The organism is Rhodopseudomonas pentothenatexigens, from assembly GCF_900218015.1.
GTDB classification, from domain to species: domain Bacteria; phylum Pseudomonadota; class Alphaproteobacteria; order Rhizobiales; family Xanthobacteraceae; genus Rhodopseudomonas; species Rhodopseudomonas pentothenatexigens.
On record NZ_UFQQ01000036.1, the window covers coordinates 1 to 40767 of the forward strand.

Here is a 40767-nt window from a genome sequence, read left to right on the forward strand (position 1 = left end):
CCCATCGCGACGCCGCCGACGATCTGACCGGTGGCGCTGTTGAACAGGCTGTCGGCATAGCTGCCGACCAGATTGATCGCCTCGTTGCCGCGCAGGTCGAACCGCGCCGCATCCTCGGGGGAGACCCCTTCCGGACCGTTGCCGTCGCCCTTGATCAGGCCGTGGTTGGTGATGGTCGTCACCCCCAGCGCGTTGGCGTTGCTGGAGTTGTCGACCTGGATCGCACGGCCGTAGCCGTAGATCTCGCCGCCGGCATTGTTGACGATGCTGCCGCCGCCGATCGCGATCGCTTCGGAGACGTTCGGCTCGCCGTCGTGATAGCCCTCGGCGCCGAGACCCGAGATCTTGCCGTAGTTCACGACCTGCACCAGACCGTCGACATCGATGGCGTCGCCGTCGCTGTCGGTCAGTTCGGCCGAGCGGCCTTCCATCACGCCGTAGTTGGTGATGAACGCCTTCTGCGCTTCGGTTCCGTCGGTATCGAGGTTCACCGCCGAGCCGTTGCGACCGATCATGGTGCCGCGGTTGACCACGGTGACCGCGTAGTCACCGGTCACCGCGTGGCGCGCACCCTCCAGCAGACCGCCGGCGTAGTTGTTGACGCTGCCGCCGGTGTCGCTCTGGAAGTCGATCAGGTCGCCGCCGCCGACGAAGGAGGCGTCGGTGGTGATCGTGCCCCAGTTGTTGACGACGCCGTCGACGCCCGGACGGATGACGTCGGTGTTGCTGCCGACCTGGCGGATGACACCGCCGGCCAGGTTGTTGATCACCGCCGAAGCGCCGTTTGCGTCGAAGCTGCGGAAGTCGAGCACGCGGCCGTTGGCTTCGATCACGCCGGCATTGTTGACCACGATGCTGGCGTCGGCGTGGCCGGCCTGCTGCGGGGTCACCGCACCGCGAATGACGCCGCCCGCGAGGTTGTTGACGGCCAGCGAACCCGTCGCGCCGGCGGTGGTGGTCAGGGCACGGCTGGAACCTTCGATCTCGCCGGCGTTGTCGACCACCGCGTCGCCGCCGCCCTGCCAGACGATGGCGTTACCGGTGACCGCAAGGGTACCGCCGGCTTCGATCGCCACCTGGTCGTCGTTGTCGACGATCAGGCTGGAGGTCAGGGTCGCGTCGGTCTCGATGGTGATGGCCGAATACGTGGCCGAACCGTCGACCGACCAGGTGCCTTCCGCCACCTGCAGGTTCTCGACGTTGATGGTCGAGGGCAGCTCGCTGCTGCCGCCGCCGATCAGCCGGACGGTATCGTTGCCGGCACCGCCGTCGATCAGCGCCGGGGCGCCGTCTTCGGTGGAGACGATGATCAGGTCGTCGCCGTCGCCGCCGTCCGCGGTGTCGCCCTCACCCACCGTGAGCTCGTCGTTGCCGTCGCCGGCTTCGAGCGTGTCGTAGCCGTCGCCGCCCACCAGGATGTCGTCGCCGGCGCCACCGCGCAGGGTGTCGTCGCCGTCGCCGCCGAGCAGGGTGTCGTCGCCGGCCTCGCCGTCGAGTTCGTCGTCGCCCTCGCCGCCGTCGAGCTGGTCGTCACCGGCGCCGCCGAGCAGCACGTCGTCGCCCTCGCCGCCGTCGAGCCGGTCGTCGCCGCCAAGGCCGACGAGACGATCGTCGCCGCCGAGGCCGGTGAGCTCGTCGTCACCCAGCGCACCGGTGAGTTCGTTGTCGTCGTCGTCGCCGACCAGAACCACCGACTCGACATCGAGGACGGTGTCCTCGCGATAGTCGAGGTTCTGGATGCGCTCGTCATGCGCCCGATCGGTGTCCGCCACGTCGTAGGGCGTGTCGGAGTATTTCGCCGCGAGATATTCGGCGAAGGCGTCCTGTTCGGTGCCCTCGGCGGCGAAGTTGGCGACCTGGCCGGCGTCCGGAACCAGGTCCGGCGTCAGGTTGACGACGTTGGCGAAGGCCGGATCGGCAGCGATGAAGCTGGCGAACGGGTAGCCGTCGCCGCCGGTGAGCAGGAAGCTCAGCGTGACCACGCGGATCGCCATGTTCGGATCGACCACCAGCTCGCCATTGGCGACCAGCGCCAACACCGGGTTGCCGTTCTCGTCGATCAGCGCCGCCGACTGGACGCGATTGCCGGCCGGATTGTCGATGTCGAACGAGTAGGAGATGCCGCCGAGCTGAGCGAACTGGCCCGGGGTGGCGGTCGCGGTGGTGGCCTTCACCGCGTGCTCCAGCACTTCGAGGAGCTGCGACGCGGTGACCGTGACCAGGGACAGCGCGTTGTTGAAGCGCAGTGAGTTGGCGATGTCGAGCTGCGAGATGTCGCCTTCCTGCTTGCCGACGCCGGGGTTGGCCGCCGGCGGGTTCTCCACCGCGGTGTCACCGACCGCATAGACGTTGCCGATCGAGTCGCGGATGCCGCCGCCGTTCTTGATCGACACCAGCACGGTGCCGTCGACCTTCTGCGCGTACCAGAGGTTGGCGTCCGCCGTGAGGTTGCCGAGATTGGTTTCCTCGGTGCGCACCTCGCCGCGGCGGCCTTCCAGATACACGCTGGTGCTGCCGAACAGATTGCCGTCCTGGGCCTCGATCACGTCGCCCACCGCCTGCGCGATGTCGTCGACCAGATCGCCCCTGCCGCCTTCCGCGAACGGATTGGCGTCGTCGGCGTCGACGTCGCCGTCATTGTCGACGTCGACGGTGGTGTTGCCCTGATACAGCGAGTCGACCACCTCGTCGGTGCTCGCGTAGGCGCCGTTGACGGCCTTGTTCTCGGTGTAGATCACGTTGCCTTCAGCGTCGAAATCCACCACCAGCCGGCCGACATAGGAGTATTCGCCGGAGGTGTTGACGATCAGCGTGGTGTTGCCGTCGGCGTTGGCGGTGACGATCGGGTAGGTGCCGCCGGCGGTGTCGCCCGGCGCCAGCACGTCGGTGTCGTCGGCGAGCAGCGTGTGCGAGCCGCCGGCGATGATGACGTCGACGCCGTGCAGCAGCGGCGCCAGTTCCTGTTCGAACGAGAGCTGCTGCAGATGGCTGACCAGGATGATCTTGTTGATGCCCTGGGCCAGCAGTTCGTCGATGGTCGGCTGCAGGATGGCCGCGAGCGCCGCCATGTCGTTGACGTCGTCACCGATCACGTCGATGCCGCCGGTCGAGGAGATGCTCTCGACGATCTGGGTGGTGGCGCCGACCACGCCGATCTTCTCGCCGCCTTCCTCGATGATGGTGGCGGGCGCGATCTTCTTGCCGATGCCGGCCGCCGGCGGGAAGCCGGTGTAGTTGGCCGCGTCCTGGATCGTGCCGGTGTAGAGCCCCGACAGGTTGGAGTCGCCCGAGAAGTTCAGGTTGGCCGAGAGGTAGGGGAACTGCGCGCCGGGGAAGCTCGCGGTCTGACGGATGATCGCCGCGAACGGATTGGTGCCGGCGTCGAACTCGTGGTTGCCGATCGCCGACGCCTGAACGCCGATGATGTTCAGCATCGAGATGTCGGCGGTGCCGAAGCCCGGCGAGATGTTCAGCGAGCCCGGCGTGAGCCCGTAGTAGGTCTCCAGCGCGGTCTCGTAGACTTCCTTCAGCGACGCGTCGCTGCCGGCGTTGAAGAACGGGCTCGGGATGAAATTGTCGCCCGACGACAACGTGATCGAGTTCTCGTAGGTGTCCTCCAGATAGTCGACGATGGCGGCGAAATTGCCGGCGCGGTCGACGGCGTTGAGGCCGGCCTCGAAGTCCGAAGCGTGCAGGATCTGCAGCGTGTAGGCGGCCGCCGGCTCGTCTTCGCCGAGGTTGAGGCCGACGATCACCGGATCATGGTCGGACACCCGGACGGCCTCGTCGCCGTCGAAGATCGAGGTGTCGCGGCCGTAGTCGGTGTTGTAGTCGAGCGCATCGGCCTCGTCGGCGTTGATGTGCCAGGTGGTGACGCCGGACACCTGAGAGCCGAGGCTGCCGTTGGCAAAGGCGTAGTCGAGCGTGCCGGTCTGACCGTCGAACACGTAGGAGTAGGCGCCCTCCTCGCGGTTCTGCAGGTTCTCGTAGCCGGCGCCCTCGATGATCGCCGTGGACTGCTCCTTGGCGTAGCCGTTGAAGTCGCCGAGCAGCATCACGTCCGGATCGCCGGAGCCGGTCGGATCGCTCGCCGCCCAGGCGGTCAGAGCGGTGGCGGCAAGCTCGCGCTGGTTCTGCCAGTTGCCCTGACCGTCGCCCTGGTCGGCGTCGGCGCCCGAGCCGGTGCCGCTCTTCGACTTGAGGTGGTTGGCGATCGCCGTGAAGGTCTCGCCGGTGGCGACTTCTTCGAACGTCACCGCCAGCGCGTTACGGCTGGTGTTCTCGCCGTCGAACACGGCGCCGACCGTGCTCTGGCTGAGCAGGCCCGAAAGGCCGAGGCCGGGAAGGTCGGCGTCGTTGAGGATCTCGACCGTGGTGCCGTCGGCGATCTTGACCGCCGTGGTGTTGTAGATGAAGCCCACCGCGATGGCGTCGCCGCCGACGAAACGTTGGCCGGGATCGACCCAGGCATAGGTGCCGGCACCGACCGCGGCGTTCAGTTGCGCCACCAGATGCTCGATCGCGTTGCCGGAAGACCCAGCCAGGAAATCGTTCTCCAGTTCGGTCAGGGCCAGCACGTCGACGTCCATGTCGAGGATGGTTTCGACCAGCTTGGCGGTCTGGCGCGCCAGTTCGGTCGCGTTATCGGCGCCGCGGGGGTCGGCACCGATCGCGGTGGTGGCGGAGCCGACATCCAGCGTCGTGAAGTAGTTCAGCACGTTGAAGCTCGCCACCTTGAGGCGACCGCCGACGTCCGCCGGCTCCTCGGTCCGCGCCGGCGCGGTGTCGTCGAAAGTGTTGGTGCCGTCCTCGACGGAGCGGATCCGCCAGGTCGCGCCCGAGGCGGAATTGCCGGCCCACTGATAGTCGAGCACGCCGGTCAGCCCGGTGATGGTGTCGCCCATCCGCGGCGCAGTCTCGGTGTTGTAGACCGGGCCGAAGCCGTCGAGATTGCTGATCGGCTCGTTCTGGGTGTTGAGACCGTCGTCATAGGTGATGGTGCGGGCGCCGAGTTCGGCCAGATAGGCCTGATACGCCGCGGCGTCCGGCGCGTTCTCCTGGGTGAACTGCGCCGGGCGGTCGCCGGCCACCAGCTTGATCTCGTTGAAGCGATCGAGATTGTACTGCTCGGTGATGGTCAGGGTCTGCGGAATGGTGACCAGCATGCCCTCATAAGCTTCCAGATCGGGCTGGTAGTCGCCGTCCTGGCTCAGCGTGGTTCCCGCCGACGGCAGATCGATCTGCACCGCCATGGTGTTGATGTCGGCCACCGCGCCGGCTTCGACGATCGAGATGCTGCTCGCGGTCAGCTCGGTCAGGCCGAAATATTCGCTGACGGAGCCGGTCACCCGCACCTTGTCGCCGATCTGGACGTCGGTCGAGCCGCCGTAGACGAAGATCGCTTCCGAGGTCAGGACGTTGCCGTCCGAATCGGTGATTTCTTCCTGCACGTAGAAGCCGTTCAGGTTTCGGCCGGTGTCGCTGTCGCCGTTCTGGAAGTCGCCGACCACGATCGCCTCCACCGTCACGGTCTGGCCGACCATCGTGCTGCTGGCGCCTTCGCCCTGGATGGTGCTGATCTTGGTGATGCCGACGTCGTCATTGACGATCACGCCGGTGGCCTGGGAGGAACCGCCGATGGTGGTGGTCACCGCCGCGGAGTTCGACACGGTGTCGAGCGTCAGCGTGAAGCTCTCGTCCGGCTCGTTGCTGGTGTCGCCGGCCACCGTGATGGTGACGGTGGCAGTGGTCTGTCCTTCGGCGATCGTTCCGGAGAAGCCCGCCGGCGTCCCGCCGACATAGTCCGACGCATTGGTCTGCGACGAGGCGAAGGTGCCCGAGAACGACACGTCGCCGACGGTGCCCCCGCTGCGCTCCACCGTGAAGGTATAGACGGTGGGGCCGGCGTCGCCTTCGTCCTGAGAGACCGAGGTCGAGCCCGGCACAAAGCCGACGGTCTGTCCCTCGACCGGCGTGTCCGGCTCGCTGGTCACCTTGATGTCGTCGATGCCGACCCACTCGTCGTTGCCGCCGGCGTTGGTGGTCATAATACGGACCTGCAGGTCACTGTGGCCGTTGACCTCGGCGGGAAGCAGCAGATCGAACGGCGTCACCTGGGTCGCGCTGCCCTGGGTGGTCACGTCCGCAGCATAGCCGCCGGACACGTTGGTCCAGGTGCCGGAGGATCCGAAGCGATACTGCACGTTGATCTGCTGGGCGGCGTTGTCGGTGCTGGCGTCGAGGTCGCGGACATTGAACGAAACCCGGACGTCCTCCCGGCCGGAGGCGTCGAGATACAGCACCAGGCTCGGCGCGTCGGCGGTGCCCGAGCCGTTCAGCGCGATGGTCGGGTTGGCGATGTCGAATTCGGCGACGCCGCCGTTGGTCAGGGTGTTCGGAGCAGTCGCGTTGGCGATCACGTCGACTGCGCCGAGGGCCGCGCCGGTCAGCGTCCGCGGGTCGACATTGGTCGGCGAGGCGCCGTTGATGTCGCCAAGATAGCCCATGATCGACGGCACATTGTTCCAATTGTCGTCGGCGGTGATCAGACCTTTGTTGGTCCAATCCTGCAGGAGGTCGCCGTTCGCCAGGACATGATAGGTCGTCGACATCGATTGCCACTCCAATGATCGGGGGATGGACGTCGAGCGCCGTCGACGCGCATGGCGCGACGGGCCCGAACGGCCGTGGTTAACGAGCTGTTAATGTCGGCATCTAGGACGTGAACGCTAACAATTGGGTGACTGGATCTTAACGTTGGAATGAAAGGTCGGGACCGACAGCCATATCCCCGGCCGCGCGGAACTGACGATGAAGCGCTGTTCCAGAACAGCGCCGTGCCCCGGCGTCGCGTATGATATTCATATGATATAGGCGGTTGGCTACGTTAAGTCGCGAGCGGTTCTCACTCGCCCTGGTCACCCCGGGCGGCCTTCGCGGCCCCGGGGGCGGCCGGCAGCACGGCGGCGTTTGGTCGCAGGTTCGGGAAGGACAATCCGCTTGCACGGGCCCGGCGCGACGCCGGGCGCTGTCATGTGACTGACGCTTATCGTCGATAACAAACCCCGCACGGCTCTGATCATGGCGATCCGCCGCTCGTTTCGATTGGAAATCATGACCGTCCCGACGCCGTCCCAACAGGCTGCGACAAAGCCGCGCGATCTAACGACCGTTGCAATCGCCTCCTGCCGCAACGCCTTTATTGCGGTCGGGCTGTTCTCGGCCGTGATCAACCTGCTGATGCTGGCCGGCCCGATCTACATGTTACAGGTGTATGATCGCGTCATCCCGTCACGGAGCATCCCTACGCTGATCGCGTTGTCGATCGCGGTCGCGGCTTGCTATGCGCTGCAGGGTTTGTTCGATTCCTTGAGGCAGCGCATCCTGACCCGGATCGGTGCGGCTCTGCATATCGCACTGTGGCAGCCGGTCGTCGCCACCATTCTGCGCGGGCCGCTGCGCGGCGGTGCGGGCAATCGCGGCTCGCAACTGTCGCACGATCTCGACTCCGTCCGTTCGTTTCTGTCCGGGCTCGGTCCGACCACGCTGTTCGATCTGCCGTGGATGCCGCTGTATCTCGCCGGTTGCTTCCTGCTCCACCCGTATCTCGGCTGGACGCTGGTCGCCGGTGCAGTGCTGTTGTTCGGAATCGCGCTGGTCACCGAACTGCTCACCCGGGAGCCGACGCGCGAGGCGTCTCGCAGCGGCGCGGCGCGCGGCGTTCAGCTCGAAGCCGGGCGACGGAATGCGGAAATCGTCGCCGCGCTCGGGATGGAGCGACGTCTGATCGAGCGGATCGGCGCCGCCAACGACGAGCATATCGCCGCGCAACAGCGCAATGCCGATATCGCAGGATCGCTCGGCGCGCTGTCGAAGACGCTGCGCTTCATGCTGCAATCGGCGCTGCTCGGCCTCGGCGCATATCTGGTGATCGAAGGCGAGGCCAGCAGCGGCGTGATGATCGCGGCCTCGATCATGGGCAGCCGCGCGCTCGCCCCGGTCGAACTCGCGATCTCGATCTGGAGGCCGTTTCTCGGCGCACGGCAGGCATGGCAGCGGCTGCGGGCCGCGCTCGGCAGCGGCGATGCTCCCGCCTCGGCGGTGGCGCCGGAACCCGCGACACAGCGGCTGACGGTCGAGCAGGTCTTCGTCGCTGCACCCGGCAGCGGCACGCCGATCGTGCAGAACGCCACCTTCAAGCTGGAAGCCGGCCAAGCGCTCGGCGTGATCGGGCCGTCCGCCGCGGGCAAGTCGACCCTGGCGCGGGCGCTGGTCGGGATCTGGCCGGTCGGCCGCGGCGAGCTCCGGCTCGACGGCGCGACGCTCGATCAATGGCCGGCGGATATCCGTGGCGGCATGATCGGCTATCTGCCGCAGGACGTCGAGTTGTTCGACGGCACGGTGGCGGAGAACATCGCCAGGTTCGATCCGGAGATCGACGATCAGGCGGTGATCGCCGCCGCCAAGGCCGCCGGTGCCTACGACATGATCCTCAAATTGCCGAAGGGGTTCGAGATGCGGGTCGGCGAAGCCGGCGCGACGCTCTCCGGCGGACAGCGCCAGCGGATCGCGCTGGCACGCGCGCTGTACAAGGATCCGTTCATGGTGGTGCTCGACGAGCCGAATGCCAGCCTCGACGCCGAGGGCGACGCCGCGCTGACCGAAGCGATCCGGCGCGTGCGCGCCCGCGGCGGCATCGCGATCATCGTCGCGCATCGGCCGGCGGCGCTGGCCGCCGTCGACCTCGTGCTCACCCTCGCCAATGGGCAGGTGCAGGCGTTCGGACCGAAGGACGAGGTGCTGCGCAAGACTTTGGCCGGCCATCCGGTGCCCGGCGCCGTTCCGCTGCAGGCCGTGCCCGACGCCCGCATGGCACCGGCGGCAGCCGTGAGCTGAGGACCTGCGCATGTCTCGATCTCCCGACACCAAGCCGCCCCGCAGCAATCCAGCGCGCGATATCCGCCGCGCGGTGATTGCCGGCGTCGCGACACTGACGCTGGTGATTTCCACCGCCGGCGTGTGGGCGGTGACCGCGCCTCTCGCCAGCGCGGTGATCGCTCCGGCGCAGGTGGTGGTCGACAGCAACGTGCGGCGCATCCAGCATCCGACCGGCGGCGTGGTCGCCGAGATCTACGTCAATGACGGCGATCAGGTCCGCGCCGGCGACATTCTGGTGCGGCTCGACGAGACGCTGCCGCGCGCCAATCTGGCGCTGATCGAAAACCAGCTCAATCAGCTCACGGCGCGGCGCGCCCGGCTGCAGGCCGAACAGAGCGGACGAGACGCCCTGGTGCTGCCTCCGGAGATTCTCGCACGCCGCGACGTCGCGGTGATCGCCGAAATGATCGACGGTGAAACCACGCTGTTCGCCCGGCGCCGCGAGGCGATCAGCGGCCAGCAGTCGCAATTGCGCGAACGCAAAGCGCAGATCGCCGACGAAATCCGCGGCCTCGAAGCCCAGATCGCGTCGAAGCGCGAGCAGGTCCGCTGGATCCAGACCGAGCTCGACGGCGTCCGGCAGCTTTATGAGAAGAATCTCGTGCCCTATGCGCGCCTCACCGCGCTGGAACGTGAGGCCTCCCGGCTCACAGGCGAGGACGGGCAACTGATCGCCGAAATCGCGCGCGCGAAGGGCCGGATCACCGAGACCGAATTGCAGATCATCCAGCTGGTTCAGGATCAGCGCCGTGAGGTGGCGACCGAGCTGCGCGAGGTCGAAACCAAGCTCGCCGATCTCGGTGAGCGCCGCATCGCGGCGATGGATCAGCTCGAGCGCGTGGTGCTGCGCGCCCCGCAGGATGGTCTGGTCCACCAGAAATCAGTCCACACGGTCGGCGGAGTGATCACCGCCGGCGAGCAACTGATGCTGATTGTGCCCAAGGACGCGCTGGTGGTCGAGGCCCGGGTCGAACCGCAGATGATCGATCGACTGAGGGTCGGGCAATCCGCCAAGCTGCGTTTCAGCGCGTTCGACTCCGCGGTCACGCCCGAGCTCGACGGGACATTGACGCGGATCGCCGCCGACCTGACCAAAGACCAGCAAACCGGTGCGGCGTACTACGTGGCCCGGATCAGCCTCGCCGCGACCGAACTGGCCAAGCTCGAAGGCAAGGCGCTGGTGCCGGGCATGCCGGTCGAAGCCTTCATCCAGAACGGCGTCAGGACAGCATTCGCCTATCTGCGCAAGCCGCTGGAAGACCAACTCGCCCGCGCACTGCGTCAGAAATAGTTCGTCCGAGGCGGCGACTTCGGCGTTCAGCGACGGCGTCGCAAGCTCCGGCCTCGGAGGTTTCGACAGGCGTTGGCTGTGACAGCCGGTGCCGTCGAGCCCGATCGCTGCTTCCGCCGATGCGGCGCTCCCGCGAGCCGGCAGGCCTCGCACCCGGACTATCCGTGGCATCGGCCGCCGTTGCGCGATCGGCCGATTCTGCTAGAGTCGGTCGAATACTATCCTCGCACGCACCATGTTGCAGATGTTCTCGCGGTCGAAGCCCGACAGACAGTTCAAGGCACGCTCTGCCGGACGGGATTCTCAAACCGACGCCGGCCGCGTGAGTTCGATCGAACAGTCCATCGATGCCGCGCTTGCGGCAGCGCAGGCGGAGCACGCAGGTCTGAGTCAGCGGCTGACCGATGTGTTGGCGCGCGCCGCCTTGACGGTCGGCAACGACGCCGACGAATACATCGATCGCGAGCCGGAGAACAACGAGCTGCAGAGCGCACTCAGCGTCGAGATCGCGAACGCCGAGCGTCGGCTCCGGGAGCTGGAAGACAGCATCGGGCACTTCAAGTTTCTGCGGGCCGCACTCGCGACTCGCTTCCCGGATCTGATCGGTTCTCCGAACAAACCCGCCCGATAGACCATAGTCTGCATCGGGCCGGCGGGGTGCAAAATGATGGCCGCTACGTTGTGCATCCGCCGAAGCGCGACTCGATTGGATCGGCTTTCCCGGCACCTCAACGCGCGTTCCTTCGCTGCGATCGCGCAGCGTTGACTGCCGGGCCGGCCGCCGCAGCCGGGATCGACGCATCTCGCTGCTGGCAGCTCGATGGCGGCGCGCTGCACGATCGAGGGCGGGGACCAGCCAACGGGCCCGATCGCCGAGCAGCTGACTTTGGTCCCGAACGATGCCTGACTTTCACACTTGTCGACTTCTGACAGTTGCCGGCTTTCGGACGAACCGCGCTGCTACCTGACTAGCGATTACTTACATCGATCAGGAAAACTCCATGATCACCGCGTCGACCGCGAGCGTGGCGCCGGCGGCGGCGTGGATCTTCTTGATCTGGCCGTCGCGCTCGGCGCGCAGCACGTTCTGCATCTTCATCGCCTCGACCACGGCGAGCGTCTCGCCGGCCTTGACCTCCTGGCCCTCGGCCACTGCGATCGACACGATCAGCCCCGGCATCGGGCACAGCACCTTCTTGCCGGTGTCGGCCTTGTCGACTTCCTTCATCCAGCGCGCCGCCGCCGCTTCGCGCTCGCTCGCGGCTTGCTCGCGCCTCGTCATCCAGAGGTGGCCCTTTTGGACGCCGATACGGGGTCCCGATCCAATGCCGATTGACCGATATGCCCGATACAGGACATCGGACAGAGGTGGATCTGTCTTCGAGATTGTTCTTCCCCGCGAGGGCGCTGCAACGGGAAGGCTGCGTCTCAGGCTCTGAAGACGTGACAAGTGCAGATCTCTGCGCCGTCTATCAACGACACATCTCTTGGCGCAGCATGCGCCGGCCAAGTTCCACGGTTTCAAGAATTTGCAGAAGAATTTGGTAGCGGGAGAGGGACTTGAACCCCCGACCCCAGGATTATGATTCCCGTGCTCTAACCAGCTGAGCTACCCCGCCACGGTGGTTCGTCGTCGGCCCTGCGAGCGAAAGCGACGCGAACGCGCGGCATATAAGGAGGCGCGGGTTGCGCTGTCAAGCAGCCGGCCGGGCCAGCGACCGGCGCGCCCTTCGGTCGCCGCATCGGCTATTTCGGCCGCACCGCCGGGTCGCCGCCCGGAGTGCCCGGCGGCGGAATCACCCGCATGGTGCCGACATCCGGGGCCGGCGCGCGGATCTCCGGGTCGATGCCGGTCGGCGGGCAGAGCACGCCGTCGGTTTTAGCCAGCTTTTCGCCGAGCGGCTGCCCGGTCTGCCCGGTGGTGGCGCCAGGCGCGGTGGTGCCGGGCGGATTGGCGGTCCCCGGATGCGGCGCGCAGGCGGTCGCGGCCGGAGCGGCGGTTGTCGGCGGCTTCGGCGGCGCCTGGGCCAGCGCCGGCGCGGCGGCCAAGGCGAGACAACCGAATGCAAGGGTGAGCTTCGACATCATGCCCGGACAACGTGACGCGTGGCGCCGCGTTCCGGCGACGAGAGGTCACAGTTTGCGATAGCGGATCAGCGAGAAATGGCCCATCGGCGGCATCGGCCGACGCTCGGCCAGTTCGACCCCGCCGTGACGCGCCGCCCAGTTCACCAGCCGCTGCCACGGGAACTCGGGCCGCCAGCCGAGGCGGCGCGCGATCGGCGAGAACGCCAGCTCGAACAGCTTGCGGGGACCGCTCTCGGCGCCGATGTGGTTGACCAGGATCAGCTCGCCGCCCGGCTTCAGCACGCGGACGAAATCGTCGAGCGTGGCTTCCGGGTCCGGCACCGCGGTGATGACGTATTGCGCCACGACCGCGTCGAAGTGGTTTTCCGGGAACGCCAGGTTCTTGGCGTCCATCACCGCCAGCACGTCGACATTGGTCAGGTTCAGCGCGCGAACACGCTCGTGCGCCTTGCGCAGCATCGGCTCGGAAATGTCGACGCCGCACAGCCGCGTGGTCTTCGAATAATCCGACAGCGACAGTCCGGTGCCGACGCCGACGTCGAGCACCCGCCCGCCGATCGCATCGGCCACCGCGATGGTCGATTGCCGGCCGCTGTCGAAGACTTTGCCGAAAACCAGATCGTAAATCGGCGCCCAGCGCGCGTAGGCTTTCGCCACGCCCGCGCGATCGATGTCGTTCGCCATACCCCGCCCCGAAATGTCCTTAGCCGCGCGCGGCGGCCAGCGCCGGCGCCTCGATGTGCTCACGCCCGCCTTCGAACCGGCGCGGCGCCGCGCTCTTGATGAAGCCGCCGCCGAGTACGCGGGCCTGGCCTTCGGCCGCGTCGTAGAACACGCAAGCCTGGCCCGGCGACACGCCCTCTTCGCCGACCACGAGTTCGACCTCGTAGCCGCCGTTCGCGGCGCGCAGCCAGGCCGGCTGCGGCGCCCGCGTCGAGCGCACCCGGACGAACAGCTCCAGGCCGTCACCGATCACATCGTCGAGCACCCCGTCGCCGATCCAGTTGACGTCGCGCAGCACGATCCGGTCCATCAGCAGCGCTTCGCGCGGGCCGACCACGACCTGCCGCCGCGCCGCATCGAGCCGCAGCACGTAAAGCGGCGCGCGCGACGCAATACCGAGACCGCGGCGCTGGCCGACGGTGAAGTGCACGATGCCGGGGTGCCGGCCGAGCACGCGGCCGTCGACATCGACGATGTCGCCCGGCTCCATCGCGTTCGGCTTCAGCCGCTCGACCACGTCGGTGTAGCGCCCGGTCGGCACGAAGCAGATGTCCTGGCTGTCGTGCTTGTCGGCGACCGACAGACCGAATTGCCGCGCCAGCTCGCGGGTCTGCGGCTTGGTCATGTCGCCGAGCGGGAAGCGCAGGAAGTCGAGCTGCTCGCGGGTGGTGGCGAACAGGAAATAGCTCTGGTCGCGGTCGGCATCGGCGGCGCAGACCAGCGCGCGCGAACCGTCCGGCAGCCGCCGCGACGACACGTAGTGACCGGTTGCCAGCGCCGAAGCACCGAGTTCGCGCGCTGTGGCGAGCAAATCCCGGAACTTGACCGAGCGATTGCACTCGATGCACGGCACCGGCGTCTCGCCGGACGCGTAGCTGTCGGCGAAGCTGTCGATCACCGACTCGCGAAACCGGCTTTCGTAGTCGAGCACGTAGTGCGGGATCCCGATCCGCTCCGCGACCGCGCGGGCGTCGTGAATGTCCTGGCCGGCGCAGCAGGCCCCCTTGCGATGGGTGGCGGCGCCGTGATCGTAGAGCTGCAGCGTGATGCCGACGACGTCGTAACCCTGCGCCTTGAGCAGCGCGGCGGTCGTCGAGGAATCGACACCACCGGACATCGCGACCACGACGCGGGTGTCCTGCGGCCGGCCTTCGAGATCCAGACTGTTGAGCATTGGTTCAGTCATGAGCTGCGACCGGCGTCTGCCGCGCGGTCATCCTTCCGCATTGTCCGGAAGCGGCCGTGCCAGTTCCGCGAACCTCGGTGAGGCCTGCTTTTAATATAGGCCGCGTTCCGGGGGCGCAATCGCAGCGGCCGGCTTTTGCCGAACCACGCGGCGGCAGATTCTGCCCGCCGCGGCAAGAATCGCGTGCCGGCGGCCGCTTCCCAACCCGCCGACACGCCATCATCCGTTTGTATTCGCTACTGTTTTTGTTTGGCCCGGTCCTTGCTGAAGGGATTCGACTGAAGCGTGAGAGAGATTGCCGTGGTCACCGTATCGCCCGATGTCGCAGCCAGCACCGCCTCCCTGTCGCCCCGCCCGTCGGCGCGGCAAGAGCGGTCGTCGCACACCGACGATTTCGCTGCGCTCGTCGACAGCAATACCGCCGCCTACGACAAAGCCACCGCGGCTCCGGCCAAATCGGACCCCCGTCCGTCGAGCAGTGCGGCGGACGAGCGCAGCGCCAGCCGCAGTTCCCGCGCCGAGCGAAGCGACGTACCGGACCGCAGCCGCGACGCCGACCAGGGCTCCCGGCGCGCCGACGACGCATCCTCGCCCCGTGAATCGACGGCCTCGGATGCGAAAGCGGACGATGCCGGCGGAGCCGACAAATCCAGCAAGACCAAGGGCGACAAGGCGGACGGTGGCAAGTCCTCCGACGAGGGCGCGTCGAGCGACGGCAAGGCCAGTGCGGACGCAACGGGCACCGACCAGACAAAGACCGACGATGCCACCGCGACCGTCACCATCACCGCGGACGCCACCGCACTGATGGCGCCGAAGGTCGAAATCACGCCGGCGGCCGCCACCGCGACCGGCGATGCGACAGCGTCCGGCGCTACGCCGGCAGCAGTTGCGGCCGCTGCTGCGCTCAAGGCCAAGGCGGCGGCCGAGACCGGAACCGTGTCGACACAGGCCCAAAGCACTGCGCAGACCGCGACCGCGGAGACGGCTTCGACCGGTGTCGCGACCGATCCGAAGCTCGCGGCGCTCGCCGCGCAGGCCAATGCGGCCAAGCCCGGCACCAAGACCGACGCCGCTGCCAAGCCGGACGGCAAGACCGAGACCAAGACGGTGGCGACGACCGCCGACGGTGCGACGATCCAGGCAGCGACGGCAAACGCCACGGCCGCGGCGACGCAGCCGCAGGCCGCTGCGGCGACGACCGAGACCCAGCCGCATGCGGACTCCAAGGCCGCCCACGCGCTCGCCGGCGGCGGCGAGGGCAAGGACGGCGGCCAGAAGCCAGGCGCCTCGTCTCTCGGCACCGAGACGGCTCTGCCGCAGGCCCAGGCCAATGTCGGCAGCAATAACCTGCCGCAGACGCCGTTCACGGTGGTGCCGCATCTGCAACCGACCCTCACCGCTGCCGGCACGACGACCGCGGCCGCCGCGCTGCTCACCGCAAACGCCGCGAGCAATGCGCCGGTGCCGGTCGAAGGCCTCGCGGTCGAGATCGCCGCGCGCGCCCGCGGCGGCGCGACCCGCTTCGACATCCGGCTCGATCCCGCGGAGCTCGGCCGCATCGACGTGCGAATCGACGTCGACCGCCACGGCCAGGTGACGTCGCATCTCACCGTGGAAAAGCCCGAGACGCTGCAGATGCTGCGCCAGGACCAGACCCAGTTGCAGCGCGCGCTCGATGACGCCGGCCTGAAAACCGGTGACGGCGGCCTGCAATTCAGCCTGCGCGACCAGTCGTCGTCGGGGCAACAGCAAGGCCAGCAGCAGGACGGCGGCCGCCGTCCGCAGCAACTGGTGATCAGCCAGGACGAACTGCCGCCCACGGCGAACGCCGGCCGCGGTTACGGCCGCATGCTCGGTGCGAGCAGCGGCGTCGACATCCGGATTTGAGGAGTAGCCAGCATGTCCGTCGATGCAACCGCCGCGACCACGCCGTACTCGGCCCCCAACCCGAACTACTCGGCCGAAACCGCGAAGTCGAAGACCGGCTCAACGCCGGGGATCGCCGACAATTTCCAGACCTTCCTGACGCTGCTGACGACGCAGCTGAAGAACCAGAACCCGATGGACCCGCTGGACACCAACCAGTTCACCCAGCAACTGGTGCAGTTCGCCGGCATCGAACAGCAGCTCAAATCCAACGAGTCGCTGAGCTCGCTGGTGCAATTGCAGACCACCGCGCAGGCGACGCAGGCCATGAGCCTCGTCGGCGCCAACGCCATCGTCGACGGCAGCAAGGTGCAGATGACCGACAGCAAGGCGGTATGGTCGCTGTCGACCGACAAGCCGGTCACCGCGCAGGTCTCGATCCAGAGCGACACCGGTCAGACGGTGTATTCCGGCAAATTCACCATCAACGCCGGCAAGGATCAGGCGTTCGCCTGGGACGGCCGCGGCAACGACGGCACCAAATGGCCGGACGGCAACTACACGCTGTCGATCGTCGCCACTGATGCGTCGGGCAAGACCGCCACCGTCTCCACCCAGATCCAGGGCACGATCGACTCCGTCGATCTCAGCCAGACCCCGCCGAAACTGTCGATCGGCGGCCAGACCTTCACGCTCGACCAGATCAACAAGCTGGTGCGGTCGAGCAGCTCGGCGACCACGATGTGACGATCGCCGCGCCGGCGCGGCATAGGAAGAGAGCGCTCACGGTCCGACCAGCTTGTCGGCGAAGTAAGCGATCGTCTTGCGGTACACCAGCGCGCGATTCCATTCGCGCATCGCCTCGAAATTCGCCGTGCCTTCTTCGTAGGAGCCGCCGGCCTGCCAGCCCGCGGTCTTCAGCAGGTTGGCGGTCGAGGCCAGCACGTCCGGCACGCTGTGGCGCAGATCGACGTGGCCGTTGCCGTCGTAGTCGACGCCGTATTTGATGTAGGACGACGGCAGGAACTGGGTCTGGCCGATCTCGCCCGCGTAAGCGCCGATCATGTCGCGCAGCGTCAGGTCGCCGCGCTGCACGATCTTCAGCGCCGCCATCAATTCGCCCTGGAACAGCTCGGTGCGGCGGCAGTCGTGCGCCAGCGTCGCCAGCACCCGGAACACCGGCAGCTTGCCGGTGTCGCCCTTGCCGTAGTCGGACTCCAGTCCCCAGATCGCCACCACGATCTGCGGCGGCACGCCGAACTGCCGCTCGATCCGCGACAGCAGCGAGGCGTGGCGCATCAGCATCGCCCGCCCGGCCTTGATCCGGCCGGCGCCGACCCGGGTCGAGACGTATTGCTCGAAGGTTTTGTTGAAGGTGCCGCGCTGGCGGCGGTCGAACGCCAGCACCGCGGGGTCCTCGGTGACGCCGCCGAGCGCCTGCGAGATCACGCTCTGCGAAATCCCGGCCTGCGCGGCCTCCGCCGAAAAGCTGGCGATGAAGCTGTTGAAGTCGCCGCCGCAGCGGGCGGCCTCAGCCGGCGCGGTGGACAGCAGCGCGCCGCCGAGGGCGCAGGTGACGAGAGCGAGGCGCAGCTTCAACATCTGAATCGTGTCTCCAGGCAACGGAAATGGCAGAGCGAAGGAACGGCGGACCAGAACCGAATGCGTATTGATGCGTATTGCTATGACAACCGCGCGAATCTACCATTTCGCTGTTGCGGTTGCGAGGCGGCGCCAACAGCGCCATATCTGCTCCGTCTGATCGGCCCCGAATCCATGGACGCTGGCGACCAGCCGGCGGATCATCGTCAGCGAAGGGAATCACCTCATGCCGCGCCGGAGCACTCTGCTGGGCCAGCCGCTGTTTCGCCTGTTGGCGATCAATCTGGCGATCGGCGTGATGATCGCAGCGCTGCTGCTCGGCGGGCTGCTGTATCTCAATCCCGGCCATCTGCGCGACCTGATCTTCGCCGACGACTCGCCCGGCACCGCGCTCGGCCTGCTGCTGTTCGGCTTCGTCATCACCTTCGGCTCGGCCGCGATGGGCTCCGCCATCATGGCGATGGGCACCGATCTGCGCGGCGGCGGCAAGGGAGGCAGCAAACTGGCGCTGCCGATCGAGCTGCTCCCCGGCGCCGAGGCGATCCCGGTCCGCGCCGAACACGGCGTCCGCGTGGTGCGCCGGCACAGCAGCCTCTAAGCCGGCAGCTTGCGGCGCCATCCGGCGCCGCAGCGCTCCACCTCTCGCGATCCGCACGGCCCGCGCCATCGCGGCTCCTCTGGCATCGAAACCGCGCCGATGAACCACCGGCGCGGTCGTTGTTCGCATCCCGGAACTGTCGCGGATCACCATGGCGAAACGGCGGCCAGCGCCGCCGCATCACCACGTTCGCCGCGTCAGGCCGCGCGGCGCTGATGCTTGCCCTCGCGGATCTCCTCGATGATCTTGGCCGAGAACGCCTCGAGGTCGCCGGGGTTGCGCGACGTGATCAGGCCGTTGTCGGTGACGACCTGGGAATCCTCCCACTTGGCGCCGGCGTTGATCACGTCCTGCTTGATCGAGTGGTACGACGTCATCCGCTTGCCCTTGGCGATGCCGGTCTCGATCAGCAGCCACGGCGCGTGGCACACCGCCGCCACCGGCTTGCCGGCATCGTAGAACGCCTTGATCAGCTTCAGCGCGTTTTGATCGACACGCAGCAGGTCGGGATTGATCTGACCGCCGGGCAGCACGATCGCGTCGTAGTCGTCGGCCTTCACCGAGCCGAGCTGCTTGTCGACCTTCACCGGCCGGCCCCAATCCTTCTGGTCCCAGCCTTTGATCTCGCCCTGTTCCGGCGACACGATGTCGACCTGCGCGCCGGCCGCTTTCAGCTTGTCGCGCGGGGTTTCCAGTTCCGACTGTTCGAAACCGTTGGTGGCGAGAATGGCGACGCGCTTGCCATCGAGTTGGCCTGCCATGTTGATCTCCATTGCTGTTCTGAACGCCCCGCTGAGTAATCGGGTGCGGGAGCGATCGTTCCGGGGAACCGCGCCGGTCAATTTCCGTCGGCCCAGAAGATGAAGCCGACGATCGCAGCGGGGCGTTCGCGCAGTCCGGCAGCGCGGGCGGGCGCCACCAGCAGCGACTGCGGATAGGCGGCGATCAGCGGAAAGTCCCCGGCTTCGATCCGGCGGGTCAGTTCGGCCTGCGACCTCGCGCCGGTGAGGAAGGCCTGACCGGCATTGAACTGATCATAGCTGGCGTCTGCAGCATGGCCGGACCAGTAACACAACGCCAATTCGTCGCACAGCGCCGGCCCCGGCAGTCGGGCCATCACTGCGACGTCGGCACGAAACGCGGCGTCACCGGCGCGTAGCGCCTCGTGCTGGCGCGGGTCGGTCAGATAGCGCATCAGGTCGCTCGACGGCAGCAGCACCAGTCGCAGGCACAGCGCGCCGACGATCAGTGCCGCGGTGGTCGCGACGCCGAACCGCGCCGACAGGCGGGACTGGTCGAGCCGCGACAATAGCACCCCGGCGGCGATGCAGACCGCGATGATCCAGTCGAACAGGCAGTTGATATTGACGCCCTCGCCGATCCGCGTCGCCACGAAGACGACGCCGCCGAACAGCACCAGCAGGCTGACCAGCCGGAACGCCGCGTCGGGCTTGGTGGTGACGACGAAGGCGATCCACAACGCAAGCGGGATGATGAAGCCCTGCAGCCAACCGAGCAGGCTGACCACGTTGTGCAGGCTGTAGGTGCGCGGCATCAGCAGCTGCTCGAAGAACGCGGCACCGTAGCTGAGCGCGCAGGCGGCAAAGCCGAGCGCCAGAAACAGCAGCGAAAATCCCAGCCAGCGCAGCAGCGCACGGCGATCCTGCCACGCCAGCCACACCGTGCACGCCAGCGGGATCGCCAGCGCGTTGTGCTTGATGAAACCGGACGCCACCATCACCAGCGACGCCAGCGCCAGGATTCCGGTGCGCGATGGCGCGACGGTGAAAATCGCGAGCCCGGCGGTCATCACCGCGAAGCCGAGCAGCTGCGGATCGTTGACGCCGACATAGAGCAGATAGCTCTTGCTGACGATGCCGAGCCACAGGCAGCCGGCCAGGATGCCATACAGCCGGGTGCCGCCGAGGTGTCGGACCACGACCGCAATATTCAACCCGATGACGAACGTCGCTGCGAGCGACGCCATTCGGCCGGCGATGATGTTGTCACCGGTCAGCAGGCCGAGCGCGCCGACGATGTAGAACGACAGCGGCGGGTAGTTGTCGAACATGAAGGCGTCGGCCGGCGGATAAAGCTCCGCGCCGAGCATCGCGCGCGCGGCGTGGATCGCGTTCCAGCCCTCGTTGGCGCCGATCGGGACGTGATAGGGCAACCGCTCGAACGCCCACGCCAGTTGCAGCGCGGCGACCGCGAGGATGAACAGGACTCCAGTCCAGGCGACCACGGCCGTCGCCTGGACGCCATCCGTCGTCACCGCGCGCCGAAGCGAGAGCGGCGAAGCCATCCCCTTGTGCAAGATCACCGCCCCCGCGGATTACGATCGCCCGAGCGACCGCTTATTCGAATGACCGAATGTTACGGCCGGCTGTCGCGACGGTCCATTCGACGAGCGGAGGAGAGTGTTGTTAGCTCGGCCACCTTTCTGCGCACGACCGGATTGGTATCCTGCGGCAGAGAAGCTGTTTGCAGCCACGATGGGCAGTCTCAGGAAGAGCCGCCGTCCGTTACGCCGCCGGCCAGAACACCGTCAGCCACACCGTCGCCTCATCGGCGGCGGTGGCCTCGACCCGGTGGCGGCAGTGGGCGGGGATGTCGACCCAGCTGCCGGGGACGAGGTCGACGGTGCGGTCGCCGTCTTCGAACCGCAGCACGGCGGCGCCGGCCAGCAGCACCACGAACTCGTCCTCTGTCTGATCGTACCAGAACCCGTCCGGGCTCGACTGGCCGAACGAGACGATGCGCTCGACGCGGACGCCGCCGCGGGCCAGCAGGGTGTCCAGCACTTCGTCGGGGCCGGCAGGCGGCAGCGGGTGCAGCAGATGTCCGTGCGGTGCGTCCATGATCATGATCCTCGGCGCGGAATTTGGCCCCGATCGGCGCCGGCCGCTATCCGTCTTGCGATCGAGCTTGTGTTTCGCCGCGCGGCGTTTCATACCGCTTTTGCCCGCGCCGGCCGAGATGCCCGCGCGCCCCGCCCGCCGGCCTCCCCGCGCCCGACCAACGGACGATGCGGCCGCGTTCCGCCTTTTGTCCGGCGTCAAAGCCGACCCGGACGAAACGGCGTCGGATACCGGCAGGGCGCGGCGGATCGCTTGGCCGGCGGTCCTCTCACTCAGCCACTGAGCCTGGAGCTTTCCGTGCGCCCTGCCGTCATTGCCGCGACCGGCCTCTACACCCCGCCCGACAGCGTTTCGAACGCGGAGCTGGTCGAGGCGTTCAACACCTATGTGGCGAACTTCAACGCGGCCAACACAGCGCGCATCGAAGCCGGCGAGATCGAGCCGCTGCAGCCGTCGTCGTCCGAATTCATCGAGAAGGCCTCGGGCATCAAGTCGCGCTACGTGGTGGCCAAGCCGGGGATCGTCGATCCGGAAGTGATGCGCCCGATCATTCCGGAGCGCTCCAACGACGAATTGTCGATCCTCGCCGAGATGGCGGTGACCGCGGCCGAGCAGGCGATCGAACGCTGGGGCAAGCCGCGCGAGCGGATCGGCGCGGTGCTGTGCGCCTGCTCCAACATGCAGCGCGCGTACCCTGCGATGGCGATCGAGGTGCAGAATGCGCTCGGCCTCGGCGGCTTCGCGTTCGACATGAACGTCGCCTGCTCGTCGGCGACCTTCGGGCTGAAGACCGCGGCGGATTTCGTCGGCGGCGGCTCGGTCGATGCGGTGCTGATGGTCAATCCGGAGATCTGCTCCGGCCATCTCAACTTCCGCGACCGCGACAGTCACTTCATCTTCGGCGACGTCGCCACCGCGGCGATCGTCGAGCGCGCCGACGATGCGCAAGGCGGCTGGTCGATCCTCGGCACCAGGCTGAAGACGCAGTTCTCCAACAACATCCGCAACAACGCCGGCTTCCTCAACCGCGCCTGGCCCGAGGGCCGCGACAACGTCGACAAGCTGTTCGTGCAGCAGGGCCGCAAGGTGTTCAAGGAAGTGGTGCCGCTGGTGTCGGAGATGATCATCGAGCACGCCCGCGAGATCGGCATCGATCCGCACAGCCTGAAGCGGATGTGGCTGCACCAGGCCAACATCAACATGAACGAGATCATCGGCCGCAAAGTTTTGGGCCGCGATCCGACGCGGGACGAGAACGTCATCATCCTCGACGACTATGCCAACACCTCGTCGGCCGGCTCGATCATCGCCTTCCACAAGCACCAGGATGACATGGCGCCAGGCGACCTCGGCCTGATCTGCTCGTTCGGCGCCGGCTACTCGGCCGGCACGGTGTTCGTGCAGAAGCGGTAACGATCTCACCTCGCCATCTTCCCGTCCTTGCAAGGCGCGAAGCGACGAAGCAATCCAAAGCCAGGTGCAAGGCACCGCTGGATGGCTTGGCTTCGCTCGCAATGACGATGAAAGTCCGCCTGTCTCCTCGGCTTGCGTCCTCGGCGGCTGCGCCTATCTCCCGGGCATCGCCGCCCGCTTCGAGGAGACCACCATGCCGCATCCCGCCATCGCCAAGGATCAGGTCGCCGTCATCACCGGCGGCGCATCGGGGATCGGCTTTGCAGCCGCCAAGCGATTTCTACAGGCCGGCATGAAGGTGGCTATCGCGGATCTGAACGCCGATCATCTCGCCCGCGCCGCCGAACTGCTGGCGCATGTCGCAGGCGGCGGCGCCGACGACGTGCTGGCGAAGGAAACCGACGTGGCCAAGCCCGACCAGCTCGAGGCGCTGCGCGCCGCCGTCACCGCGCGGTTCGGCGGTGTCGACGTGGTGATGAACAATGCCGGCATCGAGCCACCGAGCACCGCGCTCGGCCCGCGCGAGGCCTATGAGCGGATCCTGGCCGTCAATCTGTGGGGCGTGATCCACGGCTCGCAGATCTTCGCGCCGGACATGATCGCGCGCGGCCGGCCGGGAATGATCATCAACACCGGCTCCAAGCAGGGCATCACCACGCCGCCGGGCAATCCGGCCTACAATGTCTCCAAGGCCGGCGTGAAAGCCTACACCGAAGCGCTGGCGCACGAGCTGCGCACCACCGAGGGCTGCGCGGTGACGGCGCATCTGCTCATCCCCGGCTTCGTGTTCACCGCGCTGACCGCGCGCGGCCGCAGCGAGAAGCCGGCCGGCGCATGGACCGCCGAGCAAACCGTCGATTTCATGCTGGCGCGGCTCGACGACGGTGACTTCTACATCCTGTGCCCGGACAACGACGTGCCCCGCAACCTCGACGAACGCCGCATCGCCTGGGCGGCCGGCGACATCATCGACAACCGCCCCGCACTGTCGCGCTGGCACCCGGCCTGGGCCGACCGTTTCCGGGCGTTTGTCGAAGGCGAGTAACAAGCCAAGGCGACGAGCGTCTTCTCGAGAGCCTGACCGGAAATGCGGGCAGCTAATCGAAAGGCTTTGATAAGCCGTTCAATTGACGATTAGTTTCGTCATGGCGGGCTTGTCCCGGCCATCCACGCCTTTCTTGCTGCGTTCGCTGCAAGGCGTGGATGCCCGGCACGAGGCCGGGCATGACGGGTTGAAACGAAAGTGCCTGATTTCACTGCGCGCTTTTCCAGTCGGGCTCTGAGGCGCACGCCGGCTCAAGCCTGCGCCGTCGCAACGGCGCTGAGCGCCGACCCGGCGCCGGAGTCGAACAGCACGAAGCGGTTGCGGCCGGCGCGCTTGGCGGCGTAGAGCGCCGCGTCGGCCTCCGCGAAGGCGGCGTCGACCGAACTGCCCGAGACCACCCGGCAGGCGCCGATACTGACCGTCAGCGCGATGTCCTGCCCATCGTCGGAGCGGATCGGCGCGGCGTTCATCGCCGCGACCATGCGGGCGCACAGCGCCTGCAGGCCGTCCTGGTCGCAATCCTCGACCAGCACGACGAACTCGTCGCCGCCCCAGCGGGCGCAGGTATCGCCCTCGGCCAGCAGCGGCGCCAGCCGCCGCGCGGTTTCGCACAGCAGCCGATCGCCGGCCAGATGGCCGAACAAATCGTTGACGTCCTTGAAGTCGTCGAGATCGATCAGCAGCAGCCCGCCCGATCGCGGCGCCAATGGCGACTGCGCCAGCCACTGCTCGAACACCTGGGTGAAGCCGCGGCGGTTGGGAATCTCGGTCAAGAGATCGATGTTGGCGAGACGCCGCAGCTTCTCGGTCCGCTCGTCGACCAGATCCTCGAGCACGCGGGTGTGGTCGCGCACGGCGAGCGCCATGCCCGACAAGGTGCGCGACAGCCGGCCGATCTCGTCGCTGCCCTGGTCGACGACGATAGCGTCGAAGTCGCCGTCTTCGACCCGCCGCGCGGCGGCCTCGACGGTGGCGAGCCGATCGAGCACCACCCGGCGGAACAGGATGGTGACGAGCGCGACCGCCGCCGTCATCATCACGATCAGCAACAGCGCGATCGGGGTGAACAAGCGGCGATCGATGATGGCGTCGATGTCCATCAGCGTCACGTTGAACCAGCCGAGCTGGTCGAGATAGCCGACGCCGACCAGGACCTCGCGCCCCCCGATGTTCATGAAGCGCGATTCCACCGCCGCGGGACCGGCGGAGACGCGCTGCATCATCGCGGCGAGTTCGGCGACGTCCGCGGGACTGTCGACCTGCTGGAAGATCGTCTTCTTGGTCTTGGTGTCCTTGGTGAGGCTGTGGAAATCGACCATCGCCGGATCGCGATGCGCCTGGATGGCGCCGGCACGATCGACGAACATGCTGGTGACGCCGGTCTGCGGCAGCGCCACCACCTCGCGGATGAACTCGCTGAGGTCGACGCCGGTGCCGATCACGCCGAGAATCCGGCCCTGCTCGGCGATGACGCAGTTGATCCAGACCTTGGTGACGGCGAGGTTGTCGTCGCGGTCGACATTGAGCTGGCAGCCCTGTCCGGCCGCGATCGTCTTGAAATACCAGCCGTCGCGCGGATTGTCGCGCCTCACCTGATAGCGCAGCTGGCTGCCGTCGTGGCTGTTCTGGGCATCGTTGAAGTAGTAGTTGCCGGACCGGTCGACGACGAAGAAATAGCTCTTGTCGTGAAACGACAGCCGGTAGTGCTCGAGTTCGGCCAGCCCGCGCTTGGCCTTGTCGGGGTCGGCCTCGTCGCGGGCCCAGTCGCGCACCGCCGGCGACCGGGCGACCGTCTCGGCCAGCGAGACCTCCCGGATCAGCGCCTCGAGGCCGCGGTAGCGGTCGAACAGCACCTGCTTCTCGGCGAACAACGTGCCGAGCGCCACCACGGTCTTCCGGGTCAAGAATTCGAACGCCACATAGGCCGGCACGGCGACCAACCCGAACACGCAGACCGTGACGACCAGAAACCGCGTCTTGAGGCTGGTGGCAATCTGATTCCAGAGAAAGCGCATCGGGCTTGGTGTCATCTCCGCCGAAACAAGCCGCCGTTCCGAGCGACCGCCGAATTCGGCTGCGCCTGATAAACCACATACAAGTCAGATCTGAAGGCTTCACTAATGGTTCACCCTTCAGTGCCGATCGTCGCGATGATCGATCGCCGCCGGGGCCGCCGGACATCGCCACCGGACATGCGTCGCCACCGAAAATGCGTCGCTGCCGGACATGCGTCATCGCCCCTGTTGTTTGACCGGCGCGGGGGCGCCGACGGCTATGAGGGGGCGGGGCACCGGCCCCGTCGCGCCGCGCCCGAAACGAGGGCGCGCGGAACGCCGGACGCGACGATGCGTCCGCAGCCTCATGCGCAAGACAAACAAGCGCACGAGTTAGTCACCACGGCGCACCGAAACGTCCGGCGTTCCGCACGCGGTGGGCTTCCGGCTTGCTTCGTGCTCTCCCCGGTGGCGTTGTTCGCTTGGGTTCGTCACCGTCGGGACTGAGCTGTCCGGCAGACGCCGAGCTGTTCGCAGCCCGTGTCTGAACCGGTGGTTTCCTGCGGCCGGTCGGCCGGCAGGCGCTCCATCCCTTGACGCCAGCGACGGGCGTCGGGACCACACGGTTTGGGCCGGCGCGCAAAGGCGATGCAGATGGGGCGCATCTCCGCCCCGGCCCGCATTGCACAGCGTCGTCGTCTTGCGCGTTGGTTCAGCGGCGCCATAGACCCAGAGGCCAGGCCCTGCGGACTCCCTGCCTCGCGGCCCCCAACCGCCTCCCTCCGCGCCGACGCTGCCGCGTCCACCGCACCCCGCCGCGCGACTAGTGACGATCGCGAGCCGCCCCTCGGAGTGGAGCGGGATGGATAGGAATATAGATCAAATAGGAATATTGTCAAGATTCACATGACGAGCATCGGAAAGTCAGGCTGAAGGCGAACGGCCTGCACGGCGACGGCGTCGCTAGATAGTGAGACTCTCCGTAAGGCGATCGAAGCAAATTGAAGACAGTGTGTGCTCTCCGAGGAAGAGTGGCGCGCTGAGGCGCGATTACCCAAAAAGCTTCGAATTCGATTTGACCATTTCGTTTAAGTTCTCTATTTGTTCCGTTAAACAAACCTATTGGTTGTGTAAAGCTTCGCCCGCAACACGCTACCGGGGGAGCAAAGTGGATAAGCGCATTACGTTCAGATTTTACCGCGTGAGGCCTGCGAACCGTACGCGGCTAGATTTCGGAGAGGTGCTTACGCAAATAGGCAACATACCCCGACCTTGCGATCGCGAGCGGCAACTCGCAACGGACTATCATGTCCGCGCCGAGATTGTTGAGCGGGCTCAAGGCTCGATCCACGGCGAATTAACTCGAATTCAACGAACAAACTTTCCATCCGAAGTCCAAGATGATGGCCGCAGATCGCTTCGAGTCCGGAATCCCCTTGGTCACGGGGTGGTTTTTCGCTACCTGCCCGGCACAGAACAGATTGGCCTGCAATACGATCCACGCGTTCTGTCTCCAAGTAAATTCTCGTATTACGTAGGGCAAATTATCGATGGCGCTCATTTCGAATTTGAACCAATCGTGCGGGACGACATGTGGGACCGCTTTAATCAGGGAACGGTCCGAAAGGTTTCGATTTCAATTAGTCGACCCGACAATCTCGGTGTTTTGGAACGAGGGGGAGCAGCATCGGTGACGCGATCAATGCGAGATATGGCGGATGCTTACGCAGCACCGAGCATAACAATCGAACTTTCAATGGGACATCGTCGAGGAGGGTTAGCAAATGCGGTACGATCAATGGTCAGACACTTCCGGACCCAAGCGGTACAGGACCAAATTGAGATCTCGTCTATGAAGGCAAAGGTTAAACCGGAAGGCGAAAAGACAGAGGACTTGGACCTTCTCGAAGATTTCCTGTCAACCAAAGAGGTTCTACAACTTCAAGATAACAATCCCGAAGAAAATTACCGCATTAAGTTGGCGGCACTGCGCGAGAAAATGCGTGAGCGGCTCTGAACGCTACGCCTCCTATTACTTAGAGGCCTATGGACCAGCGCTTTCCGGAATAGCTGCTTTCGTAGTGCTACTGACTGCACAACCGTATCTTCTACCCTTGATGGCTGCAGATAAATTGTCGATCAGCAATGTATTTTCAGCAGTGTTTGGTTGGGCGTCGATACAGACCGGATGCGTATTTGCAATCTACGGTTTCGTAGCAGGAAAGACAGACGGCTTCATCGTCGAGATTCGAAAAACCAGATCTATGGCTCGATATAACACTTTCATCAGGCGAGCGATTTGGAGTGGCTTTATTTTGACCTTCACATCGATGCCTCTGATCTCTTGGAAATTTTCTCTATCGGCCGACGACAACTTGACTTACGCTATTCTATCCGCCTGGTTTTCTATTTTTATATGGGCGTTCTTTGCGTTTGCTCGTGTGGCTTATATATTTGGCCTATTAGTTCGAGCCGATGAGAAGGTAGGCAACTAGCCTCATAGCCCGTAGGGCGGATTAGCCGAAGGCGTAATCCGCCGCGATCGGAGCGGTGGGTTACGGCTTCGCCTAACCCAACCGACGGCGCTTATTCCGCAGCTACGCGGGACAATTCGCCCGCGTCTCGGAGTTCGACATAGAGCTGGATCGGGTCGAGGTCGAAACCGTTGGGCCAGGTCGGTGCGCCCATCTCGACGAAGGCACGGGCGAAGTAAGCGGGATCGCGGAGCGGCGCCAGCATCGGCCCATCGGCGCTCAGGACATCCGACAGATCGCGCACGCCTTCGCTGCCGTCGGTGAAGCGCAGCCACAGACGGCGGTCATCCAGCGCCTTGAGGCGCAACACCTCGACCATCGGCCAATCATTCGTCATCATCGGGACCCGGCACCTTTTCCAGCGGGCGATAAGCTCGGGCACGTCGTCAATTATCCTGCAATTCGGATCGGCGCGCCAGCGCCCAATCGCGAACCAGCCGGCTTGCGACCGGAGGCAATTCGCCTGTCATGATCATCCCATCCGACAATCGGACCAAGGCCTTGGCCCGGCCATACCGCGCATGGAAATGCGGTGGCTCGTGGTCGTTGTCGTACATCTGGATATTAATACCGTAGAACCAGGCAATTGTCGGCATAGCGGAAGACCTTCGCTACAAACTTGACAATAGCCTGAAGACTAACAGCATGAGAGCCTGCCGCTACATGCAAAAAGGTCTGGATTACGCCGCCTTTGCAATCGTTTCGTCGTTCGCTGGCCAGACCCTCAGTTTTACAAGTAGCTCCGCAGTTGCCTCCTTCTTCCCTCCCCGTTGCAGGGCGGGGCGGGGGTTGGGGACCCGCGGGCACTGCGACGCGTGGCCCCCAACCGGGTATCCGTGGAGCCTGTGCTCGGACGGCGCGGAGTGCCGCTCCGGGCGAGGGGTCTCCGTTCCAGATTTACCGAATCAATACGCGCGTCGCCCTCACCCCAGCCCTCTCCCGCAAGCGAGCGAGGGAGCGCGCTGCGGCGGGAGGCGGGCGTGGTGCAAGAGTTGCGTATCCGCACCGGCGGCCCGTAGGGCGCATGAGCCGACGGCGTCATGCGCCACCCGTGCAGATGGTGGGGTACGGTTTCGCCTAACCACGCGTCCTGTAAAGCGTTACTTTACAGAAGACATACATATCCTATATCGTGCTTTCCATGAGAATTCGGAACGTCCTGCACAAGGAGCTCCGACGGCTCATCGAGGATGATGACGCCGGCGGGATTCAAGCGGCTATCGCGGACAAGCTGCGCCGCATGATTTCGTTTCTGCAGGACATGGAGCGGGAGGACGAACTCCGAACAGTCCCGAGCTGGAAGGCGCACAGGCTGACCGGAGATCGCAGGGGACATGGAGTCTGTTCGTCACCAAGAACTGGCGGCTGACATTCCAGATCGACAAGGACGGGATCGAAATCATCGACCTCGACTACGAAGACTACCACTAGGACGCTTTGATGAGACCGACGATGCGGACAAAGACCGACCTGCGCATGAAAAGCCCGGTACACCCCGGCAGCTTCGTGAAGCACGAGATCATCGAACCGCTCCGGCTCACCGTCACCGAAACCGCGAAGGTCTTGGGCGTCACCCGGCCGGCGCTGTCCGCGGTTCTGAACGAGCGCGCCTCGCTGTCGTCCGAGATGGCGCTCCGCATCGAAAAGGCGTTCGGCGTGTCGATGGACACCTTGATGCGCATGCAGAACAGCTTCGATATCGCCGAGGCGCGCAAGCGCGCCGGCGAGATCAAGATCGCGCGCTACGCGGGCGCGGCGGAATAGCAGCTCCGTAGGACACATACGCCGAAGGCGTCCTAAGCTGCTTGTGCAGATGGTGGGTTACGGCTGCGCCTACCCCAACCTACGGCGCTTACGGATCTGCTCTCGCCGTTCAAAAGGCTTTCGGCAACCCGGCCTGACGCAGGATGGCGTTCGCGGTGTGACGGCTCGGAATGCCGACCGGAACGGCGAAGTTTCGATTCGTGAGCGGGCTGTGCCAGATCTCGTGGCTTCCCTTGCCCTGGCGAACCAGCGTGCAGCCGGCCACCCGCAGCAGGTCTCTCAATTCGCGGTCAAACTGCGGCGCCATCAGGCCGCCGGGAGCGCTTCACGCAAGGCGGTGATCTGCAAAAACACCGACGCCGGATCGACGCCGGGATGATTGTCCGGCAACAGGTCCAGCGTCATGGCTTCGATCTTGGCCAGCAACGCGTCGAGCGTCGGCGCATCGGCCGCTGCCGGGATCTCGTCGCAATGTCCGCTCCAGACGCCTGCGTCGGCGTCCCAAACGGCGGACACGGTGAAGATGACCGGTTTCGACATCGTCGCCTCGTCTCGCTTGCCGGCGTCATGCCCAGACTTGATCCGGGCATCCATCCGGTCGAAGACCGATGGATTGCCGGGTCGAGCCCGGCAATGACATCGGTTGATCGTCGTTAGTTATCCAGGAAGCTCCGCAGCTTCCTTGACCGCGACGGATGCTTCAGCTTGCGCAGCGCCTTGGCTTCGATCTGGCGGATGCGCTCGCGGGTCACCGAGAACTGCTGGCCGACTTCTTCCAGCGTGTGGTCGGTGTTCATGCCGATGCCGAAGCGCATGCGCAGCACGCGTTCTTCGCGCGGGGTCAGCGAGGCCAGCACGCGCGTGGTGGTCTCGCGCAGGTTCGACTGGATCGCGGCGTCGATCGGCAGCACCGCGTTCTTGTCCTCGATGAAGTCGCCGAGGTGGCTGTCCTCTTCGTCACCCACCGGGGTTTCGAGCGACAGCGGCTCCTTGGCGATCTTCAGGACTTTCCGCACCTTCTCCAGCGGCATGCCGAGCTTTTCGGCGAGCTCTTCCGGGGTCGGCTCGCGGCCGATCTCGTTGAGCATCTGCCGCGAGGTGCGCACGATCTTGTTGATCGTCTCGATCATGTGCACCGGGATACGGATGGTGCGGGCTTGGTCCGCAATGCTGCGGGTGATCGCCTGCCGGATCCACCAGGTGGCGTAGGTCGAGAACTTGTAGCCGCGGCGATACTCGAACTTGTCGACCGCCTTCATCAGGCCGATGTTGCCTTCCTGAATGAGATCGAGGAACTGCAGGCCGCGGTTGGTGTACTTCTTGGCGATCGAAATCACGAGGCGGAGGTTGGCCTCGACCATTTCCTTCTTGGCCTGACGGGCTTCGCGCTCGCCCTTCTGCACCGAGTGGACGATCTTGCGGAATTCGCCGATCTCGAGGCCGGTGAGCGCCGCCATCGACTGCACTTCCTGGCGCAGATCCTTGATGCGGTCCTTCTCGTGGTGGACGAAGTTCTTCCAGCCCTTGGCCGACAGCTTCGACACCCGGTTGAGCCAGCGCGGATCGAGCTCGGAGCCCTGATAGTTGCGCAGGAAGTCGTCGCGGGCGACGCCGTGGCTGTCGGCGAGCCGCATCAGGCGGCTCTCGAACGACACCAGCTTCTTGTTGATGTCGTAGAGCTGCTCGACCAGGCTGTCGATACGGGCCTGGTTGAGGCGCAGCGACTTCACCTCGACGATGATCTCGTCCTTCAGCTTCTTGTACTTGCGCTCCTGCGACGGCGACAGCTGCTCGTTCTGCAGCTGGTTGGCGATGTCCTGCTCCTGCAGCTTGCGCAGCTTCTTGTAGTTGTCGGCGATCTTGTCGAAGGTCTCGACCACCTTCGGCTTCAGCTCGGCCTCGATCGCGGCCAGCGACATCTGGTTCTCGAACTCGTCGTCGTCGCCGTCGCCTTCCGACGCGCCTTCGCCGCCCTCGCCGGATTCGGCCGGCGCGGCGCCGCGCTGCTGGGCCGGACGGAACGGGGTGGCGGCGGCCGGCGCGGCCGGCGGCGCGACATGCGCGGGCGCAGCGCCCTCGCCTTCGGCCGCGGCTTCCTCGCTGTCGTTCCCGATGTTGTTCTTGCCCTCGGGGCCCGCATAGGTGGCTTCGAGATCGATGATGTCGCGAAGGAAGATCTTGCCTTCGTTCAGCTCGTCGCGCCAGATGATGATCGCCTGGAACGTCAGCGGGCTTTCGCACAGCCCGGCGATCATCGCCTCGCGGCCGGCTTCGATCCGCTTCGCGATCGCGATTTCGCCCTCGCGCGACAACAGCTCGACGGTGCCCATCTCGCGCAAGTACATGCGGACGGGATCGTCGGTGCGCTCGCCGGGCTCGGACTTCTTGGTCTCGGTGACGGCCTTGGCGGTGACTTCGACCAGATCGTTGTCGAGCTCCTCGTCGGCTTCCTCCTTGGCCTCTTCCTCTTCGGCCTCGGTATCTTCCGCCTCGGACACGTTGATGCCCATGTCGGACAGCATCGACATGATGTCTTCGATCTGTTCCGGCGACGTGGTGTCGGAGGGCAGCACTTCATTGAGCTGATCGAAGGTGACGAAGCCGCGCTTCTTCGCCTGCTTGATCATCTTCTTGACGGCCGCGTCCGACAGGTCGAGGAGCGGCGAGGGAGCGTCGACGGTGTCCTTCTCCGGCGCGTCTACCTTGTCGTCCTTGTCCTTGTCCTGCACCTGTACCGTCTTCGCCTTGCTGGCCATCCACTGCTCCTGAACGCGCTCACGGACGAGGCGTCACCGCACCGCCATGAAAACTTGCCTGATCGGGAGAGACGCACAAAGGGCGGCGCCTGCCTGCGCCACCCCCACACGATCCCGCTCGCTGGTCACCCAATTGGTCGCCCGAAGGCCTTTTAGCCGGAATGCCGTTAAGCCCTTACTAACCCTGTTTTTTGCAGCCAATTCCGGGGATTTGCGAGTCTTTTCGACTCGTTCCATCGTCCGGGTCTCGCTGGACCGCCTCACACGCTGCGCTGGAACCGGCCGGAGGATTCGCCGAATCCCTCGATCAGCGCCTCGGTGCCCTCGACCTGCGCCAGGCGCGCCTTGACGTCGTTCAGCCACTGCATGTTCGCCTCGCTGCCGTCATCACCCAGGGCCAGCTCGGCATCCTTCAATTCCCTAAGTAAGGAGTGGGATTGTCGATGCAAGGCAACGAGTTGCTGCCACGTCGAAAGCACGTCCTCGCGCGCCGCCTTGGGGCCGGTCCCCCATACCGCGGAGGTCGTGATCGCCCGCTCAACCCGCTGCAATTGCTCGGATAATCCTGCCTTAACCAAATCTGCGCGGAGCTTCTCGGCCTGCTCGGCCGGATCGTCGCCGCGGTGGTGGTGCTGGGCGAAGGCGGCGATGATCGCCGCCCGCAGCCGGTGCGCCTCCGGATGGGCGAATTCCAGCGCGGCGATTTCCTCGAGATGGTCATCGAGCAGCCAGGGGTGGTTGAGCAGCGAGATCAGGATCAAGGCCTCGCGGCGCGACATCGCCGAGCGCTGGCCGCGCATGATCGGGCTGCCGATCAGGTCCGGGCTGGCAATCTGGTAGGGCCCGCGGCCGAGCCCCGGCGCCGGTTGTCCAGGACGCCCGCGCGGGGCAAATCGGCCGCCGCCCTGTGGAAAACCGCCGGGGTGGGCGAATCGCCGGCCCGAATCGCCGCCCCCGCCGCCGCGGAAGCCGCCGCCGAATCCGCCATAGCCGCCGGCCGGGGCGAAGGCGGCGCGCAGCCGGTCGGTGAGATCCTGGCGATAATGCCGGCGCACGATCTCGTCGCGGATGCCGTTCGACAGCTCGTTGATCCGCGCCTCCAGCGCGGCGCGCCGCTCCGGGGTGGCGAACATCCCGCCTTCGGCCTCGCGCGCCCACAGCATGTCGGCGAGCGGCCGCGCCGCGCTGATCACTTCGTCGACCGCGAGCCGGCCGCCGGCGCGGGCGAGATCGTCGGGGTCCTGGCCTTCGGGCAGCAGCGCGAAGCGCAGGCTCTTCCCCGGCTTGAGATGCGGCAACGCCAGGTCGGCGGCGCGATACGCCGCCTTCTGGCCGGCGCGGTCGCCGTCGAAGCACAGGATCGGCTCGTCGGCCATCTTCCAGAGGTGCTGCAGCTGCGCCTCGGTCAGCGCGGTGCCGAGCGGCGCAACGGTCGCAGGAAAGCCGGCGGTGACCAGCGCGATGACGTCGACATAACCTTCGACCACGATCACCGAACCGCCGTCATGCGCGGCTTTGCGTGCGGGCGCGTGGTTGTAGAGGTTGTCGCCCTTGTGAAACAGCGGCGTCTCGGGCGAGTTCAGATACTTCGCCGCGACATCCTTCTCCAGCGCGCGGCCGCCGAACGCGATCACCCGGCCGCGCAGATCGGTGATCGGAAACATCACCCGGTCGCGGAACTTGTCGAACGGCACCGGGATGTCGGGGCCCGCCGACAACAGTCCCGCTTCGATCATGTCGGCCACCGGCACGCCGTGCTTGCCGAGATGTTCTTTCAGCGCGAAGCGCTCGTTCGACGCGTAGCCGAGCCGGAACTTGACCTGGGTGCCCGGCAGAATCGCGCGGTCGGCCAGGTAGCCGCGGGCGCGGGCGCCGCCGCGCGAGGCGAGATTGTCGGCGAAGTAAGCCGCCGCCAGCTCCATCACATCGTACAGCGATTTGCGGCGCTGCTCCTGGCGCGCCGAATCCGCCGACTGCACCGGCAGCGCGACGCCGGCCATCGCCGCCAGCCGCTCGACCGCCTCGGGGAAGTCGACGCCCTCGGTCAGCATCACGAAGTCGAAGATCGAGCCGTTCTTGCCGGAGGAGAAGTCGAACCACGCCTGTTTCTCGTCATTGACGAAGAACGACGGCGTCTTCTCCTGCTGGAACGGCGACAGCCCCTTCCACTCCCGCCCGGCCTTCTTCAGCTTGACGCGACGGCCGACCACCTCCGACACCGACAGCCGGGCTTTCAGATCGTCGAGGAACTGCGGCGAGAAGCGCATGGGGCTCAAGGGCTAAGCGGCGCAACGACAGCGCCGACCGACCATGGATATAGGGTGTGGGCCGGCGTGGGTGAACCGGGGTGAAAGTTGTCCCGGTGATTCACAGACAACTTCGATCGACCCGGCCGCAGCCCCCAAAACCACCGATACGCGAAACGGACTCGTGATACACGCATGTCATCACCTCGCAATATTTCGCATTGCGGCATAGGCGATACCCTTGTAAACCCGCGACAATTCGCAAGCGGAGCGGGTTTGATCCAGCTCATTGCTGCACCGCGCAAGCGGGATTGAACTGCCGCACCCTGCAATACGCAGGGGAGTCGGGGGAGAACGATCAGCCAAGGCTTAGAGGGCTCACCCGCGACGTTCCCGACCGTTCAGGAATGCCGCGTTCGAACGATAAGGAGCCAGACCATGGCTAATTGTGCCCATTGCAATGCGCAGATGACGTCGCTCGGCGTGGAAGCCGTCGACGGTGTGTACGAGATCCATTCCTGGAAATGCGACGACTGCGGCCATGTCCTCGACATCGCCACCGCGTCCGTTGAAGCCTACGACTTCCCCAGCTTCTGCCTCACCGAGCCGGGCGATCCGGATTGGCTGACGCTGCTGCCGCTCGCCGCCAATGCGCGGATCGAACTGCATCTGACCGGCTAGGGCCAAGGCCGCGCTACGCGATCAGCCGGAAAACGCCTCCGGCTGGTAGCGCCCCGTCTCGATGCGCGGCAGCCGCGCCACGTCCCAATTGAAATAGTACACGAACGCGTCGAGCTCGGTGCCGCCCTCCAGCGTCACCCGGGCGATCTCGCGCCGGTATTCGGCGCGCTGATCCGACGGGCCACAACCTTCGTAATCGTCGAGCTGCGCCAATATCTCGTCCGGCCGATGCAGCCGGAACACCTCTCCGTACACGCGATCGGCGGCATCGTCGGACGGCACCAGGCCGGGATAGTGCCGCACCAGATACAGCCGGCCCGGGATCGAGGCCGGGCCGAGAAATTCGGCATTCGACGATAGCAGCCGGGCCATCGGATGATCGTAGCCACGCATCAGCGTGCCATAAACGAACAGACGGTCGAACATTTCAATTTACCTCAGCAAACCAGCCGCCTCCGCGACCTCCCCTCGATTACCACAACCGCGGCAAAACTAGACCATCGATCTAGGCAGGACACCAAGCGCGTGATTGAGGGTGCGCAGCGCTCGTGTTAGCGTCCGCATCGGTTGAATTAGTTTATACTTGTTACGTGTTCGAGATTGGGCAGGACACGTTTCAAACACACACCGGCCGCGACCAGTCCTTTGCTGCACTGGAGACCGCGATGAAGCCGTCTCAATTCAACGTCTGGACGCAACTCGGCGATGGCGTTCATCTGCTCTACAACACCCGGAGCAACGCGCTTCTGCGGCTATCGGCCGAGCTGAAGCGTAAGGCCGAAAGCCATCTTGCGCGCCCGGACGCGACCGGCAGTGACGACCTGGCGCGTCAGCTCGTCACGCTCGGCTTCATGATCGACGACGCTGCCGACGAACTGGCGCTGCTGAAGACCGCGGAGCGCACTCAACGGTTCGACGGCCGCCGGCTCGGCCTGACGATCTGCACCACGCTCGCTTGCAATCTGCGTTGCATCTATTGCTATCAGAAAAAAGACAGCGCGCTGATGAGCCAGGACGTTCAGTCCAAGATCGTCGACTATGTCGACTCACGGACCCCCGGCCTCGCAGCACTGTCCGTAGTGTATTTCGGTGGCGAACCTCTGGTCGGGCTGTCGGTGATCGAATCGCTGGCGCAGAAATTTCAAGGCCTGGCCGCCGCCAGGGGCTTCAACTACTCCGCGGCGGCCATCACCAACGGATACCTTTTAACCGAAGACACCGCGAAACAGTTGAGCGCCTGTGGCGTCCGTTCGGTGCAAGTCACGCTCGACGGCCCGCAACGCATTCACGATCAGCGCCGCCCGCAGCGCAACGGGAAGGGTAGCTACGATCGCATTCTCGAAAATCTGCAACGAGTCGTGGGCCGGATGGAAGCGGTCTCGCTGCGCGTCAACATCGACAAGGGCAACGCGGATGCGGTGCCCGAGCTCCTGACCGATCTCGACGCAGCCGGGCTGCGCGGCAAGGTCAACGTGTATTTCGGACTGGTCGACAACGCCACCGAATCGTGCCGCGACTACGGCTGCAATTGCTTCAGCAAGGAGCAATTCGCAAGCGAATCGCTAAAGCTACAATTGACGGCACTCCGCCACGGCTTCGTCGTCGACAACTATCCCGGCGGCGGAATGGGCTGCGGCGCGACCTCGGCAAGCGCTTATGTCGTTGCGCCCGACGGGCGGCTGTTCAAATGTTATAACCATACGGGTGTCGATGGTAGCGAAGTCGGGCACATCTCCGGCGAACTCGACCAGATCCGGCTGAGCCGATGGCTCGCCTACGACCCGTTCGACTATCCGAAATGCAAAGCCTGCGACAAGCTTCCGTTGTGCCTCGGCTCGTGCCCTGCGAGCGCGGTCGAGACCGGCGAACCGGAATGTCCCTCCATCGCCTTCGGTTTGCACGACACCTTGAAGATGGAGCTCCTGAATCGCCGATTCAGAGAGATGCAACGTCTGTCCAACGAAGCGAGGACGACATGAGCGCCGACCAGGACAAGAAGATGATCGAAATGCTGCAGCAAATGCAGATCGACATCGAGAAGAGCACCCGAGGATCGCTCGAAAGCAAGGGCATCCAGCTCGATCCGGATATGGAAATCCTGCACTGGGAGGAAGGTAAGCGCAACCTGATCGAAGCAGGTCCATGCGCGAGCCAGGAGAACTGCGACGATCGCTGTAAGCCAAACGTCGTGATCTGCGCGACCCGGCTCGCGTGCGAGGCGTTGCACGTCTGCGGCTATCGATGTCGTAACGTGGCCGACCCTTGCGCCAATCGAATCTGCCACAGCCAGCCGGTCGATCCGCGCTGAGCCGGAGCGCGGCCTCCCGCACGATAAGCGCAATCCGACGAGGGGTGGACGAGCGGCAAAGCCGCCGGTGACGGCATGGGTGATTTGAGCACGACAAACGACCACCCGCTGATCACCGCGGCGCCGTTTTTTGCGTTCAGCGTCACGCACGAATTCTCCGCCCCCGTCGATCTCCGGCACGACGACGACACCAAGCAAGATCCCGATCTTCGCCGGATGGAGACGGCGCCGACGGCGGACTTGCACGACGTGATTGGAGGGTTCGTCGACCGCACCACGACCGCGAGGTCCGGCGAGATGCTGTTGCGGTCGATTCGCACTGCGATTCCCGACAAGTGCCTGCGCGATCGTTTCGATCGGCTGTTCCGTCATCAGGACGCCTGGCTGCACGATAGCATCGCCTGGGCGCTCAGCCGCGATCGCACACTGCGAAAGGCGATCGCGCAGGAAGCGCTGATCCCGCTGCGGCCCCCGAACCACGCCGCCTTTGCCGGCGCCTCCCACCCGGCTGGATTGTCGGCACCGCTCAAGCTCGGCTATCTGCTCTATCAGGAGCGCAAATGCGGCGGCGCCCCGGAGCGCTATGCCGCACAGGCCGAGGCCATCAGCCCGGCCTGCAGCCGCAGCGCCGAGCGGCTGAGCCGCCTCCTGGAGGAAGCCGAACGATGGTACGCCGAGGTGCTCGCCTTCGTCGTATACGAACCGTGGATCGCAGGCGATCACGGCCGCGGCGCGACCCTGGCCGAGGCGCTTTCCGAGGTATTTCCGGCCGCGGCGGAGATGCCCCCGTTTCAATTGGTGGTCGACGCGTGCGGCGCGCCGGATGCTTATGTCGCCGAGGGCTATGCAGCGGTGCTCGTCGATGCCGCTGTGCGGGGCGACAATGACGCCGGCCGCGCTTGGCTCGGCGCCGCTTCGGCCGTGCAGAAGCAGCAGATCCTCACCGGGCTCGACCTGCGGCTGCGCGGCTTGACCGACAGGATCGAGCCAGGGCTGAGACTCCAGGATTGGCGCGAAATGTTCCGGTCAGGCGTGATTCACGCCAGCAATTCGATCCGCTTCGACATCGGCAATTCCATCGCCAGCCTGCCGGAAATCGCCCTGCACGAGATGTCGCATCTCGCTTACGCCCAGATGCGACCGCCGGTTCGAACAATGGTCGACGACCGCGGCACGCCGTTGCTGACACGGCGGATCGACCGCAGTCTCGACGAAGGCCTCGCCGAATTGTTTTCCGGCGCGGCACTGCGTCGCCTCGCGGGACACTATCCGCTGGTCACGGCCTATCGACGGCTCCGTTTCGCGCTGCTGCGGGGCCGTCGCAATGACCCCCATATTGGCGGGTTTGCGGTGTTGAAGCGCTACTGCGCTGACCGGCCGATCCCCGATGCGGCTGAATTGCTGAGACGCGTCAACGCCGCGGATCACGACCTGATCCGGTTGCTCGATACCCCGGGCGAACACCCTTCGCCGGCAAGCACCATCGAGGGCCCGATCGCGGCGGTTCCGGAAGTGCAAATCGCGATCGGCGCCGCGCCAGAGCTGACCTCGCTCGGTTTTCGGCGGCATTGGTGCACGCTGGCGATCCGCGGAAACCACTGAGCATCTCCCGACAGCACGACCGGTCGGCCGTTGGAATGGCCGCCGGCGACTGCAATTTTGTACAGTGTCCGACCATTCGTCTCGACGGCGCGCGGGCGAATCCGCTACCGATTTGGCGGGGCTCGGACGACGGCGGTCGATAGGCAGGTCTGGTGATGGACGGCGTGCGCGACGATTTCCTCAGCCTCGATGCCGGACAGCCTCCGGTGATCGAGCGCAATCCAAACGGACGGTCGCCGTTCCTGCTGGTGTGCGACCACTACGGCCGGCGGATCCCGGCGCAGCTCGGCGACCTCGGCCTGCCCGAGTCCGAGCTGACGCGGCACATCGCCTGGGATGTCGGCATCGCCGGCGTGGTCGAGCGGCTGTCGGACGCGCTTCAGGCCCATCTGATCGCCCAGCGCTATTCGCGCCTTGTGATCGACTGCAACCGGCCGCCGAGCGCCGAAAGTTCGATTCCGCTGGTCAGCGAGGCGACCACGATTCCCGGCAATGACGGGCTCACCCGGGAGCAGGCGACGGAGCGGCGCCGGCTGATCTTCGATCCGTACCACCAGCGGATCGAGGCCGCGATCGAGGACCGGCAATTGTCCGGCCAGCCCACCGTGCTGCTGGCGCTCCATTCGTTCACGCCGGTGTATCACGGCATGGCGCGGCCCTGGCACATCGGCACGCTGTATCAGGACTGCACCGTGCTGCCGCCGCTGCTGCTCGGCGAGCTGCGACGCGAGCCCGAACTGGTGGTCGGCGACAACCAGCCCTACGCAGTCGCCGACGGCACCGACTACACCATCCCGGTGCACGGCACCGCGCGCGGCCTGATCACCTCCGGCATCGAAATCCGCCAGGACCAGATCACCGACGAAGCCGGCCAGATCGAATGGGCCGCGCGCCTGGAGCGGGTGCTGGCCGCGATCGCAGACAAGCTGCAGCAGCAGCAGGTGCTATCCTAGAGCAGTTCTGTTTTTCATCGAATCAGAGCTGATCCGCACCTCCTGCCACGCGCGCAACCTCATGGTGAGGAGGCGCGTAGCGCCGTCTCGAACCATGTGACGCAGGCAATGCGTTGTTCCATCCTTCGAGACGCCCGGCTTCGCCGGGCTCCTCAGGATGAGGACTCAGTGCCTTCGGAAAGGTCGGATCATTTCAATCAAACGATGAACCGCTCTCTAGCTGTGAGCTTTCATTAGGTTGTCCATCCGGTCCGGACCGGGGATGCTGAGGTTGCGATGCTTCAGTATCCAGGGAGGGACCGGATGAACATTCACA

At 65.7% G+C, this 40767-nt stretch carries 33 protein-coding genes, 1 tRNA gene and 1 pseudogene; 17 read left to right on the plus strand and 18 right to left on the minus strand.

Annotated features, from left to right (window positions below; all coding sequences use genetic code 11):
* On the minus strand, positions 1-6611 hold a 6611-nt coding region (locus DWA33_RS22505), incomplete at its 3' end, for an ExeM/NucH family extracellular endonuclease (RefSeq protein ID WP_114360737.1).
* A 502-nt stretch (positions 6612-7113) separates the two neighbouring features.
* On the opposite strand from DWA33_RS22505, the gene DWA33_RS22510 reads away from it, so the two are divergent.
* From DWA33_RS22510 to DWA33_RS22520, 3 genes are all read left to right on the plus strand, one after another.
* Positions 7114-8895 carry a type I secretion system permease/ATPase gene (locus DWA33_RS22510; protein ID WP_114360759.1) on the plus strand — a complete coding sequence of 594 codons (1782 nt, stop codon included), beginning with the start codon at positions 7114-7116 and terminating at the stop codon, positions 8893-8895.
* Between the two features lie 10 nt (positions 8896-8905).
* Positions 8906-10228, plus strand: coding sequence for an HlyD family type I secretion periplasmic adaptor subunit (locus tag DWA33_RS22515; protein WP_114360738.1), 1323 nt, complete (start codon positions 8906-8908; stop codon positions 10226-10228).
* Between the two features lie 235 nt (positions 10229-10463).
* Positions 10464-10859, plus strand: a complete 396-nt coding sequence (locus DWA33_RS22520) for a hypothetical protein (RefSeq protein ID WP_114360739.1) — start codon at positions 10464-10466, stop codon at positions 10857-10859.
* Positions 10860-11216: 357 nt separating this feature from the next.
* Here DWA33_RS22520 and DWA33_RS22525 read toward each other — a convergent pair.
* From DWA33_RS22525 to mnmA, 5 genes and pseudogenes are all read right to left on the minus strand, one after another.
* A pseudogene (locus tag DWA33_RS22525) lies at positions 11217-11483 on the minus strand (acyl-CoA carboxylase biotin carboxyl carrier protein subunit); the annotation flags it as partial.
* A 287-nt stretch (positions 11484-11770) separates the two neighbouring features.
* Positions 11771-11847, minus strand: a tRNA-Met gene (locus tag DWA33_RS22530).
* Positions 11848-11974: 127 nt separating this feature from the next.
* A complete protein-coding gene (locus DWA33_RS22535) occupies positions 11975-12316 on the minus strand; it encodes a hypothetical protein (protein ID WP_114360740.1) in 342 nt (113 codons plus the stop codon).
* A gap of 45 nt (positions 12317-12361) precedes the next feature.
* A complete protein-coding gene (locus DWA33_RS22540; RefSeq protein WP_114360741.1) occupies positions 12362-13000 on the minus strand; it encodes a class I SAM-dependent methyltransferase in 639 nt (212 codons plus the stop codon).
* A gap of 19 nt (positions 13001-13019) precedes the next feature.
* Positions 13020-14213, minus strand: coding sequence for a tRNA 2-thiouridine(34) synthase MnmA (gene mnmA, locus DWA33_RS22545; RefSeq protein WP_114360742.1), 1194 nt, complete (start codon positions 14211-14213; stop codon positions 13020-13022).
* 312 nt (positions 14214-14525) lie between these two features.
* On the opposite strand from mnmA, the gene DWA33_RS22550 reads away from it, so the two are divergent.
* Together DWA33_RS22550 and DWA33_RS22555 are read left to right on the plus strand one after the other, a co-directional pair.
* Complete coding sequence (locus tag DWA33_RS22550; RefSeq protein WP_114360743.1) at positions 14526-16115, plus strand: flagellar hook-length control protein FliK; 1590 nt, start codon at positions 14526-14528, stop codon at positions 16113-16115.
* A 12-nt stretch (positions 16116-16127) separates the two neighbouring features.
* Positions 16128-16841: a flagellar hook capping FlgD N-terminal domain-containing protein gene (locus tag DWA33_RS22555; protein WP_114360744.1), complete on the plus strand. Its 714-nt coding sequence runs from the start codon at positions 16128-16130 to the stop codon at positions 16839-16841.
* Between the two features lie 36 nt (positions 16842-16877).
* On the opposite strand, the gene DWA33_RS22560 is transcribed toward DWA33_RS22555, so the two are convergent.
* Positions 16878-17696, minus strand: coding sequence for a lytic murein transglycosylase (locus DWA33_RS22560; RefSeq protein ID WP_114360745.1), 819 nt, complete (start codon positions 17694-17696; stop codon positions 16878-16880).
* Positions 17697-17922: 226 nt separating this feature from the next.
* On the opposite strand from DWA33_RS22560, the gene DWA33_RS22565 reads away from it, so the two are divergent.
* Complete coding sequence (locus DWA33_RS22565) at positions 17923-18294, plus strand: hypothetical protein (protein ID WP_114360746.1); 372 nt, start codon at positions 17923-17925, stop codon at positions 18292-18294.
* A gap of 197 nt (positions 18295-18491) precedes the next feature.
* On the opposite strand, the gene DWA33_RS22570 is transcribed toward DWA33_RS22565, so the two are convergent.
* The 3 genes from DWA33_RS22570 to DWA33_RS22580 form a co-directional block, all read right to left on the minus strand.
* Positions 18492-19055, minus strand: a complete 564-nt coding sequence (locus DWA33_RS22570; RefSeq protein WP_114360760.1) for a type 1 glutamine amidotransferase domain-containing protein — start codon at positions 19053-19055, stop codon at positions 18492-18494.
* 77 nt (positions 19056-19132) lie between these two features.
* Positions 19133-20539, minus strand: a complete 1407-nt coding sequence (locus tag DWA33_RS22575; protein ID WP_147270298.1) for a glycosyltransferase family protein — start codon at positions 20537-20539, stop codon at positions 19133-19135.
* A gap of 280 nt (positions 20540-20819) precedes the next feature.
* The gene (locus DWA33_RS22580) at positions 20820-21155 is read right to left on the minus strand and encodes a cupin domain-containing protein (protein WP_114360761.1); all 336 of its coding nucleotides are present in this window, start codon (positions 21153-21155) and stop codon (positions 20820-20822) included.
* A gap of 297 nt (positions 21156-21452) precedes the next feature.
* On the opposite strand from DWA33_RS22580, the gene DWA33_RS22585 reads away from it, so the two are divergent.
* Complete coding sequence (locus DWA33_RS22585) at positions 21453-22568, plus strand: beta-ketoacyl-ACP synthase III (RefSeq protein ID WP_114360762.1); 1116 nt, start codon at positions 21453-21455, stop codon at positions 22566-22568.
* 193 nt (positions 22569-22761) lie between these two features.
* Complete coding sequence (locus DWA33_RS22590; RefSeq protein WP_114360763.1) at positions 22762-23613, plus strand: SDR family NAD(P)-dependent oxidoreductase; 852 nt, start codon at positions 22762-22764, stop codon at positions 23611-23613.
* A 251-nt stretch (positions 23614-23864) separates the two neighbouring features.
* Here the strand turns inward: DWA33_RS22590 and DWA33_RS22595 are convergent, their stop codons facing one another.
* Positions 23865-25628 carry a sensor domain-containing diguanylate cyclase gene (locus DWA33_RS22595; protein WP_114360748.1) on the minus strand — a complete coding sequence of 588 codons (1764 nt, stop codon included), beginning with the start codon at positions 25626-25628 and terminating at the stop codon, positions 23865-23867.
* Positions 25629-26775: 1147 nt separating this feature from the next.
* On the opposite strand from DWA33_RS22595, the gene DWA33_RS25025 reads away from it, so the two are divergent.
* Complete coding sequence (locus DWA33_RS25025; protein WP_147270299.1) at positions 26776-27624, plus strand: hypothetical protein; 849 nt, start codon at positions 26776-26778, stop codon at positions 27622-27624.
* Positions 27611-28102: a hypothetical protein gene (locus tag DWA33_RS25030; protein ID WP_147270300.1), complete on the plus strand. Its 492-nt coding sequence runs from the start codon at positions 27611-27613 to the stop codon at positions 28100-28102. The genes DWA33_RS25025 and DWA33_RS25030 overlap by 14 nt, the downstream gene beginning before the upstream one ends.
* Before the next feature lie 91 nt (positions 28103-28193).
* On the opposite strand, the gene DWA33_RS22605 is transcribed toward DWA33_RS25030, so the two are convergent.
* Complete coding sequence (locus tag DWA33_RS22605; protein WP_244601375.1) at positions 28194-28523, minus strand: DUF2442 domain-containing protein; 330 nt, start codon at positions 28521-28523, stop codon at positions 28194-28196.
* Between the two features lie 4 nt (positions 28524-28527).
* Positions 28528-28737: a DUF4160 domain-containing protein gene (locus tag DWA33_RS22610; protein ID WP_114360750.1), complete on the minus strand. Its 210-nt coding sequence runs from the start codon at positions 28735-28737 to the stop codon at positions 28528-28530.
* Positions 28738-29282: 545 nt separating this feature from the next.
* On the opposite strand from DWA33_RS22610, the gene DWA33_RS22615 reads away from it, so the two are divergent.
* Together DWA33_RS22615 and DWA33_RS22620 are read left to right on the plus strand one after the other, a co-directional pair.
* Positions 29283-29510 carry a type II toxin-antitoxin system RelE/ParE family toxin gene (locus DWA33_RS22615; RefSeq protein WP_244601376.1) on the plus strand — a complete coding sequence of 76 codons (228 nt, stop codon included), beginning with the start codon at positions 29283-29285 and terminating at the stop codon, positions 29508-29510.
* 71 nt (positions 29511-29581) lie between these two features.
* Positions 29582-29905 carry a HigA family addiction module antitoxin gene (locus DWA33_RS22620; protein WP_114360764.1) on the plus strand — a complete coding sequence of 108 codons (324 nt, stop codon included), beginning with the start codon at positions 29582-29584 and terminating at the stop codon, positions 29903-29905.
* Positions 29906-30014: 109 nt separating this feature from the next.
* Here the strand turns inward: DWA33_RS22620 and DWA33_RS22625 are convergent, their stop codons facing one another.
* The 4 genes from DWA33_RS22625 to dnaG all read right to left on the minus strand — a co-directional run bounded on the left by DWA33_RS22625 (position 30015) and on the right by dnaG (position 34928).
* Positions 30015-30212: a type II toxin-antitoxin system HicA family toxin gene (locus DWA33_RS22625; RefSeq protein WP_114360751.1), complete on the minus strand. Its 198-nt coding sequence runs from the start codon at positions 30210-30212 to the stop codon at positions 30015-30017.
* On the minus strand, positions 30212-30499 hold the full coding sequence (locus tag DWA33_RS22630; RefSeq protein ID WP_244601377.1) for a DUF1902 domain-containing protein: 288 nt from the start codon (positions 30497-30499) through the stop codon (positions 30212-30214). The genes DWA33_RS22625 and DWA33_RS22630 overlap by 1 nt, the downstream gene beginning before the upstream one ends.
* Positions 30500-30558: 59 nt before the next feature.
* Positions 30559-32661 carry an RNA polymerase sigma factor RpoD gene (gene rpoD / locus DWA33_RS22635; RefSeq protein WP_114360752.1) on the minus strand — a complete coding sequence of 701 codons (2103 nt, stop codon included), beginning with the start codon at positions 32659-32661 and terminating at the stop codon, positions 30559-30561.
* A gap of 260 nt (positions 32662-32921) precedes the next feature.
* Complete coding sequence (dnaG, locus tag DWA33_RS22640; protein ID WP_114360753.1) at positions 32922-34928, minus strand: DNA primase; 2007 nt, start codon at positions 34926-34928, stop codon at positions 32922-32924.
* Positions 34929-35345: 417 nt separating this feature from the next.
* On the opposite strand from dnaG, the gene DWA33_RS22645 reads away from it, so the two are divergent.
* Entirely contained in the window at positions 35346-35588 is a 243-nt protein-coding gene (locus DWA33_RS22645) for an LIM domain-containing protein (RefSeq protein WP_013503824.1), read from the plus strand.
* Positions 35589-35609: 21 nt separating this feature from the next.
* Here the strand turns inward: DWA33_RS22645 and DWA33_RS22650 are convergent, their stop codons facing one another.
* Positions 35610-36014 carry a gamma-glutamylcyclotransferase family protein gene (locus tag DWA33_RS22650; RefSeq protein WP_114360754.1) on the minus strand — a complete coding sequence of 135 codons (405 nt, stop codon included), beginning with the start codon at positions 36012-36014 and terminating at the stop codon, positions 35610-35612.
* A gap of 239 nt (positions 36015-36253) precedes the next feature.
* Here DWA33_RS22650 and DWA33_RS22655 point away from each other — a divergent pair, with 239 nt between their 5' ends.
* The 4 genes from DWA33_RS22655 to DWA33_RS22670 all read left to right on the plus strand — a co-directional run bounded on the left by DWA33_RS22655 (position 36254) and on the right by DWA33_RS22670 (position 40451).
* Positions 36254-37567, plus strand: coding sequence for a radical SAM/SPASM domain-containing protein (locus DWA33_RS22655; protein ID WP_147270301.1), 1314 nt, complete (start codon positions 36254-36256; stop codon positions 37565-37567).
* Positions 37564-37896: a hypothetical protein gene (locus DWA33_RS22660; protein WP_114360756.1), complete on the plus strand. Its 333-nt coding sequence runs from the start codon at positions 37564-37566 to the stop codon at positions 37894-37896. The genes DWA33_RS22655 and DWA33_RS22660 overlap by 4 nt, the downstream gene beginning before the upstream one ends.
* Before the next feature lie 75 nt (positions 37897-37971).
* Positions 37972-39498 carry a hypothetical protein gene (locus tag DWA33_RS22665; RefSeq protein WP_114360757.1) on the plus strand — a complete coding sequence of 509 codons (1527 nt, stop codon included), beginning with the start codon at positions 37972-37974 and terminating at the stop codon, positions 39496-39498.
* A gap of 155 nt (positions 39499-39653) precedes the next feature.
* The gene (locus DWA33_RS22670) at positions 39654-40451 is read left to right on the plus strand and encodes an N-formylglutamate amidohydrolase (RefSeq protein ID WP_114360758.1); all 798 of its coding nucleotides are present in this window, start codon (positions 39654-39656) and stop codon (positions 40449-40451) included.
* Positions 40452-40767: the final 316 nt, after the last annotated feature.

Bases quoted from the DNA above. Each gene is read 5' to 3' on its own strand.
- DWA33_RS22625 (WP_114360751.1), bottom strand. From the start codon at position 30,212: ATGGCGCCGCAGTTTGACCGCGAATTGAGAGACCTGCTGCGGGTGGCC.
- DWA33_RS22665 (WP_114360757.1), top strand. From the start codon at position 37,972: ATGGGTGATTTGAGCACGACAAACGACCACCCGCTGATCACCGCGGCG.
- DWA33_RS22535 (WP_114360740.1), bottom strand. From the start codon at position 12,316: ATGATGTCGAAGCTCACCCTTGCATTCGGTTGTCTCGCCTTGGCCGCC.
- DWA33_RS22515 (WP_114360738.1), top strand. From the start codon at position 8,906: ATGTCTCGATCTCCCGACACCAAGCCGCCCCGCAGCAATCCAGCGCGC.
- dnaG (WP_114360753.1), bottom strand. From the start codon at position 34,928: ATGCGCTTCTCGCCGCAGTTCCTCGACGATCTGAAAGCCCGGCTGTCG.
- DWA33_RS22660 (WP_114360756.1), top strand. From the start codon at position 37,564: ATGAGCGCCGACCAGGACAAGAAGATGATCGAAATGCTGCAGCAAATG.
- DWA33_RS22595 (WP_114360748.1), bottom strand. From the start codon at position 25,628: ATGCGCTTTCTCTGGAATCAGATTGCCACCAGCCTCAAGACGCGGTTT.
- DWA33_RS22540 (WP_114360741.1), bottom strand. From the start codon at position 13,000: ATGGCGAACGACATCGATCGCGCGGGCGTGGCGAAAGCCTACGCGCGC.
- DWA33_RS22510 (WP_114360759.1), top strand. From the start codon at position 7,114: ATGACCGTCCCGACGCCGTCCCAACAGGCTGCGACAAAGCCGCGCGAT.
- DWA33_RS22620 (WP_114360764.1), top strand. From the start codon at position 29,582: ATGAGACCGACGATGCGGACAAAGACCGACCTGCGCATGAAAAGCCCG.
- DWA33_RS22610 (WP_114360750.1), bottom strand. From the start codon at position 28,737: ATGCCGACAATTGCCTGGTTCTACGGTATTAATATCCAGATGTACGAC.
- DWA33_RS22655 (WP_147270301.1), top strand. From the start codon at position 36,254: ATGAAGCCGTCTCAATTCAACGTCTGGACGCAACTCGGCGATGGCGTT.
- DWA33_RS22555 (WP_114360744.1), top strand. From the start codon at position 16,128: ATGTCCGTCGATGCAACCGCCGCGACCACGCCGTACTCGGCCCCCAAC.
- DWA33_RS22520 (WP_114360739.1), top strand. From the start codon at position 10,464: ATGTTGCAGATGTTCTCGCGGTCGAAGCCCGACAGACAGTTCAAGGCA.
- DWA33_RS22580 (WP_114360761.1), bottom strand. From the start codon at position 21,155: ATGGACGCACCGCACGGACATCTGCTGCACCCGCTGCCGCCTGCCGGC.
- rpoD (WP_114360752.1), bottom strand. From the start codon at position 32,661: ATGGCCAGCAAGGCGAAGACGGTACAGGTGCAGGACAAGGACAAGGAC.
- DWA33_RS22615 (WP_244601376.1), top strand. From the start codon at position 29,283: ATGAGAATTCGGAACGTCCTGCACAAGGAGCTCCGACGGCTCATCGAG.
- DWA33_RS22570 (WP_114360760.1), bottom strand. From the start codon at position 19,055: ATGGCAGGCCAACTCGATGGCAAGCGCGTCGCCATTCTCGCCACCAAC.
- DWA33_RS22670 (WP_114360758.1), top strand. From the start codon at position 39,654: ATGGACGGCGTGCGCGACGATTTCCTCAGCCTCGATGCCGGACAGCCT.
- DWA33_RS22630 (WP_244601377.1), bottom strand. From the start codon at position 30,499: ATGGATGCCCGGATCAAGTCTGGGCATGACGCCGGCAAGCGAGACGAG.
- DWA33_RS22565 (WP_114360746.1), top strand. From the start codon at position 17,923: ATGCCGCGCCGGAGCACTCTGCTGGGCCAGCCGCTGTTTCGCCTGTTG.
- DWA33_RS22560 (WP_114360745.1), bottom strand. From the start codon at position 17,696: ATGTTGAAGCTGCGCCTCGCTCTCGTCACCTGCGCCCTCGGCGGCGCG.
- mnmA (WP_114360742.1), bottom strand. From the start codon at position 14,213: ATGCTCAACAGTCTGGATCTCGAAGGCCGGCCGCAGGACACCCGCGTC.
- DWA33_RS22650 (WP_114360754.1), bottom strand. From the start codon at position 36,014: ATGTTCGACCGTCTGTTCGTTTATGGCACGCTGATGCGTGGCTACGAT.
- DWA33_RS22590 (WP_114360763.1), top strand. From the start codon at position 22,762: ATGCCGCATCCCGCCATCGCCAAGGATCAGGTCGCCGTCATCACCGGC.
- DWA33_RS22645 (WP_013503824.1), top strand. From the start codon at position 35,346: ATGGCTAATTGTGCCCATTGCAATGCGCAGATGACGTCGCTCGGCGTG.